Here is a 48483-nt window from a genome sequence, read left to right as displayed (position 1 = left end):
GTCAGTTCGGGGGCAATCTCACCGGCCCTTTTTGCGGGTGTGAGATTCCGGCGTGGTCATGCACCACTCCCCTGGTCACCGTGACGAATATGCTCCTGGTCGGCGTGCTGGCAAGAAGCGTCCCCGTCTAGCGGATCCAGCAGAGCGCGCCGCCGCGACTCCAGCACCCGCCGCACGTCCTCCAGCAACCGCTTGAACGCAGCAATGTCGACGCCGTCGCTCGCCATCATCATGCGCACGATCGGCTCCGCAACGAGCTCGTCGAGCGAAGGCTCGCCCTCGACCATGATCATTGTCCCTGTTCACGGCAGACCGTCTGGGCCAGGCGCGTGACCAGAGGATGACCGTCAGCCACCGCTACGCTCGTTTCCGTTCGGAACCGAGTTTCGACCGTAGGAGCGCCATGAGCACCGGCCCAAGGGAAAACGCCCCTCCCCTTGCCTTCTCGGTTAAGCTTCGCAGGTAGCCGCCCGGGCTCTTGATCGCCTCCCCTCGCTGCAGGATCGCGGCGACCATCACCGCGGCGTCTTCCTCCCCCAGAACACTTCGAGCATCGTCCCACGCGCTGGGACTGATCCCGAGTGCCGAGCGGACTAACCCCGCTGTCGCCATGAAGTCCCGCCACGAGCTGATGCCATGGCGCGCATAATCGACGATGTCCGGGCAGGCCTCGAGAACCATCCCCAACGGGAACGATCGTTGCGGCGTCCTCGGCGTTTCCGGTTGTGGCTCAACGGCCGCCCCCTGGCTTCCTGGGAAGCCTGGTTCAGATTCTAGGGGGTTTGGATTTGAATTTTGTATGTGGCATCCACTTTGGGACTCATTGGCGTCCGGATTCTGTGTTTCCACGTGGTTTTCTAGCACCTTACGGATTTCGTCGACAAGGCAGCCGAGCTTCTCGGCCAAGGGCTCCAGCTCAAGACGCGTGGCAGTGCGCGGAATGCGGCTTACGAGCCCCAGGTAGGCGGCGTGATAGCCCCGCCAATCCGCCGGCACGTCCTCCTCGAGCCCGACCGCGATCATCTTGGCGACATCGCGGCGGTAGAGCGTGATCCGCTCCCGAGCGAGGGCGAGCGCTCGTCGTTCGGCCTGCACCTCCTCGGCCAGGCGCTCGAACTCGGCCGCCCGCGCCACAAGCGGCGTGAGATCGAAACCGAAGGCCGTCTCGATGGCGCCCCCCTGCCCTTTCCGGGCGTAGCGCTTGCCGTTCGGGCTGTCGCGGCGGATCACTAGGCCGCAGTCCACGAGCGCCGCCAGATGTCGCCGCAGCGTCGTTGGTGGCATGCCGTGAGCCCGTAGGGCGAGCTGGGCGTTCGACGGGAAGACGATGAGGTCGTCATCGCTCGTCAGGGCGGTCTCGGGGTGGAAGGTGAGCAAGGCGTTCAGCACCGCAAGGCTCCGATCGGAGACGCCGATCGCAGCTTTCCCTTCGCAGATGGCGCGGAAGATCTGCCACTTGTGGACTGTCGTGTTCGGTGGGCGCGCCTTGGCCGCCACCTGGCTTGCCACCATGGCAAGCGACAGCGGCCGCCGCCCAAAGGGCGTCGTTGCAATGTGATCCATGATCTCTCCTTCGGGCAAAGGAGAGCCGTTCGCCGACCTGACGCCGAAACTCTTGACGGGTGATTCGGAGGCGAGTAGGGTTTGGCTGTTCAGACCTATCGAGCCGGTTTCTATTGGTGTCGTGTTGGGGCTCGTCCCTATCGCCGATGCCGGTCGGAAACCGGCTCATTTACTTTGCCATTCATAGCTCCTCAGCTTCGGGGTACAGCTCACCGTTCGCGCCCAAAGCGTGAGCGCGCCGCCTCGCTGCTGGTTTCAGGACTGGCCAAGCCTGGCCGAGTTGACAGCTGTCAACCGGGGAAGGCTGTGGACGTTAAGCTTCTTGTGGTTCTGTAGCGGCGCCTCCTTTGTTGAATGCTAGTGATTGCCCCGGGACCCGTCCTCAAACTCCCTTATGAGCTGAGGTAGGCGGGCCTCGAGGAAGGCACTGAAGGCGGGCTCTTCTGCAGACACGCGCAGCCCCTTGGGAGAGTGCTGGAGGCGCGCAACCGTACGGCCCGTTCCGAGCTTGAGAAGCGTCACGTTCCCTGATCGGATCCGCTTCGGTTGGAGTGCGGCGAACAAGAACTCGAACCGGCGATCGGTATCCGCCGCCTTGAACTCTTCGGATGCCAGTGTTGCTCTGACCTTGCGCACACCGGCCGGTTCGCCGATTAGCTCCGCAAGTTGCATCCATCGCGGACGGCCGATCTTCGGCGCGGGACCGACGGCCAAGATGACCTCGGCTGAAATCGTTGTGGCCACGGTAATCAATCGTGAGAGCTCCCCCTTCTCCACGCCCAGGGCCGCCATGATTGTCGGGCGATCGAACTTCCGCTCGACGAGGTGCGCAGCGAACAAGGCGCGCTCGATGAAGCTGAGGTCGCGTCTCTCGTTGTTTTCCTTTCCTTGCGCAATTACGAGTTCGGCATCGGAAAGATTGCGGACAATCGCCTTGACCGTCCGTCCGAGTTCCGATGCGGCCCGCAGTCGCCGATGGCCGTAGGCGACCTGATAGCGGCCGGGCGCGTCGGGATGCGGACGCGCCAGTATCGGAACCTGCTGCCCGTGAGCTGCTATGCCCTCCTTCAGCGCTTCAAAGTCGGGGTCCCCGGCACCGCTGATGCGGTCGGCGATGAAGGAACCATCGAGCAGATTTGGGTCGAGTTCGACGACGCGGTCGCCGCTCTCAAGCTGGGCACGCAATGCACGCGCCTCCCCGGCATCTTCGGAGAGGCGCTGCAGCCCGAGGTTCATCGCCCGCACGGGACCGGAGACCACCCGATTGGGCGTCTGCTCTGAGGCGACCTCCTGGCGGGGCTTGCCGCCAGCGACCATCTCCCGAAGAGCGTCACGTCCCTTCATGCGGTTACCCTCCCCCAGGCTTTCTTGATTAGACTTTCAATTTCGCGGTTTACGGCATCCATTGACTCGACCGCCCGATCGTAGGTCTGCCGGTTCATCGTCTCGCGGCCCGCTTCGTAGATCGTCTGTTTGGAGAGGCCGGCGTCTGACACCGCGGTGCTCTTGACCATCATGTTGGTGAGCACCCGCTCATCGAAGAGCGAGCGTAGAAACGCGACGATTTGGGTCTGTGGGCCGTCATTTGGCTCGTAACGGGTTACGAGATAACGGAGCCAGTCGTACTGCAAGTTTCCGCCTGCTTTTCGGACGACCGCGAGCATATCGGCCGTCATGGCGAGGAACTGGTTCATTGAGGCGACATCGAGCATCTGCGGATGAACGGTGATCAGCACGGAGGTCGCCGCGCAGAGTGCACTCATAGTCAAGAAGCCGAGTTGAGGCGGGCAATCGATCACCGCGACGTCGTAGCTCGCGTTAACTGTGGCGAGGGCGGATTCGACCCGTGCGAAGAACATGCCCTCGCTGTCGTGCCGCCGGTCAGCTAGCATCTTCGGCGTGTCGTGCTCGAACTCCTGGAGCTCGAGATTACCTGGCACGAGATCCAAGCCGGCGAAGTAAGTTGGCCGGACAATGTCCGCGAGCGGGCGCTGGTTGCCATCGTATCGGATCGCGCCATAGAGCGTCTCGCCCTCGCCAACGTCAAACTCGGGTTGATATCCGAAGAGAGCTGACAGCGAGGCTTGCGGGTCGAGGTCGACTGCGAGAACGCGATATCCGTGCAGGGCGAAAAACTGGGCAAGGTGGGCTGCGGTGGTCGTCTTGCCTGATCCGCCTTTGAAGTTCGTGACGGCAATGATTTGCAGATGCTCGGTGCCAGTCCGTGCGGGCACATAGGATGCCTTCGCCTTCGCAAGGAGCAGACGAAGCTCATGAATCTGTTCTAGGCTATAAAGGCGGCGCCCGGCCGAAGTCTTCTCCGGCTCCGGGCCGTCCCCACCAAGCGACAGGTGCCGGAGGTAGCTGTCTGTGACGCCGATCAGTTTAGCAGCCTCGCCACTTGTAAATCGCCGGAGCCGCTTGCGGGCCTCCGGTGGAAAAAGCTTTGCGCGGAGTGCCTGGAGTTGGGTACTGAGGGCACGAGCATCATTTGCGATGAGCTGGTCCATCGCGGCCGGGGCTTCGGCCGCCAAGCGCCGAGCGGTCTCGACGGACGATCTCCCCATTCACGGTCTCCTCAGCGATTCGCGTCCTTCGGCGTAAATGGTATCCGTGAGTCTTGGGATGAGAGTCAAGGAAGGCTGTGAAACGGTGCACCTTGCGCAGTGGCGAGCCGTTCTCCCATGTCGCGAGACCCCGGTGGTCATCGGCCCAAGTTGACAGCTGTCAACTTGGGATCTCATTGGTGCGTCTCGTCTTTTGACCTGGGAGCCATTCGGAGTCGCTCTCAACGGCCCGGGAGACCTGCCGAGCATTTGTGAGCGAGGGACTGGGGGGCTGAAACCCGGCAATGGTCGGTGGGAACGGGATTCGGGGAAGGCAAATCGATTCGTCCATCGAGGTGGTCGGAGTACGCGAGTGTCTTTAGCCAAACAAAGCCGCGCGCCGTCATAGTAAGCGACGATCGGACTCGCGAAGGAGTCTCGGATAGCTGGAGCGTGACTGGTGCCGCTTACCCCCGGGCTGGTATTTTGACGGTCCCCGCCGCGGAGCCGCCGTCAGCGAGCGGCTGTGATCCGCGAACGTCGCGATGGGAGACCGGCTCCGAGCGCATGAGAGGGGAGGGGAGGGGGGCTTGGCGCCCCCCGTCCGGTTCAGCGGGACCAGATCAGGTTGCTGGCGCCGTCCTCGCCCTCGACCAGGGAGGCGTAGATCGGGGCTGGGAAGCTCGGATCGTCCAGCTTGACCGAGGTGTAGGGTCGGCCCTCCTTCGAGGTCTTCTTCCAGGCGGCGCCGAGCTCGACGTTGGTGGTGCCGGCGATGATGCGGAAGTCGGGGCTCTTGTCGTTGTCCTTCTCGACCGGGACGAAGCGCACCTTGGCGTTGAGGGTGAGGGTCTTGACCGAGCCGGTGAGGCCGTTGCCGTTCTGGGTGAAGGTGCCGATGATCGCCATGACTGTCTCTCCGTGAGGTTCATCTCGGCCGCGCCCGTCGCGGCCTTGATGGGATCGAAGAGGCCGGGGGCGAGCGACCCGCACCCGAAGGGCCGCAGCAGAGCGGAGGACGGCCAAGGCGGCTATTTTGCTCCGCGGGGAATGCCCGATCCGGGGCCCTCGCGCGACCTGTCGCGTGGGGTGGTCTGGCAGGGGAAAATAGTCGACGACGCCGTTGCGGAGGTGGTCGAGGCGAAGCCGGACCTCGGCCAGATCCCACCAATCAAGGCCCGCGACAGGGGCGTGCCGACCCCTGAACCGCTCCCAGGAGAGACGCAGTGACCCCGGCGGCAACCCCGGAGAAAAAACGCAGCGGACCCCGCTCGGGTAGGCCCGAACCCGCCTCGCACTGGCTCCATGACCCCGGCGAGAGGCCCACCGGTCCCCACGGCCAAATTGCTGCCACCACTCGGCACGAGGGCCGCCCAGAACCGAGAAGAGCCGCCCGCCAGCTCAAGCCCTGTCCGCTCCAGTCCCGGCCGAAGCTTACGCCCCAGTGGCAGAGCCGAAACAGCGCAGCGGCCATGGGCCCGAGTGGCACGGAGGTGCTGGGACCTCAGGCCGAGCGGTCGTCAGCACATTCCCAGGCGGCACAGGTGAGGTGGAAGGGTTGGAGGAGCGATTCGCCCCTCGCGCTACCCCGCCAGCGATCGTCACCCCAGAGGGCGGAGACCGCTTGCGGGCTCTGGGAGCGGCTGTAGCCGCGAGTAGAGCGCGGTCCTGCAGGGAGGCGCCCATGTCGTCCTTGCTCTGTGTGACAAGATCGCCTATTCTACACACAATCCGGAGAAAGCCATGTCCGCCCAGCTGCCCCACACCCGCCTACTCGAAGAGGCCAAGAGCTCCGGCCTGCTCGCGGGAGACAAGACAGCCCATGTCAGCATCCGGACGACGGGCGCTCTCATCGCGGCCGCCAAGGAACGCACCGGCATCGAGTCCACGACAGAACTCGTCGAGCTTGCGCTGGCAACGCTTGCCCTTCCGGACCCGGTGAGCCGCTACATGATCGAGACCTACGGCACGCTCGGACCGGACCACCAGCTTGACGTTTGATCTCGAGGCGCTGCTCCGCCAGACCAAGCCCGAGAAACGGATCGGCGCGCTCCGGCATCGCACCTCAAGGGAGCTGCTGCACGCGGAGCAACTGAGGCCAGGCCCATTGGTGCTGTTGCCCGATACGACGGTTTACGTCGATATGGCCGCCGGTCGGATGCCCTCGGCCGCATTCGAACTGGTCCGTGAGGCGACTCAGCTGCACAGCGTCGTGTGCCTGAGCGAGCTTGCGCAAGGGCTCAGCCTGCATGATCCGAAGGCGACCCGCTATCGTGCGATGCGAGGCCACTATGTGGAACTCGTGCGGCGCATTCCGGCGAACCGAGTGTTGACGCCGGACGACGAGGTCTGGATCCGAGCGGGGATACTCACAGGATCGCTGACCCGCACGCAAGGTTATCAGTCGCATCAGCGCAAGGAGTTGCTGGCCGATGCGCTCATCTATCTCTCCGCCGCGAAGGCGGGCGTGCCCGTCCTCACCCGCAACGCGGGTGAGTTCGACCTCTTGAACCAGCTGCACCCGGCTGGTCGGGTTATCGTGTACGGACACGCCTGAGAGGTCGTTCGACCGGGATTGGCGGACAGCGAGCCGTCATCCCCCTGGCGCGACCAAGGCGCAGACTGGAAGGTCGAGGCGATAGCAGACGCCCGCGCAGAACGCAGCAGTTGCTGCGGCGTCCCGACCGGCCGTGCTGCGCGAGGTCAAGCCCACGCGAGCGTGGTTCGGAGCGAGTGAGGTCACGCCCGGTCCGACGAGACCGGAAGCAACCCACGTTTCCGAGCCCGGTCGAGCAAGCTCTTCACTGAACCCGGAGCCCACCGGCGCCCGCCAGAGGGCGTACGTTCGTACATGGCCTCGAGCTGTGCCCCGATGCCGGCGAGCGTCATGTCCGGATTGGCGCGCGTCATTCCGGCGACGAGGGTCATGAGCCGATCGTCCGCCGATCGGGGAGTGGCTTTGCCGAGCAGCTCCGGCTCGGCAAGCCCGTCGGCGATGAAGCGATCGACGGCGCGTCGAAGCCGCTCCACGGTCCACCTCTCGCCGTCCGCGGCTCGAGCATTGAGCACCCTCACGACGTCCTCCCAGCGCTGGTGTGGCCGCATCTGGCGGACGATAGGAAGCCAGGTGCTCGCGGTGGCGTTCAGCTTGTCGAAGTAAGCCTGCTCCCGGGCCCTCGCAATCTTCCGCTTCGCGTCCGGGTTGCCGGCGCGCAGCTGGGGGTTTCCGGGCTTCTTGCCCTTGGCGCGTGCCACCTCGATCCCGACCATGGTGCGCTCGCGGATGAGCTGGCGCTCGAACTCCGCGACGGCGCCGAGGATCTGCAGGGTGAGCATGCCATGCGGGCTTGTGGTGTCGATCGTATCCGCCAGCGACCGGAAGCCCGCGCCGCGCCCGGTCAGGTCCTCAATCACCGCAAGGAGATGAGAGAGGGATCGCGCCAGGCGATCGAGCCGCGCCACGACGAGCACGTCTCCGCGTCCGACCGCCGCCAGAGCCTTCGTCAGCTCCGGACGGGCCCGACTGGCGCCGGACAGACGCTCCTCGAAGATTCGCGTGCAGCCCGCCTGCCGCAGTGAGGCCAGCTGGCCGGTCAGGTCCTGCTTGTCCGTCGAGACGCGCGCGTAGCCGATCAGCATGAGGACCGCCCTGTGCCGCGACCGTTCAGGGCCGATTCGCCGGGCTATCCGCCGTTCGTAGGCCCAATCGGCCCTGTTTTCAAACCCTTTGAGGCATGAGAAAACGACCGGTTGAAGACACCGAATTCAACGTAGGCCTGGATGGCCGAGCCCCGGTTTCTACTGGGAATGCCAGGACGCGGGGATCAAGACGCGACCAAGAGAGCTCGCCGGAATAGCGAAAAGGCAGGGACCCGGAAGCGCCGACAAAGAGGCTCGACAAAGGCCCAGGAGTGACGGAAGCTAGGTGCTGGTTGATTTCCGTTTGCCCCCGAGGCTCTTTTGCGAACAATAACTTACGCCGTTGACCTCTCGGTCGGATGGGAAGTCCTGGGGAGGCCTTTTACGGTCGCCGAAGATGCCCTCGCGCGGCTTGACGAGCGGCTGCGCACCAGTCCTGTCGCAAGCGGCTGGAAAAGCCGCACCCACTTTCACGACGCCTGCGCGTCGCTCTGGCTCGCCGGCGAACTCGTCCACCTCGAGGACCTCGTCCTGCATGACGCCGGCATGGACATCCGGACACCAACCCACGAGCTGACGCGGGCTCGCGCGGTCTTGCGAGCCCGACGGCTCGTGGCGGCAAACGAGCCGGCGTGGGCTCTCAGCCGAGCAGGGCTCATGCAACTCCGCGGTCGCAAGGGCCCGCACGGCACGGAAGGAGGGGAGGGGGACGCGGATCACGATGAGGTTCAGGATGGAGAGGAGGTCGACGACGCACCAGAAGATGCCGAAATCCAGCCAGATGATTTGACCGAGGAGTTTGCGGCGATCGACGCCGTTCTCGACCGGTCCTCGCGCCTCCTCCAGGATGGCTTGCTCGAACCCAAGCGGGAGCGGGATCCGCTCGTTTACGATCTCGATTGGGACGAGGATGCTCGGCTTCGGGAGTGGTGCTCCGCGCTCGACGCCACTCGGCAGCTCCCACCTTTGATGGCTGCGGCTTTGGCATCTGAGGCCTGGCAGATGCTCGACCCGCTGCAGCATCTCCCATGGCTCGGCCAGATCCTGATCGCTGCAGCCCTGCGGGAGCGAGGGAAGACGGTCGCGCATCTGATGTGCCTGAACGTCGGATTGCGCCAGGTTCCCCGCGAGCGCCGACGCAGTGCGAGCCGCACCACGCGTCTGCTCGCTTTTGCGGAGGCGGTCACGGCAGCGGCGGAAGCCGGCATGAAGGAGCACGACCGCTTGCTGCTGGGACGAGCCCAACTGGAGAGAAGGCTCCGCGGAAGACGATCGACATCCCACCTCCCGAGCTTGATCGAGCTGGTGTTGGCCCGACCGGTTGCCACGGCCTCCCTGATCGCCAAGGAGCTCGGGATTACGGCGCGCGGCGCCCAGAATCTTGTCGCGGAGCTTGGGTTGCGGGAAGCGACCGGACGAGGACGCTATCGCGCCTGGAGCATCTGAGTTGGACCGGCCGTCGATCACGGGTGTGAATCGTTGGACCCGGATGGATTCAAGATTTGAATTGGACCGGTGTTGCCGCGCAAGCGATGCTTGCGCATGTCCGATCCCACGCTGCAAGTCTTGGTGCTCGAGCGCCGCGATCCGGCGCTGAACATGGCGCGCTTCTACGTGTTGTCCATCGAGCCGACCTTGTTCGGCGATGCGGCGCTTGTGCGCGCATGGGGCCGCGTTGGCTGCCGCGGCCGGGTGCGGCTCGACCTTTATGAGGATCGGGTGAAAGCGACCGAGGCGCTTGAGGATTGGCTACGTCGGAAATCACGGCGCGGCTACGCCGTGCGGCCGCCGATGCCCGAGTTCGAAACGCGGTCTTCGGCGCTTTGCAAGGCTCGGCAAGGCCGGCGGTGCGCTCCTTCTGGTGCTGAAGACGCCGGAGGTGGCCCTGAGAAGGGGGCCGTGGCGCGCGGGTAGAGGGCGGCCGACATCATCCGGCTGGCCTGGGAGCGGTCCTAATCCCTAGCGGTCCAAACATCTCCAGTCAGCACTTGCTCTAATTCCGTCGATGGAATATATTGTGCTGTCAGCTGGAGCGTCGAATACACGGGCGAGTTCGGGAGCTGGTACGAGGCCATCAGCGAGGGTGTCCAGGACGACGTCGACCGCCTCGTGGGGCTCTTGGAAGCCAGAGGGCCGAACCTGCCGTTCCCGTACTCCTCGGGGATTGAGGGCTCGAGGCACGATCACATGCGTGAGCTGCGGGTACAGAGCGGCGGGGCTCCGATCCGGATCTTCTACGCCTTCGATCCGCGGCGGACGGCGATCCTGCTCATCGGCGGCGACAAGACTGGCGGTGACCGCTTCTACGACGAGATGATCCCGACCGCCGACCGGCTCTACGACGCGTATCAGGCGAGAGGGGTTGATCCCATGAGCGGGCATCGTTCCTTTGACACCCTTCGGGCGAAGATATCGCCGGAGCGCCGGGCGCGGAATAGGGACGCGACAGAGCGGATGCTGCGGGAGATGACTCTGCATGAGCTCCGGCAGGCTCGGGAGCAGTCGCAGCAAGACCTGGCGCGGGAATTGAAAGTCGGCCAGCCGGCGGTTGCCAAGATGGAGCGCCGGGCGGACATGTACGTTAGCAACCTCCGCCGCTATGTCGAGGCCTTGGGCGGCACGCTCGAGATCACGGCGCGCTTCCCGGACGGGGCGAGCGTGACGATCACGAACTTCGGCGAACTCGCTGGCTCGCCCGAGTAGAAACGCTCGTCCTCGCCGCCCTTTGCGGCCGTGTTCCTCGGCAAGCGGTTATCCGCTCGAACTGGTTCAGCGGCGCGCTATCGCGCTTTGGACTGTGCTGGTGGCCTCCAAGGGCTGAGGGGGAGGCGTGGGCGCCCCTCTGGCCCCCGGCCCTTTCACCCCGGCCGTTTGGTGGGCGTCATCGTCCGCCTTGGCGGTGGCAACCGCTGTCGGTTCGGTGCCGCTGTTCGGGAGCCCGAACGACCGCCGGTCACGACTGGTGGTCGCGGGAGGTCCGCAAGATTCATTTGTAGCGCGCTCCTAGGCCGGCTCTGGGTGGGATCGCCGGCGTCGAGCGCCGGCGGCTGGCATCCTGACGGTCCCCGCCGCGGAGCCGCTGTCAGCGAGCGGCTGTAATCCGCTGGCGTCGCGCTGGGAGACCGGCTCCGGGAGCGCGAGAGGGGGAGGGGGCGTTGCCGCCCCCCGTCCGGTTTCAGCGGGACCAGATCAGGCTGCTGGCGCCGTCCTCGCCCTCGACCAGGGAGGCGTAGATCGGAGCCGGGAAGCTCGGGTCGTCGAGCTTGACCGAGGTGTAGGGCCGGCCCTCCTTCGAGGTCTTCTTCCAGGCGGCGCCGAGCTCGACGTTGGTGGTGCCGGCGATGATGCGGAAGTCGGGGCTCTTGTCGTTGTCCTTCTCGACCGGGACGAAGCGGACCTTGGCGTTGAGGGTGAGGGTCTTGACCGAGCCGGCGAGGCCGTTGTTGGTCTGGGTGAAGGTGCCGATGATCGCCATGACTGTCTCTCCGTGAGGTTCATCTCGGCCGCGCCCATCGCGGCCTTGATGGGATCGAAGAGGCCGGGGGCGAGCGACCCGCACCTGACAAGGCCGCAGCAGAGCGGAGGACGGCCAAAGGCGGCTATTTTGTTGCGCGAGGAATGCTCGGCACGAGCAGGGGAAAATAGTCGACGACGCCGTTGCGGAGGCGATCGAGGCGAAGCCGGACCTCGGCCAGATCCCACCAATCAAGGCCCGCGACATGGGTGTGCCGACCCCATGAACCCCTCCCCAGGAGAGACATGGCGCTCCCTCGGCCCGCGCCAGAACCGGCGCACCGCCTGAGCGGCAGCCCAAACGCCGGCCACCAGGCCGATCTCGGCTGTCCGAGTAGGACATTCGCGACCCGAGAGCTGAGCCTCCTCGACCTCCCTTCGCCGTGCCGCGCCGTCGCCCGAAACACCGAGAAGAGCCGCCCGCCAGCTCAAGCGCCGAACGCCCCCTCCCGGCCGGAACCCGCACCCACAGAGAACCAGAGGATTAATGGACGGCGGAAGACGTGCCGCTTGACGGCCAGGGCCACTGCTGACCGACCCAGACGAGTGCAGAGCAACCCAAAGATCTCAGGTTGAGGAGCGGGCGCTGGGCCACGTCGTCTCGTGAAGCGTGCTGTGCAGCTGGCGATCTCTACGCAGCCTCAAGGCGCTCCAGCAGGGTCTCTCGCGGGAGCACATTCTTGTTGACGAGCAGCGTTTCGACGACGTTGCGGTGCACGTGGAAGTGCCTGGCAGCCGCGTCGATCTGTTCGTCCGTCGGAGCCTCTATGTCGACGTATCGTCGCACTTCGGAGAAGGGGCAGAGCAGGTTCTGCGCAAACCCACGCTGGAATTTCTGCCGCTCGGTCTTCGCTCGACTAATGACACCAAGCGACTCCCCAGAGATCCAAATGGCGTCGGCAATAATCCGCGCCAGTTCGAATCTGCGATCCACCGCAGTTCTGGTCTGGAGGGCCAGCTTAGCGTGCTGGTCGCGCTCGCGGAGCAGCGCGGCGTAGGGAAGGCGGCTCGCTGTGGCCGAGGCCGCCGTCAGCTTCTCCCACGAGACCTCGAGCATCTCAGCCATGGCATCAGTATCGAACCGATCTGCCGAGACACCTAGCCGGTTGCGGACCTGCCAAGCGGCATCTTCGCCCCATTTCCAAGCTGGAGCTGGCGTCTCAAAGATTTCGCGACTGACGGATTCGGCGACCGAGAGGGCCACGGTCAGCTCGGACACGTGGGAAGCTGCGACGGCCTTCTTCAGGTATTTAGCAGACGCCTCACCGGGAGCTGATAGAGCCGCTTCCTCGATCCCGTTCTCGCCGAGGGAGGACCCGAGAGCCGTCATGCCCTCGATCAGACCGTCAGGTGCGCAATCCGGATCAAAGCCAAGGCGGGCTTCAAGCCTGCGCCATGCAGCAATGTCAGCATCCGCGCGCTCCGCCGCGAGCTCGCTCACCAGGCTGGCGAGGACCGTCCCGTCCTGTGCTTGAGCGCAGGACTCGAGAACCTGTTCGAAGAACCTGTCCAACGCCTCCTCGAAGTGATTCCCAGGCAGGACGTGAACCGTCTCCAACTCAAGATAGCGGATGGGACCGGTTGTCGGCCGGGCGCCGAATGCCGGTGCGAGGACAACCCGTGGACCAGTCCCGTAGATCATGATTGGCGGCCAAGCGGCGCCGCTGCCCACCGAGGTTAGCTCATGACGTAGGCGCCAGTCTGCGGACGGCCTCTTGCCTAGAAACGGCTCCCACCGCAGCCGCCACCAATTGTCGGCAAGCCAAAGCGCAAGACTCACGGCGGAGGTGCGGAAATGATCTCGCATGGCTTGCGTCGCAACCTCGACCAGTCGCGTCAGCACTTGCTCGCCTGACACAATGCGGAGTTCTGCGACATCGCGGGCACCCACGTCCGGCGTGGATTTCCAAACAGCGTAGATGCCGAAGCTCTTATCGATCACGCGTAGCGTTCCATGGCTTGCTCAAGACTGAAAAGGAGATGTGTATTCCCGGGAGTATAGACGTACTCGGTATAACGAGCGATGACCTTCTTAGCGAAGGCGTCTGAGGGAAGCAGCGGATACCCGTGGTAGATGGCCTGGGTCGGGGTCGTGATCCGTCCCTCGTAGATCCAGCCGTCATCATCAACGGTCCAGATGATCGTCGGGTCGCCCTGTTTGTCATTGTGACCGATGAGGCCAGCGGTGATGCCACGCTCTACCAGAGCCGGAACGCGGGCCATATCCTCGGGCGTGAACCCAGCGTGGCCATCGCAGAACGTGTCATCCGCATCTGAAGCCGCCGGTTCCAGGTCAAACGCCCTCGGCTGCTCCTTATGCTTGCCGGACCCCGCATAGGACGCTCGGGCTGCCAAAGCGCAAAGGCCTGCAGTCGTGGGCACCGGCTCACGCAGTTGTCGTTTATCGTTGTCACTGGAGCGCTCTGTGACGAGACGCCGCTTCGGTCGTTTCGCCATAAGGAAGCTTGTCGCTCGAGTATGGTTCGCATTGCAGCTCGTGTCCGCTCCTACGCGACAGCGAGCCGCATCCGGCATGGGGACGGCGAGACCTCTCCTGGCATGATAGCAGATCGATGGCCAGCGGCTCGCCAGAAGCAGTCGTGACCATTGTGATGCTAGTCCCACCGGGAATGCTGGCTCGTCGGGCTGTCGCGGAAGGGCGGCGCTCTCACGCCGCGCCTCCCTTGCGGAAGTCGAAGAGCGGGATGCCGAGCTTCTTGGCCTTATCGGCGAGGTTGTCGGAGATGCCGGAGCCGGGGAACACGACGGCCCCGATCGGCAGAACTTCGAGGAGCTGGTCGTTGCGCTTGAACGGCGCCGCCTTCTGATGCTTGGCCCAGTCGGGCTTGAAGGCGATCTGCGTCACCTTGCGGGTGTCGGCCCAGCAGGCGGCGATGCGCTCGGCGCCTTTGGGCGAACCGCCGTGCAGGAGAACCATGCCGGGGTGCTTGGCGTGGACCTTGTCGAGCGCGGCCCAGATAGCGCGGTGGTCGTTGAAGTCGAGCCCGCCGGTGAACGCGACCTTGGCTCCAGTGGGGAGCATGACCTCCGTCTCGGCTCGCCTGCGGGCGGCGATGAAGTCGCGGCTGTCGATCATGGCCGCGGTGAGCGTCTTGTGGTTCACCATCGACCCTGAGCGAGGACGCCAGGCTGAGCGGGTGTGCCGCTCGTAGAGGTCGGCGGCGGTGTCGCGCATCAGCTCGAAGGCGTTGCGGCGTTCAATCAGCGTCAAGCCCTCGGCCGTGAGCCGCTCCAGCTCGACCGATCGGACCTCGGAGCCGTCCTGTTCGCGCTGAGAACGCTTCTGCGCCTGCTCGTTGTCGTCGAGCTCGCGATCGATCCGCTCGGCGGCGCGGTGGAACAGGTTGACCTGGCCCCAGAGCAGATTTGCGAGGTCGGGTTCGAGGCGCGTGTCCTCCAGTGTCGAGACCATGGCGTCGAAGATGTCGGCGAGCGCTCCAGTGACGCGGTGCGCTTCGGGCAGTGGCCGCGGATCGGGCTCGTCCTCGAAGGGGCGGAAGCCATGGAGCTGGAGTTCGTGGAGGATGGTGGCGGTCGGGGATTCGGTCGTGAGCTCGTGGTCGGGATTGGTCGTCATGGTGGTTCGCCTCCGGGTCGGGGCCGCGCCTCTCGCGGCCTTCCTGGGCGACGAAGAGCGGGGGCGGACCGGGCCTGCACCGCCGGGCTCTGCCGGCGGCCGAAGCGCACGCGGAGGACGGCGAAGGCCGGCTCTTTTGCTTCGCGATGCAAAGGCCCGCTCGCGGGCCGGCGGAAAAGAGTCGGCCGCAGCCGTTGCCGGACCGGGACGGCTCCGGTCCGATCGCCCTCTCGGAAGGCCGAAGGCGCGGCTCTCACGCCCGGCAGCGTTTCCGCCGATCGATCCTGCGGGCGCGAGCCGTCACCCTCATCCCGGCCTCATCCCTCCAGCACCAGAAACTGCGCCACGTCCTCCGGGGCGAGTTGCACCCGCAACCCGGCCACCAGAGCACTGCGTCCGAGCTTGCGGAGATCCTCGTTGAAGTCGCCGAGTGCCGAGTCGAGCGTCAGCGCCTCGATCCCGGCCTCGCCGGCGCGGGTGGCCAGCGTCTCCACCGCGCGGTGTCCTGCGGGATCGTCGTCTCGCGCGAGGTAGAGCCGGCGCAGCGTCGACGGCAGCTCCAGGGCGGCGAGATGGTTGGCCGAGAGCGCGGCCGTCATCGGCAGTGTGGGCACGACCTGCCGCAGCGACAGCATCGTCTCGATGCCTTCGCCTGCCGCCATGACGTCTGCCGCCACCCCGAACCGGACGCCGTTGCCCAGGAGATGGCCCATGGCGCGGCGCGGCGTCGAGACCGGCGCCTTGCCGAAACCGTCCGGCGCAAGCCATGTCCGGTGCGCCCCGGTGATGGCGCCGGCAAGATCGGTGACGGCGGCGATCATCGCTGGCCAGGTCTCGGTCGGCGAACTGTCGTCCGGGCGATAGTAGCAGCGCGGATGGAAGCGCAGCGCGCCCGCATCATGAAGAGCCTTGATGCCGCGATTGCGCAGGTAGGTCTCAACGAGCGTCCGGCGGATCGGCTGCGACATGGCGAAGAGCCGCTGAGCCGCTTCCGGCGATCCGACGGGAACGGGTGTGCGAGCGGGCTTTGGACTACGGTGCGGTTCGGCGCGTGGCAGGCTCAGAAAGCGGCGTGCCTCATCGGTGGCATCCCGAAAGTCGATGAACCCGCAGCTCTCCCGGATGACGTCGAGGAGATCGCCGTGTTCGGCCGAGGCGGCATCGGTCCAATGCCCGGCGGCGCCGGGACCGGATTCCGGCCCGCCGAGCCGGACGAACATCGACCGGCCGGGCGTGTTGCGAACGTCGCCCACCGTCCAGTAGCGGCCCTGGCGACGCCCGTTGGAGAGGTAATGACGGCACACCGCCTCGGCCTCACGCGCGAGGCGGCGCGCCAGTTCGGAAGCCTGGCCCGACATGGCATGGCTCCCTCAGGCCGCGGCACGGTCGGCGACCCGCGCCAACGGGTGACGCTCGAGCAGCGATCCGAGGAGTGCAGGCCCGCGCTCGCCGGTCGGCACAAACAGGCGGAGCTTCCAGGCGATGATCTCGGAGACGAGCCCCATCGCCTTCAGCCGTTCGACCATGCCGTCCGAAAAGCCCGTGACCTCGACCCGAACGCCGCCCATGACGGTGGCGCGGCGGACGGTCAGACCCTCGGCGAGGTGCAGCACTGCGCCCTTGTCCAACACCGCGATCCAGGCGTCCCCCGCAGGAAGTGCCGGAGCGTCGGCCCCGAGCGCCTGCGCGACCCAGGCGGGCGAGACCTGGCGTCCGATGATGCGCTCGCCGTCATCGGTCTGGAGCCGATAGACCCGGCAGCCCTCGTCGGGCAGCCGCCGCCAGATCGGCAGCAGCAAGCCGGTCACGACGTACAGCGCGCTTTCGGTGAAGGCCGGCACCTCGGCGAGCTCGCTCGCCCATGCGGACGCGAACGCATCCTCGTTGGCCTCCTCCCACGAGGTCGCCTCCAGCATCGCGGACGCCATCGAGATGCGCTCCATCGGCCGCAGCAACCGGATGCGCCGCTCAACCTCCCCGTCGTCGAGGACGAGGCTCGGCGCCGGAATCTGCACGGCAGCCCGGTGCGACTTGGCGTTGACGAGCAACCGGCAGCCTCGTTCGCGGGCTCGGTCCAAAGCCTCAGCCAGCGCGAGGGGCTCGTTCCGGTCGCGTCGGGCGACCGTGAACACCTGTGTCTCCGCGCCGGTGCCCGGGTGCGTGTAGATCGTCCTCCGCTCGGCGACGGTTAGGCTCTCGGCCGTGATCGTCTCGACCCCGCGGTCGTAGGCGCCGGACGCGATCGCCCCTTCGATCTTCGCCCGCAGCAGGCCATCGAACACGTCGAACAGGGTGTTCTGCAGGCCGATGGTGAGCGCGAGGAGGCGGTTGAGGAACTGCGTGATCGGCGGCAGCTCCTCCTTGAGGGAGCCGTCGCGGTCGGTGAGCGACAGCCCCGTCGCATCCTCGAAGCGCTGGAGCGAGCAGCCCTCGACCTTGCCGGCATAGAGCAGCATGTAGAGCTGCCGGAGCGCCGCCCGCGCATAGACGCTCTCCAGATTGTCGTCGGCCCGGAACAGGCCCTGGCCGCCGGTCTGGCGTTGGCCGCGGGTGATCGCGCCGAGCGTATCGAGACGGCGCGCGATGGTGGAAAGGAAACGCTTCTCGGCTTTCACATCGGTAGCGATGGGTCGGAAGAGCGGCGGCTGGGCCTGGTTGGTGCGGTTGGTGCGCCCGAGGCCCTGGATCGCGGCGTCGGCCTTCCACCCTGCTTCGAGCAGGTAGTGGACGCGAAGCCGCCGGTTCTTCGCGCCAAGGTCAGCGTGGTAGCTGCGGCCGGTGCCGCCAGCCTCCGAGAAAATCAGGATGCGCTTGTCGTCATCCTGGAAGGCGGCGGTCTCGGCCAGGTTGGCGGAGCCGGCACGGCTCTCGACGGCAAGGCGCATCTCGCCGTCCGACCCGAGCTTTCGCACGATGCGGCGCGAGCGACCGGTCACCTCGGCCACATGCTCGGTCCCGAACCGCTGAACAACCTGGTCGAGCGCGCCCTGGACCGGCGGCAGAGCCGCCAGGTGCTCAAGTAACCGGTCCCGCCGTTCCACGGCATCGCGGCACTGCACCGGCTGGCCATCACGGTAGACCGGCCGGGACGAGAGGTTGCCCTCGCCGTCGGTGAACTCCTCGAACAGCTGGGTCGGAAACGAATGCGCGAGATAGTCGAGGACGTAATATCCCAAGTCCCCGTTATGCTGAGTGGGGATGGTCAAGGTCTTGGTAGGACGAGCCATTTGCCGCCTCCGCTTGGCATGATCCCGGTCCTCCCGCTCTCTCGACCGGAAGGACCTCATGACCACCCCTCAGCCCTCGACCTCTCGCCTGGGGGCCCTCCCTGAGCCGGCGCTTACGGCACCCGATCGACGCTGGGCGCCCTCGGGTTGCGTGCGGCCGCGAGCACCGCCATCAGCTGGTCGGAGGGTAGCCGGAAGCGGCCGGCCTTGAGTGCAGGCGGACCGTGCGCGGCCAGCACTGCGAGCTTCTCCGCCGGGTCCGCGCGCAGGTAATGCTCGGTGCTCTGGATGCTGGCGTGACCGAGCCACAGCGCCACCTTGCGGATATCGCCGGTGGCGGCGAGCGTGTGCATGGCGCAGCTGTGGCGCAGCACGTGCGGCGTGACCCGCTTCGAGGCGAGCGATGGCGCCTTGCGCGTCGCCGCCTCGACATGCCCCGCCAGCCGGTGCGCGAAGCCGTCCCGCGTCATGGGCCCGCCATCCCGGTTGAGGAACAGCTCGGGTCCCTGACCGGTCGGCCGGACCGCGAGCCAGGCGCGCAGCGCGGCCTGCGTCTCGCGCCACAGAGGCAGCACACGCTCGCGTCGCCCCTTGCCGAGAACGCGCACCGTCCCGAGTGAGCGGTCGGGGAAGTCCTCGAGGCGCAGCGACAAGAGCTCGGATGCGCGCAAGCCCCCGGCATAGGCGAGATGCAACATGGCGCGGTCGCGCAGGCCTCCGACGGAGCGCGGATCGGGTGCGTCGAGCAGCGCCTTCATCTCGTCTCGGGTGAGATAGTCGATGAGCCTCGTGTCGGTTCGCTTGATCGGCAGCGCGCGGATGCTCACCGCCTGCTCAAGGCAGGCCGGAACCCGGTACTCGATGTAGCGGAAGAAGGTCCGGATGGCCGAGAAACGGGCGTTGCGTGAGCGCGGGACGTTGTTGCGCTCGCTTTCCAGGTGATCGAGGAAGGCGCGCACGAGTATCACGTCGAGATCCTCGACCCGAAGGTCGCCCGGCCTGCGCTTCACCCGGGCGGATGCGAAGCGCAGGAGCAGGGCGAACGTGTCCGCGTAGGACGCGATCGTGTGCCGGCTCGCGCCGCGCTCCCGTGGCAGGTGATCCTTGAGGAAGGCGGTCAGGTAGGGTGCGAGAGGGGTCATGCCGCGCCTCCCGCGAAGGCCTGCTCGGCCGCCGCAGCGATGCCGTTCAGCAGGACCGGCGTCGCCTGGAGGTACCAGTAGGTGGCCGCCACGTCGGCGTGGCCCATGTAGGTGCTGAGCGCCAGCATGTGCCGCGTCACCGCTGTGCGGTCGGGCGGACAGGCCGTGAGAGATCTGACCGCGAAGGAGTGTCGGAGATCGTGCAGGCGCGGCCCTCGAGCACCCTGCACGCCGCGGATGCCGAGCGCGCGGGCGAGGCGCACGAAGACGCAGTACACGCGGACCTTGGTCGGGGCGCGGCCATGCCTGACGACGAACAGGTCGTCGCCGCCCGCGCCGAGGCGCTGGCGAGCGACGAGATAGCGGTCGAGCGCCGCTCGTGTGCTCGGGTGCAGGGGAAGGAGGCGGCTCTTGGCGAACTTGCCCCTGCGCACGACCAGGCCGTCGTCGGTCAGATCGGTGCGCTTCAGGGCCAGCGCTTCGGAGATGCGCAGGCCTGTGGCGGCCAGAAGCCCGAACAGGTGATGGTAGGTCAGTGGGCTGATGGTCCCCTTGGGCGGGACATCGAGGGCGGCGGTCATGATCGCCGCGATCTCGCTCGGCGACAGCAGGTAGGGCGCAGGGCGGGGCCGCCTGCCCCGGCCGAACGCCCCTGAGGGCGGGACCTCGTGGCGGCCGTCCTCGGCCCGCAGGAAGGCTGCGAAGCGCCGAGCCGTGTCGTAGCGGAGGCGGGCCTGCCGCGGCGAGGTCGCCTCGCTCGACCACGCGCGCACGCGCTGCGTGACGACGAAGCCATCGCCGGCCGCCGAGGCGAACCGGGCATAACAGAGGAGAAGCCGCGCCTGCTCATCGAAGCGAAGGCCGAGGCTGCGCTGCAGGGCGACATAGCGTTCGACGTCGGCGATCAGCATGACGCGTCTCCCGGCCAGGGCTGGGCGACCTCCACCAGCATGGCGGTATCGACCTTGGCGTAGATCGCGGTGCTCTCGGGCGAGCGGTGCCTCAGGACCGTGCCGATCGCATCCAGGTTCGAGCCGGCGCGCAGCAGTCCGCTCGCCAGCGAGTGCCGGAACATGTGCGGATTCCGATCGAAGCCGGCCACCGGTTCCGAGATGATGTCGGCCACCGTTCCGATATGAAGCCGGCCAGCATTCCAACATGAAGCCGGCCACCGTGTAGCCGATATCGGCGGCGTTCCCCGCGGGTCAGCAACCGCGGCATCCCCTCCTCACTGACGAGGAGAACGGGATGCCGGCCGGGAGAGAGCTGACCATGCGACAGATCCGACAGATGCTGCGGCTGGCCCGCGATGGAGTGAGCGCGCGCGAGATCGGGCGAACGCTCCGGATCGCGCGATCGACGGTGCAGGACAACCTTGGACGCGCTGCCGCGGCGGGCCTCACGTGGCCGCTTGGGCCCGAGATCACCGACGCGGTGCTCGAGGAGCGTCTCTTTGCCCGGGCGGGCGTGAAGCAGGGTGCCCGCCGACGGGTCGAACCGGACTGGCCGTCGCTGGCCCGGGAGATGAGGCGGCCGGGCGTCAACCTGATGGTGCTCTGGGAAGAGTACCGGGACGCGCATCCGGGCGGCTACGGCTACTCGCGCTTCTGCGACCTCTTCCGCGAGTTCGAGCGCCGCCTCACGCCCGTGATGCGGCAGCATCATGCGGCGGGCGACAAGGTCTTCGTCGACTACTCGGGCAAGAAGGTCCCGGTCGTCGATCCATCCACCGGCGTCGTGCGCGAGGCCGAGATCTTCGTGGCCGTGCTCGGCGCCTCCAGCCTCACCTATGCCGAGGCGACCTGGAGCCAGGCGCTTCCGGACTGGATCGGCGCGCATGTGCGCCTGTTCCGATTCCTCGGCGGCGTGCCGCGTCTCGTGGTGCCCGACAACCTGAAGAGCGGCATCCACAAGGCCTCCTTCTACGACCCCGAACTCAACCGCTCCTACGGCATGATGGCGCATCATTACGGCGTCGGGATCTTGCCGGCTCGGCCGAGGAAGCCGCGGGACAAGGCGAAGGTGGAGGCAGGCGTGCGCTTCGCCCAGACCTACATCTTGGGTCGCCTGCGCCGTCTCACCTTCTTCTCGCTCGCCGAATGCAACGCCGCCATTGCCACGATGGTGGAGCGCATCAACGCTCACCTCATGCGCCGTCTGGGCACCAGCCGACGGGCCCTGTTCGAGGCGGTCGAGCGCCCGGCGCTGCGGCCCTTGCCGGCGGGCGAGTACGAGTTTGCCGAATGGCGCCTCGCCCGCGTGAACCTCGATTATCACGTCGAGGCGTCCGGCTTCCTGTACTCGGTCCCGCACGGTCTCATCCGCGAGCAGGTCGACCTCCGGCTGACCACCCGCACCGTCGAGGTGTTCCACCGCGGTCAGCGGGTGGCCGCGCACGAGCGCCGATATGGCGGGAGCCGCCATGGCACCGATCCCGATCACATGCCCAGTGCCCACCGGCGCTACGCGGAGTGGACGCCCGAGCGCTTCCGGCGCTGGGCCCGCGCGTTCGGCCCCGAGACGGAGGGGCTCGTCATCGCGATGCTTCACCATCGGCCCCATCCCGAGCAGGGCTTCCGGACCTGCCTGGGCGTCCTTCGCCTCTTCCGTGGCCTCGATCCCGCGCGGGTCGAAGCCGTCTCGGCCAGAGCCGTCGCGGTCGGAGCGCTCACCTACAAGAGTATCGCGTCGATCCTCGCCAACAACCTCGACCGCGCGCCGCGCCCATCCGGGAGCGCGCCCGTGATCGACCACCCCAACCTGCGCGGCCCGCGCTACTTCCACTGACGGAGACCACGATGCTGACCCACCCAACCCTCGATCTCCTGCACGCGCTCGGCCTGCATGGCATGGCCCAGGGCTACAAGGCTCTCGAGGCCAATCCCGAGGCCCGCTCTCTCGACCACGCCGAGTGGCTGGGGCTCCTCCTCGATCACGAGAGCACCTTGCGACAGCAGAAGCGCTTCGAGACCCGCGCCCGGGCGGCACACCTTCGCCATCCCGCCAGCGTCGAGGACGTCGATTACCGCGCCCATCGCGGCCTCGACCGCGCCCTGTTCCTCAAGCTCGCTGCCTGCGACTGGATCCGAACCCGACGTAATCTCGTCATCACCGGGCCATGCGGCGTCGGCAAAAGCTGGCTCGCCTGCGCACTCGGGCACAAAGCCTGCCGGGAAGACCTCTCGGTGCTCTACTTCCGGGTGCCACGGCTGTTCGCGGCGCTCGGCCTTGCCCGCGGCGACGGGCGCTACGGCAAGCTCTTGCGCCAGCTCGCACGCGTCAACCTGCTCGTGCTCGACGACTGGGGGCCCGAGCCGCTCCTCCCGGAGCAATCGCGTGACCTTCTGGAGATCGTCGAGGACCGCTACGACGCGGGCTCTCTCCTCATCACAAGCCAGGTTCCGGTCGATCGCTGGTACGACATCATCGGCATCCCCACCCTGGCGGACGCCGTGCTGGACCGGGTGGTCCACAACGCTTACCGCATCGAACTCTCCGGCGAGAGCCTGCGAAAGCGGAAGGCCGCAGACAAGGCCGCTTGACCCCGCGCCCCACCGTCGTGATCTTCATCCTCGACCCGCGGGAAAGCCACCGCACCTGGCCGCCTTCATGTTGGAATGCTGGCCGGCTTCATATCGGAGCGGTGGCCGGCTTCACATCGGAATCCCCGGCCGGATCGATCGGAATACGCAAACATGTGCGCGCCGGTCGGCACGCCCGCGATCCCGCCCCGCTTCAGCACGCGGGCGACGATGCCCGCGATCTCGGCTGCCGAGCGGAAGGGAGTGAAGGGTGCCTGGGCGCGGAGGAACACGTGCTGCTCGGCGACGACGGGGCGGCTTCCGGTGATGTAGGCGAGCAGCGCCTCACCCACGTCCTGGGGGAGCGGCATGGCGACCGAGCGCCGCTGCTTCCCGTGCAGCCGGAGGCGGCCATCACGCCAATCGACGTCCTCGAGACGCAGTCGCCAGACGTCGGCGGCGCGCAGCCCGAGGCGCGCGAGCAGCAGGATGATCGCGCGGTCGCGGACGCCGACCGGCGTCGTGCCGTCGCACGACGCGATGATTGCCTCGATTGTCGACGGCGCGGCGTAGCGAGGCAGTGTCGCCAACCGGCGCCGGACGGCGGGCGGAACCGCCTCGGCGAGCGCTGCGGAGCACGCGCTGGCGCTTGCCGCAAAGCGCAGGAACGAGCGCAGCACCGTCACCGTCATGCGGATCGAGGACCGTGAGCGGCTTGGCTCCTGCTCGATCACGACCGATCGAACGGCCGCCGCTGTGTAGCGCGCCGGATCAGGGCCGAGCCTCGGCAGCCAGCGGGTCGCCTCCTGGATGTATCGCCGGATCGTCGCATCGGTCGCACCCCGCTCCTGCGCGAGCCAGGTCCGGTAAGCGCCGAGGGGGCCGTCCGTTGGCCGGCCTTCCACCGCCAGGCAGGGCGCTATCGCGCCTTGCCTGCGCAGGTAGGCGCAGAACCGACGTGCACCCCGGCGCCGGTGCGCCGGTCCGGTCCCCGGCACGCGGACGCCGCGCTTTGCCCTGATCGGGCAGCGACACTTGTGAAGCGCGAAGCGCTCGATCGCGCCCTCGTCAAGGGCGGTCCAGCGGATACGCGAGACGCGCAGCCAGCTCACGAAGTGCGCTGCCTGCGCGGAATAGCCGAGCCTGACGCTACGGCCGTGGCCAAGCGCGGCGAGATGCTCGGCAAACCCGTCGAGATATGCCCCAACATCGACCCGATCGCTTGGGGCGACGATTGCGCCCTGATTCTCCAGGAAGCAGACGAAGCGCCGGACCTGGCCGAGATAGGCCGGCTCCCGCACCTGACGTGCGCTGTAGCGAGGGCAGGCGCAGCGGTGCCGGCGAAACCGTTCCACGACATCGTCGTCGATGACGTCGATCGGGATGTGGTGCGTGCTCGTCCAGCGCAGGAAGTGCCGCGCCGCGCTGCCCGCGTGCGCGAGAGAGGTGGTGGAGCGCGGCGGCCCGCAATCCGACAGAAACCTGCTGATCAGGGCGGCGTGCGTCTCGCCCAGGCGAGAGGTCGAGGGCTGAGGGGTGGTCATGAGGTCCTTCCGGTCGAGAGAGCGGGAGGACCGGGATCATGCCAAGCGGAGGCGGCAAATGGCTCGTCCTACCAAGACCTTGACCATCCCCACTCAGCATAACGGGGACTTGGGATATAATGTCTTATGCCGATCTCGGCATAACACGTATTCGCGCGGAGTGATGTCGACGGCGACGTCGCCCCACTCCTCGGTCGGGATCTCCGCGAGGCGGCGCTCCATCAGCGCCTCGCCGGTCGACACGATCTGGACGACGCAGGCGTGGCCCTCGCTGAGGTCCCGCTCGACGCTGCGGATCAGCGTCGGCGTCTTCATCGCCGTGATCAGGTGGTTGAAGAAGCGCTGTTTCGCGCTTTCGAATGCCGAGCGCGCGGCCGACTTGGCTTGCCGGTTCAACGTGCCTTCCGCCCCGGTGATGTTCGCCGCTTCCATCGCGGCCGAGAGGTTGTTGTGGATGACCTCGAACGCGCCGGCATAGGCATCGTAGATGCGGGTCTGCTCGGGGGTGAGCTCGTGGTCTACCAGCTCGTATTCCACGCCCTCATAGGAGAGCGAGCGGGCGGTGTAGAGCCCGAGGCTCTTCAGGTCGCGGGCGAGCACCTCCATCGCGGCGACGCCACCGGCCTCGATCGCCTGGACGAACTCGGCGCGGGTGGCGAACGGGAAGTCCTCGCCGCCCCAGAGCCCCAACCGCTGCGCATAGGCGAGGTTATGGACCGTGGTCGCCCCGGTCGCCGAGACGTAGAGCACGCGGGCGTCGGGCAGCGCGTGCTGCAGGCGCAGTCCCGCGCGGCCCTGCTGCGAGGGCGCGGTATCGCCGCGTTCGCTCTTGGAGCCTGCGGCATTCTGCATGGCGTGGCTCTCGTCGAAGACGATCACTCCGTCGAAGTCGGGCCCTAACCAGTCCAGGATCTGCTGGAGCCGCGAGCAGCGCTCCTCTCGGGCGTCGGAGCGAAGCGTGGCGTAGGTCGTGAACAGGATCGCCTCGTCAAGGCGGATGGGCGCGCCCTGGCGGAAGCGCGACAGCGGCTGGATGAGGAGGCGCTCCTGGCCGAGCGCCGACCAGTCGCGCTGCGCGTCCTCGATCAGCGTGTCGGACTTCGAGACCCAGACAGCGCGCCGGCGACCCTTTAGCCAGTTGTCGAGGATGATGCCCGCGACTTGGCGGCCCTTGCCCGCGCCGGTGCCGTCTCCCAGCATGAACCCGCGTCGAAAGCGGACTGCGCCTTCCGCAGCGTCGGCCGCAGCCGAGACCTGGTCGAAGGTCGCGTCGACCGTCCAGGAGCCGGCGAGGTGCCCCGCATGGGCTTCCCCGGCGTAGACCACCGTCTCGAGCTGCGCGTCGGACAGAGGCCCCATCGCAACGAGCCTCGACGGCAGGTGCGGCCGATAGCTCGGCTTCGGCAGGGCGACCGAGGCCATCGCCGCGGACTGAACGAGCGGAGTCGGATGTGCGGCCCCGTCCGGGATGCGGACTGACTGAAGCGCGTACGGCTCGTAGAGCGCCTCGCTGAGGGGACGCCCCTGGGCAGGCGCCCAGTCGCAGGTCTCGTAGCCGAGCTCGACCGCATCGGCGGCAACGGGCGCGAGCGGACGCGCCACGCGCGCCGATGACCGTGGGACCGGAGAAGCGGCCTTGCGGAGGGTCGGGACGACACTTGTCCGGCTCGCCGTGATCGCCGTGCGAGGCGGCACGTACTCGGCCACCCACCGGAGCAGCGTGGCCGCGTCCGAAGCAACCCCGGGCGATTCCGGAAAGCAGGAAGGATCGGCTGCCGGCACGCGGTCGATCACCGTGAGCCGGGTGTCTGTCGTCGTGCCGTGGCGGGCATAGGCCCGGCCGTCGATGGCGGCGCTGAACACGACGCGCCCACGCTCCTGCAAGCGCACGAAGGCACCGCGCCAGGACGGGCTCTCGGGCGACAGGCTGGCGCCCGTGATCGCGACGAGGCGACCATCCTCTGGCAGACGGGCGAGCGCCGAGCTGACGTGCCGGAGGGCGGCGTCGGCAACGCGGCCCTCAACATGCGCGCCGGCAGAGAAGGGCGGGTTCATCATCACGACGGATGGCCGTATGGCCGGGTCGAGATGATCGTGGATATGCGCCGCGTCATGGCGGGTGACGATCGTGGCCGGGAAGAGTCGGGTGAGGAGTTCCGCGCGGGCGTCGCCCAGCTCGTTCAAGACGAGCGAGGCGCGCGCCAGCTCTGCGAAGACGGCGAGCAGCCCCGTGCCGGCGGAGGGCTCCAGGACGAGGTCCGCAGGCGTGATCGCAGCGGCGCAGGCCGCAACGAAGGCCAGCGGCAGCGGGGTGGAGAATTGCTGCAGCGCCTGGCTCTCCTCCGAACGCCTCGTCTGGGAGGGCACGAGCGCCACGACCTTTGCCAACATCGCGAGCTGGGCGGCAGCAGGACGCGCGTTGATCGCCGGTCCGAACCGACGAAGGAACAGGAGCTGCGCCGCCTCGCAGGCCTCATAGGCGTCTTTCCAGGCCCAAGCGCCGGCGGCGTCGGAGGAACCGAAGGCATCGATCATGGCGGCGCGAAGGCCGGCAGCGTCGATCCCGAGACCTCGCTCGAGGATGGACAGCAGGTGTTCGGCGGCGCGGAGCAGCGCGGCGGCGCGGTCGGACGGAGCGGTTGGGAACGGGAGATCGGACGCGGAAGCGGTTGCAGGCGCGTCGGCGAAAGCGGAGGACAGGTGCATGGCGGCTGATCCAGGAGAGCGGAACGGACCGGCCGGCGGGTGCTCTCTCTCGACCCTTCTCCGGCTCACCCCGTCTCGGCCCTCCTTTCCCTCTCAAGCCGCTCCACGAGAAAAGGCCCGGCGCAGCGCGCCGGGCCTCGTGATGCTGGCAGGACAGATCCGCTCAGGTGGCCGGTTCGTCGAGCCGGTAGTCGAGCCGCCTCACGTTCGGAATGCGGTACAACGCGCCCTCTTTCGGATCGCGGAAGAGCATCGTCCCGCGGCTGCGCGTGTTCGCGACCACCTCGAATCGATCAAGGCTGCGGCCATCTTGGAAGGCGAGCGGCCGGTCGAACACGATCGTCTGACCGGGCCGGGGCGCCGGCTTGGCGGCCCGGGCTCGCCTGACGGCTGCATTCCGACGGCAGCGTGCTCGCCATGCGAGCGCATGCTGCCGGTCAGTCGGAGTGAGAAGGTCGAGGATCTGCTCCGGGCATTCGGCCTCGCAGGGTCCCATGCCCTCGTCCATGTCCTTGTACCCGAACACGGTGCCGTCGCGGTCGCGCGGGTTGTAGCGAATGAGGCAGACGATTGCGGCGACCTCTCGCGGCACCTCGGGTCGGAGGAACTCGACCGCGGCGTAGTAGACCCGCTTGGAAACGAGCGCTGAACGCAGCACGCGGCACCGCAGCTCGGGTCGTTCAGAGGTGAACTGGTCGTCCAAGTATTGGCGCGGGCCGGAATGGCTTCCGATCGAGCGCATGTAGAGCCAGCCCATGGCAGGCCTCCTGTGTGAGGAAAAAGAAAAGAGCCCGGCACGGCGGCCGGGCTCGGAACTGGCCGGGAGCGCCTGCGCTCCCAGCGCCAGGACATGCGTCACTCGGCGGCGACGAGGTGCGGCCCGTCGGTCTCCCCCTCATTCCCGACCTCCGTCAGGAATGCCGGCAGATCGTTCCGGTCGAGATCCGCGTGGGCTCCGATCGGCTCGTCGTTGGCGGACCTGAGGGGGAGGGGAGGGGACTCGAGCCCCGGCGTCCGCAGCGGCTCGGGCACCCAGCCGGTGTCGGCGAGGAGCCGTTCGGCCTCCTTCGCCATGTCGCCTTTCTTGAGGTGGTCGATGAGCTGCGCCGCCTGCTCCCCCTTGGCCTCGCGCACCGCCTCCAGAATGCGAGCTTTCGTGACGCGGCCGAGATAGTTCTCCGCGGTCGGCGTCCATCCCGCCTCGGCCATGTCAAGCCCGACGGCCCGGGCGAGCCGGTCGGCTTGGGCCATGCGCCGCTCCAGCCCATGCTGCGACAGGCCTGCGCCGCCGTAGCGGTCGACCTTCTCGACGAGCGCGTTGACCCCGAAGCTGACGCAGTGCGCGAGGAGCGCCAGACGGCTCGCTTGGTCGAGCGCGTCGATCCAATCCCACAGCGCCTGGTCCTCGCCTACGGGCATGTCCGCCGCCCAGGCCTTCTGCCGCTCGTCCACGGCGCGCGCGGACGGGCTGTCCTTCAGGTCAGCCGCTTGGGCCGAGAAGAACACATGCCGGACCGAGGCCTCCAGGCACCCGCCCGAGCTGGGGGAGCGCGCGATGGTATCGGTCACGAGCTTATGGAGGAGGGCGGTGAGCGCGACGTGGGAATCATTCGCCACCGCGTCGCGCAGCGCAAGCGTGCGGTGAGCCGTGAGCTCCATCATCAGCCGCTCGGGCAAAGGTTTCAGGCCCTCGTCTTCCTCGGCCGGCTCGGGCTCGCTCGCGCCGCCGATGGTGATGACCGCGCGCTGCACCGCTGGCGGCGTGCCAGCATCGTTGCCCCCCAACGCGGCGTTCTCGTCGCCCCCCTTGCCGCCCGCCGGGATCTCCGGCTCGATCGGCGCTTCGTCCTCGGGCCGAACGAACCCGCGCTCAACCTTGAGCTCGCCCGAGGCGCCGACGCTGACAAAGGCGCCCGCGCGGGCGACCTCGACCGGATCGAACTGTGGCGCCCGGTTGTGGAACACGTCGAGCGCGGCCTCGATCTCGCCGAGGCGCGCGTCGACCTCCTCGGGAAGGTCATCGGGCGAGTCGGCGTATTGCTCCTCGAGGGTGCCGTATTCCGTCTGGAGGGCGTCGTAGGTCGCCTGCTCCTCGGCCGTGAGGACGGGGCCGAGCGCGCGCAACCTCCGCAGGCCCGTACTGTGGCCGTAAGGAAAGTCCGCCGCGACGTTGATCCACTTCCAGCCCTCAGTGGCGATCCCTTGCGCCTCCGCCTGCAGCTTCTCCGTGAGGAGGCGGTCGAGGAGCGCCGCATCCTGGAGCCAGCCGCCGTCGTCGGCCTGGAACAGGTCGCGCAAGACCACGCCGCCGGCGGCTTCGTAGGTTTCGGGCCCGACGAACTTCGCGCGCCGGTCCGAGGCGCGGACCGCGCCTTCGGTGAGGAGCCTGCGGATATAGTAGGGCTCCTTGTTGTAGGAGCGCTCGAGGACCTCCCAGGCCTGCTCCTGGCGGGCATGGTCGTTGGTCACGGTGAACGCCATGAGCTGTTCAAGCGTCATCCCATCCTCGGCGTAGACGTCGAGGAGCTTGGGGCTGACAGCCGCGAGCTTGAGCCGCTGTCGCACGATCTGCGGGCCGACGAAGAAGCGGGCCGCGATCTCTTCCTCGCCAAGGCCCTGCTCGCGAAGCGACTGGAAGGCCCGGAACTGGTCGAGGGGGTGGAGCGCCACCCGCTGTACGTTCTCAGCGAGGCTGTCCTCCTCGGCGGAGACGCCCTCATCGGCGCGAGCAAGGACGCAAGGAACGGGCGCGGTCTTCGCCAGACGCTTCGCCTTCACCAGGCGCTCGAGGGCGCGATAGCGCCGCCCGCCCGCGGGGACCTCGTAAAGGCCGGTCTCCTGGCCTTCGGCGTCGCGCATGGGCCGGACATTGAGGCTTTGCAGCAGGCCGCGACGGGCGATGTCCTCAGCGAGTTCCTCGATCGAGACGCCCGCCTTCAGGCGCCGGACGTTCGACTGCGACAGGACGAGCTTGTTGAACGGGATGTCCCGCGAGGTGCTGAGCACGATCTTCTGGACGGCTTGTGCCATGGTCGGTTCTCCGTGCCGGGCCGGCCGAAAACCTCTCTCTCGACTTCTCGACCCGACACAAAGACCCACTCCCTCCTCTCCCTCTCCGAGCCGGGCCGCCCTTACATCCCGGACGGGTCCAGGTTGATCACCTCGGCCCCAGCGGCGCGGTACGCCTCTGCGACGACGCCTAAGGGAGCGTAGGAGAGAGCGTGTCGGCCTGGAGGAACCGCACCGGATCGCCTCCTCAGCGCCCTGCCACACGACGTGGCCGTTCTCCCAGATCGTCACAAAGCCGCCACCGACGGGTTTGGGCTCGGGCGGCCTCCGGTCGAAGTTGCGACAGCCGAACTCGGCCGTGGTTGCCGAGAAGGTGGGCGGGCCGCCCGGGCTCAGCACGACGCGGTCGCACGCGCCCGCGGCCGGCGCACCCGCCGGCGCGAGAGGCCGAGGCGAAACCACTCGTAGGCGCGAAGTTCGGCGTCCCACGGCGCCCGTTAATGGCGGCATTCGCGGCAGCGCCCGCGAGCGTTACGGTCCGGCTCTTCGAGCCGAGGACCGCCATTGTGCCCAAACGAAGGAGGAGGATCGGAGCTGGTCATCGCTGGCGCCCCGCGCGGTGGACGAGGACGGGACGCTGGTCGGCCTCGCGAGCAAGCCGCTCGATCACGACGAGGTCGGCATCCGAGCAAGGGCCGCGCACCTCTATGTCGACCCAGTGCCTACTCCGGCCGACATAGCTGTCCCGTAGGCGCATGTTGGACGGCGTATAGAAGCTCTCGTTGGGCTCGATCAGCCGGACGCGCGACGTCAGGAAAATCAGGCCCGCGCCAAGATTTCCGCAGAACAGGAACTCGTCGGCCGCTGTCGTCTTGGGTCCGCCACCAACCTGCTTGCGGCCGATTTGGCGAAAGGCTTCATCGAAGCTGCCCGGGTCGGGCGTGATACGGGGCTTGAGCGCCTGGGGCGTCCAGGGCGGGCATTCCAGATCGAAGCGACCCCGATCGTAGTTTGTCAGGAGCCCGTGAAGGTAGGCGGGGTCCGCCGGATAGGGGCACGTGCGCCAAAGCTCGTGGAGCCGCGCACGGACATTGTCGCCATGGGCGAACAGGCGGGTGCGGGCTTGTCTCCACTCTGCCGCTCGTCGGTTGCGGCTTTCCTGCTGCTGCTCCGGCCACCATACGGCGCGGCGCGCCATCTCGCTGTCGGCGTCGTGCTGGGTTTCGGCGATCAGCTCGGCGAAGAGGGGGAGTGACTCGCGCCGAAGACGTTGCGAGCGGTGGAAGGCGGCGCGCTTGCGGGAGGTGTCTCTATAAGGCTCGACACGAGGCCAGCGACGGAAGCGCATCACACCGCCTCCTGGTCGTCGTCCGCCGGCGTGGTCGCGGGCTGGTGAACGCCGGACCGAAACGCGAGCAGGTAATCGGCCGCTTTCGAGGCGGCGGACGCCGCGCGCACGATCGCCTTGCTGTCCTCACGCAGCACGTCGAGCCAGGAGCCGATGTAATCGGCATGGCGCACGGTCGGCGTGATGCCGAGCGTCGCGCAGCAGAAGGCCGCGCACATCTCCGCCACCAGCTCCTCCTGCGCGTACTTCTTCGACCCGAAGCCGCCGGACAGATCGCGCCCGAGGCGGGTGGCGTGGCCCGACCAGTGACCGAGCTCGTGCAGCGCGGTCCGGTGCCAGTTGATCGGCTCGAAATAAGCCTCCGGCCGGGGCACCTGGATGTAGTCGAGGGTGGGCGCGTAGAAGGCCTTGTCGCCGCCGAGCCGGAGATCCGCCCGGCTGGCGCGAAGCAGTGACTCCACCTCGGGCAGGATCAGGCCCTCGGGGACCGGCACCGGCGCGGTCACGATGTCCTCGGGAAGGCCTTCGCATTGGTCGGTCGAGAAAACGGTGAAGCGCTTCAGAAACGGGATCGCCTGGGCTTCGTCGCCGGTCTCCCGCGCTCGCTTTCGCTCGTCATCGGGGACGAAGCGGTCGGCGTACACGACCGTCGTGCCGCGCTCTCCCTTGCGTACGTTCCCGCCCAGCGAGAGCGCCTGTCGGAAGGTGAGCCAGCTCTGGCCGGAGAAGCCGCGGGCGACGACGGCGCCCCAGAGGATCAGGACGTTAATGCCTGAATATTGCCGGCCGGTCGCGGCGTTCTTGGGCATGGCGAGCGGCGCCGCCACGGCGGACGAGCCCCAGGGCTGTACCCAGGGGAGCCGGCCCGCCTCGAGCTCCGCTATGATCTTGGAGGTGATCTCTTCGTAGAGGTTGATCCGATTCGGCCCGGCTGCTGACCGGGAGGGGAAGGCGCGAGGCATCGCGAGTCTCCGCGACGGGTCGGCCAGGAGCCTCTCTCTCGACCTCCGGACCCGTCAGTGCGCCAAGCACAGCCCTCTCACTCTCAACCGAAAGGAGGACACCGAGATGGGGGACTAGGCATGGCCGCCCCGCTTGAGCTCACGGTGCCCGTCCAGTTCTCGCTGCGGTGAGGGGTTGCCTCTTGAGCGGTGTGCAGGCGACAGCGAAGGTGGCCATCGCGCCAGGTAGGCGACGGTACTGTTCCGCGATCTCTGACGGCTTCAGCGCGCGCGCGCGCCAGGCCGACGGCTTGCGGCGCGGCGGACGGCCGTATGCGGCAGCGGCGGACGGCGGCGAGTCGTGATAGCGCGGCTTCTCCAGGTGCCGGGCAAGGCCAGGACCGACGTTGAACTTCGCGAATTTGAGATGCACGAAAATTCTTGATCTTTCACGTGTCCGGTGGAATGATCTCGCATCCGAACTGCGAGATAATTCCATGAGCCTCCATCTGGTCGGAGAGACGATCGACCCCAAGCGTGCGCACCTCCGGGCGCAAGCTGGCGAGCTGATCCAGCTCGTCCGGGGGGTCTATGTCGATCAACACGGGGATATCGAGGCGACGGTCCTCGGCCACGCTGTCCGGATCGCCCGCTATCTCTATCCGACGGCCTACCTGTCCTCCGCCTCGTCCGTCCTGCTCGGGCCGACGCCCGACGGTCGCCTCTTCATCAGCGGTCGGCGCAACCAGCGCACGCGGCTGCGGACGCTGGAGATCGTGCAGAACGAAGCGCCCCCGCATCCCTCGACCGCGCCCGCCATTGTCGGGGACGACCTCGGCGAACTGCGCGTCGACGTCTCATCGGTTCGTCAACGCTTCCTCGAAGCCTTCCGCCTGCGCAGCGAGCATGCCAGCGCGATCACGGAACCGCTGCGGGCCGAAATGGCCGCGCGCCTCGTCGAGGAATATGGGTCGCCGCAAGCGGCGGCGGACGCGGTCTGGGCCCTCGCCCGCGAGAATGGGTGGTATCGCGAAGGGGAAGGGGCCGAGCGCTATCTGACGGCTCGGCGCGGGGTGGACAAGGCGCCCGTCAACAGGGCGGCGCTGGACCTGCTCGTAGCCTGGCATGGCGAGCCGCTCGGCCGCCTCGTCCACGACGGCTTCGAGTGGCGCTGGAAACCGGGCAGGAAAAGCGGGCCGCCGCTGATCCGCCAGACTGCCCCGGGCAAGCTCCCGGCTTTCATCGAGTCGCTCCTGCCCGAAGGCTGGCTCGCCCAGGTGCTGCATATGCGCGACGAGCGCGAGGCGCTCCGCCGAGGCCGGCGCTACATGTCCAACATCGCCGTTGTCGAGAGCCGCGCGGAGCTCGACACGCTCCCAACGGATATCCTGCAGGCGGAACTCAGCGGATTCCTGGAAGACGGCCGCTTCACCGGACGCTACGCCGGCCCGGGGCGGGGCGAGATCGAGGAGACTTTTGAACAGAATTTGGCCCGCCTCTTCGAACGCGCCGAGACGCCGCGGCTCTCCGGCGTCCAGATCAAGGCCCCGATGTGCCTGACACCGGAAGGGATGCTCGTGCCGGCGGTCGATCAGCCGTTCACGCACATCCTCAAGCCCGCCGGCACGGCGGGTTTCGAGACGCTGCCCGCGGTCGAATGGCTCTGCCTCCAACTCGGCCATGCTGCTGGTTTTGAGGTTCCGAGCGCGGCGCTGATCGACATGCCCGACGGTATGCCGCCGGCGCTCGTCGTGGAGCGCTTCGATATCCGGCGCGGTCCACAGGACACGCGCATGCTGGCCCTCGAGGACTTCTGCTCGATCCTCGATCTCCCGACCTCCGCCAAATACGACGGCACGATCGAGCGAATGGCGCGGGGCTTGAGGCCGCTTTCGACCGACCCGGCCGCCGATACCGAAATCCTGTTCCGGCGCGCGCTCTTCGCCTGGCTGATTGCTGACGGGGACATGCATCTGAAGAACCTTGCACTTCTCAAGGTCGCAGCGCCCGGGTCCCGCCGTTTTGAAGCGGTGCGGTTTGCGCCCCTTTACGACGCGGTCACGACCCGCGTCTTCCCGGGCCTCGCTGGAGATCGGATGGCGCTGAAGCTCAATGGTAAGGACGATCGACTGACGGCGCAGGATTTCCTAGCGCTCGCGCGCACCATCGACCTCCCCACCGCCCGCGCCCAGACGGCAATCGGAGAGGTCACATCGCGTCTCGAGGATGTGGCGCCGACCCTGGTCCTTCCCGCGTTTGCCGGAGGCACCGATGCCGCTCGGTTAGCGGAACAGAAAGTCAACGCGATCGTGCTTGAGCGCGCGCGCTCATTCGCGTCAGCGCCGCGGCGATGACGGCTTGCGCCTTTGAGAGGTGCGACACACAGCGAAGCCGGCCAGCGCCCGAGGCTGGTGATGTGACTGTTGCGCGATCCCTGACGGCTTCAGGGCAACTTCCTCGTAGGGTACGAAGGCGCCCGGATCGCCCCAAGGCCCAAAGGGGGGCGCACTCGGGTGCGCCCCCAAGTAGGGTCTTACTTTGGAAGCAGAATACTCTCGGGAAGCACTCTACCATTTGGCTTATACACGGCGCAGAGCCGACGCGATGTGAGGGAATCCACAGCCCCGCAGGTTTACCAGGAGCGAACGACCCTGGCTGGGCAAGAGCGCTTGAGCGCAGTTCTACGGGTCGGTCGGGTTCATTCACGTGTGTGCGTCCGTTTCGCCGCGGCACGTCCAGGCCGCTGGCCGTTGGAGACACCCACCATATGAGAGCGGGTTCGAGTTCCTGGCCGCAAGGCTCTGAGCCATGACCATCTCGAGGAGAACCCATGTCAGGCGAGAACCGGTCTTCGTTCCACGCTCGTCCAATCGTGGCGGGCTTCTTCGAGAAGCGGACTTTCAGCGTCCAGTACGTGGTCGCGGACCCGGAGACGAAGCGCTGCGCGATTGTCGACCCGGTCTTGGACTTCGACCCGAAATCAGGCGCGACCGCAACGCAGTCGGCCGATGCGTTGCTGGAGCACATTGGGCGAGAAGGGTACACACTCGCGTGGATCCTCGACACCCACCCTCATGCCGACCATTTCTCGGCCGCCGGATACCTGAAGGACAAGACCGGGGCGCCGACCGCCATCGGCGAAAAGGTGGTGGAGGTGCAGAAGCTCTGGAAGCGCCTCTACAACCTGTCCGCCTTTTCGCCCGACGGCTCGCAATGGGACAGGCTCTTCGCCGACGGCGAGCGCTTCGAGATCGGCAACATGGATGTCGAGGTCCTGTTCACGCCGGGGCACACCCTGGCCTCCATTGCCTATGTGATTGGCGACACGGCCTTCATCCACGACACGATCTTCATGCCGGACGGCGGCACCGCAAGGGCCGACTTCCCGGGCGGCAGCGCCCGCGCCCTCTGGAACAGCATACAGCGCATCATGGCGCTGCCCGACAGCACACGCTTGTTCACCGGACATGACTACTGCCCGGGCGGGCGACCGCCGCGCTGGGAAAGCACGGTCGCGCAGCAAAGAGCGGAGAACATCCACCTCACGAAAGCGAAAACCGAGGAGGAGTTCGTGGCCTTGCGGGAGAAGCGCGACCGCGAGCTGCCGATGCCCAAGCTCATCCTGCACTCTCTTCAGGTCAACATCCGCGGCGGGCGCCTGCCCGAACCGGAGAGCAACGGGAAGTGCTATCTCAAGATCCCGCTCGATGCGCTCGAGGGCGCACCTTGGGGCGACTGAAGGAGGACGGCCGTGACGAAGAGCGCGAAAGATCTGGTCGCCGAGGCGAGCAAGGCAATCGAAACCCTCTCGGGTGAGGACGCCGTGAAGCTCGTCGGCGACCCGAGCGTGGTGTTCGTGGACGTGCGCGAGGGCGAGGAGCTGCAAAAGAGCGGCAAGCTCCTGGGTGCCGTGCATGTGCCGCGGGGGTTGCTCGAGTTCCAAGCCGACCCGACGAGTCCGACCCACAAGCCGGAATTCGGCGGCGAAAAGAAGCTCGTGCTCTACTGCGGCTCGGGCAGCCGCTCCGCGCTCGCGGCGAAGACCCTGAAGGAGATGGGGATCGACAACGTGGCGCATGTCGCCGGTGGATTTCCGGCCTTGCAGAAGGCGGGTGGGCCCTCATCGGAGGCCGAACGATGATGAACGACATGATGGGCGGAGGCATGATGTGGGGCATGGGCTTCTTCGGCCTGCTCCTGATCGTCGTCCTTGTGCTCGCTGCGATCGCTCTCGCCAAATATGTCTTTGCTCGCAGGTGAGGGTCGACCAAGGCTTCTCTACAAACTATCAACCGGGGTTGTCGTTAGCCCTCGGCTAGCGGAGCTTCAATTGGCATGGCAGGGCCTCATACGAATGGCCGAGCTTGTTCCCGATGACGTCGCCTGAAGCCATGCGCGACTGGGAACGTGCGCGGCAGCTTCTGGCCGAAGAGCTTGGCCGGCGCAGCCGATCGATTTCGGCCGCGAAGGCGACGATAACGCCTGACGTGAGTCGGATTGCTATCTGGGAAGGGGGAGGCGGATGTGCTGTTCCGCTTGCGTGAGCGCCTGGCCCCGGAAGACCGTGAGGAAATTTCCACCATCCTCGCCGGCGACATGGACCGCCTGATTGGTGCAGAGATTGCAGCAATCGGGCCGTCGCACAGTCGTCTCGGACATGGATGACGGAGTTGATCGGCAGTGATGCTCAGAAGATCCGCAGGTCTCGTCGGCCAAGCCCACGCTGAGTGGATAGGGGTAACACGGAGCGATATGGATGGATCAGGCAGCAGCAGTCGCCACTCCCGATATGATCGAGCTCACGGCGCAGATCGTTTCGGCATACGTGATGAAAAACGCGGTGCCTGTAACGCAGATCCCCGACCTGATTGCTCAAGTTCACGGAGCGCTGCGGAAAAGCGCAGAGCCTCCTGCCGAGTTCGCGCCCGAGCGGCTGCAACCGGCCCTAGCGGTCAAAAAGTCGATCACGCCCGACTTCCTCGTCTGTCTGGAAGACGGCAAGCGTTTCAAGTCGATGCGTCGGCATCTCAGCAAGAGCCATGGGATGACGCCGGATCATTACCGGGCGAAGTGGGGCTTGGCTCCGGATTATCCGATGGTTGCGCCTAACTACGCAGCCGCCCGTTCCAAGCTCGCCCGCAGCATCGGTCTTGGTCAGAAGACGAAAGAGGACCTGAACGCCAAAGCGGTCGCCGCCGAGAAGGCCCGCACCCCCCGGAAACGCGCATCGAAAAGCAGTGATCGCGCGCAGGGGTCTGCCGTCCGCTAACGCGAGCTTGTTGTGCGAGGTGCCGCTCGGCCAGGATCAGGGCGGCGAACGGGGGGCCAGTCTGTCGATGTGGCACGACAATGCGCTCGTCGCAGCTCTCGCTGTGGTCGGAGGCCTACCTCGCGGGCGTGAGCGAGCTTCCGGCCAGGGCGGCCTGGTTCTGGTCTCGAGGCGATCACGAGCGGGCAGGGAGAGCCGATGCGTCAGCCTGAACACATCGTGCGTCCCTCGCCTCCGTCGTGATTGGCCAATGATCCTCAAATGAACTGGCCGGAGCACCTCTCCAGGGCGTGCGCGGGGCGCCTCCGCCGCGGCATTCTCACGTCCCGTCGCCCTGCAAGGCTCGTGGCCTGAACAGCGCGACGCGGCTTCTGTCGCAATCGTCTGACGCCGGAGTGGCCGCGTTGCGGGCCCCAGTGCCCGCAGCGCCGTTCCTGGACCGAATGCGAGATGATGGAGGGCAAGTACAACGTCTTGTATGATTTCGTTGCCATCGCCTCGGCCCTCGATCGACGGCGCCGTAGGCTGCCATTGCGGCGCACCGAGCGTTTGCCGATGCTTTCGATCAAGACGAGAAGCCCCGAGCGGTATGTTCGGTGAGCAGGAGGCCGAAGAGAACCACGTCGGACTGTACGGGCAGTATTGTCGCGCCGAGGAGCGGCGCAAGAAACAGGCCCGCGTAGACGCCGAGGTGGCTCACGAGCGCCGACAGCTTCGGTCGGGCGGATCGCCGCGCGGGTGCGGCGATCCAGTTTTTCGCAGCTCAGGCCGCCATCTTGCGGCATTCTTCGGCGCAGCGCCGGCATGCATCCACGCAGGCCTGCATCTCGCCGAGCTGCTCGCAGTTGCGCGCGCACTCGTCACAGATCTCGGCGCATTCCCGGCAGAGATGCTTGTGGTGCTCGGAATTCATCAGCATGAAGTGGGCGCTCGTCCGGCAGATTTCCGCGCAGGCCAACATCAGGCGGAAGTGCTTCGGCTCCACGTGCTTTCCGCCGGTCTCCAGACAATGCGTCATCGCATCGCCAAGGCAGGCCTGATAGCAGCGAAGACAGGCGTCGATGCAGCGCTGCATATCTTGCGACATCTGATGCATGTTGAATCTCCAGTTCAAGTGTTCAAGGTGGGAGACTGCGCCGCAGCCGCGGTTGCGTGTTTGGAACCCGCAGAGCTGAAGCACAAGCTTCGGCGCGCCTCGGCGTTGGTCAGCTGATCGCGTACCCTTTTGGCGGGCGGAAGATATCGACGGGGTTCAACTCGCTGGCCCTGCGATCCTGCGGCCAGATTGTCGGACCTGCGGCGCGAAGGGGGGATGGCACCTCAGGCGCCGAGGCCACGAGCCAGGCGGAAGCGCACAAGGGGCAGCACGAACGCGTCGCGTGCTTGCTGGCGACGGTGTGATGATGCGCCAACGGCCGGTTTTCCGGGCTGGCGCTGGCGACCGTCGCGGCCGCGACAGGCGTCATCGCATGAGCCTGACCGGCGAACAGCGCCACGCTGATCGCCGCGGCGGCGACATAGACGATGAACGCGCGAAAGCGACCATAGATGACGAGCATGGGGAGCTGCCTCGCGCGTCGTCAACTCATGCGGCGACTCCTCGGTTCCTCGCGTCGCCAGAGGACTGAGCTTGGGAGCTTCGGCCTTTATGGTGCGAGCGCTCGGTCCCGATCTCAAGATCCGTTGAACGGACCCGTACCTGACGCCTCGTGACGATTGTGGTCCTGGGCGGTCGGGCCGCCGAGGGCGTCCTCGACGTAGAGGCGGAGAATTGCGATCCGCGCCGCCGCCGCGATCGGGGTTGCCAGCGCGATCCCGGCTGCGCCAAAGAGCGCACCGAGCAGCATCTGCGCCCCGAGGGTCAGCGCCGGTTGCAGGTCAACGGCGCGCCGCTGAATAAGCGGTGTAAGGATATAGCCCTCCAGGATCTGAATCAGGAGAAAGACCCCGACTGCCCAGCCCACTATGGACGCGCCCTGGGAGGCGGCCGCCAGAACGATCGGGACGCCAGCCACAATCGGCCCGAGATAGGGAATGAAATTGACCAGGCCCGCCTGAAGCCCGAGCAGGAAGGGCGCCGGCATGCCGAGAAGCGTCAGCGCTGCCCAGGTGGAGAGCGTGATCACCACCATGGTGGCGAGCTGGCCAATCAGCCACCAGCGCAGCACTTCGGCGACTTCGTCCACAACCGCGCCGACCCGCAGACGCTTGTCGCGCGGCAGAAGGCTCAAGAAACCCTGTCTGTAGCTCAGCGGGTTCAAGGCCACGAAAAAACCGATGAAGGCGATGAACACGGCATTCCCGAGCACGCCCAGGATGCCGGTCAGAGCCGTGCGAGCCTGCCCGAACAGGTCGCGCGGGTTGGGCACAAGAAGCTGAGCGAGGTTTTGGGGTTCATTGCCTCTGCCTTGGGTCGGGCGCTCCGGCGCGAGCCCGGCTGCCTCCAGCTCTCCGCGCAAGGCGCGCAGCTGTCGGGCGATGGTCGAGACCAGCTCATCGGCCTGCTGGGACAGGGCATAACCGCCCCACCAGATCGCGCCCGCCATGAGGAGAGCGATGACAAGCGACACGAGGGCGATGCACCAGCTGCGGCTTACGGGGAGAACCCGTTGCAGGCCTGTCGCACAGGCGTCGAGCAAGACCGCCATGAGGAGGCCGGCAAAGATCAGGAGCAGGGCACCAGCGGCCTGCCAGGCCAGGAACAGGCCGGCGGCGGCGCCGAGCGCGATCCCAGTTAGCTCGAAGGCTCGCCGCGCGAGACCATCGGATCGTGCCGGAGCCCCGGCTTGGGGTGGTCTCAGTTCCATCGGTCCTCCTCGCCCGCTTGGCCTCGAACCGTGCGGAACGACGCGAGTTGTCAGAGCGTCTTAGCAGGAAGTGGAGCGGCACGATGTTCGATGCCTCCGAGATCAAGGGGCACATGGAGGTGCTCGGATCGGACGGCCAGCTCGTCGGCACGGTTGACCATCTGGACGAAACGGACCGGATCAAGCTCGTGCGAAAAGACCGAGCCGCCCACGATCCCGATCCTCACTATTCCCGATCGAGTGGGTCGCCCGGGTGGATCGGCACGTCCACCTGACGAAGCCAATGAGAGATGTAGTCGGGCTTTGGGACACGGGGTTTAACATCAACGACCTCCCTTGAGCCGACGCAAGCTCACCGTCCGGTTGGCTTTTCGGGGTCCGCTTGCGCTTCCATCCAGCGGTCGGCCGGTATCTGACCCACGGCTTGCCTGGACCGAGCTCCCGGACGGCCTCCTATCGCAGGGCCGTGAAGAGCATCGCCGCGGCCGCCGCTGCCATGGCGAGGGTTGCGGCCCAGCCGATGAGGCGCAGGGCTCCTGAAACCACCACCTCGCCCATGATCTTCGCTCTCGCGGTCATCAGCATCATGACGGCCATCACGGGGACCGCGACGATCCCGTTGATCACAGCGCTCCAATAAAGAGCCTTGATGGGATTGATGGAAGAGAAGTTGAGGCCCGCCCCGAGGATGGTCGCGAGCGCGATCGTGGCGTAGAATGCCTTGGCTTCCATGGGTCGACGGCCAAGGCCCACCGGCCACTTTCTCGCTTCGCCAAGGGCATAGGCCGCTGATCCCGCGAGCACCGGGACCGCGAGAAGCCCCGTGCCAATCACTCCGAGGGCGAAGACCGCGAAGGCGAGGCCCCCCGCCACCGGTCGTAGCGCCTCGGCCGCTTGGCTCGACGATTCGACCGTCGTGACGCCATTCGCGTGCAGGGTGGCGGCTGTGGTGATGATGATCGCGAGGGCAACGAGGTTGGAGAAGCCCATGCCGACATAGGTGTCGAGGCGAATGCGCTCGATCGCTCCGGTGGCCTGCTCGGGCGCCTTCACTAACGGTTCGCGGCGCGGGTTGGCGTGCTGATCCTCGACCTCCTGGCTTGCCTGCCAGAAGAACAGATACGGGCTGATGGTCGTACCGAAGATCGCGACGACCGTCGACCAGAACTGCACATCCCACGTGAGGGATGGGATGAACAAGCCCCTCGCGACTTGGCCCCACGGCACCTCGACGACCATCACCGTTCCAAAGTAGGCGAACAGCGACAGCGTCAGCCACTTCAGGACGGAGACGTAGCGGGTGTATTGGAGGAAGATTTGCAGCACCACGCAGAGCGTGCCGAAGAACACGACATAGAGGAGGTGCGGGCCGCCGATGATGAGCGCGAGGGCATCGGCCATGGCGCCGAGATCCGCGCCGATGTTGATGATGTTGGCTGTAAACAGGAGGACCACGACCGCCTGAAGGAGCCAATTCGGGTAGTGCCGGCGGATGTTGCCGGCAATCCCGTGACCGGTCGTGCGACCGATGCGGGCGCTGATCTCCTGGATGGCCGACATCAGCGGGTAGGTGAACAGCATGGTCCAGGTGATCGAGAACCCGAGCTGCGCGCCTGCCTGGGAGTAGGTTGCGATGCCGCTCGGGTCGTCATCGGAGGCCCCCGTGATCAGGCCGGGACCGAGAACTTGGAGAAGGCGAGGCTTGGTCGGACCGACCACCGGGCTGTGCTGATCGGCCTGCGACACCTCCATGCGATGATCTCCTCGGCACCTTTGTTCATTCATCAACGTGCGGGCAAGCTTGAGGGTTCGGCAGGCAAGATTGGAGGCCCAATGGGTTCAGTCCCGGCGCGCGTTCCAGCGCAGGAACCAGAGAACGCCCGCGACCGACAGGGCCTGGCCGACGAAGTTCACCGCGACGCTTTCCGGGAAGACGTGCTTGAGGGCGAGCACCGCATCGGTGGCCGCCAGGGGAATGGCAATCACGATGCCGAGTGCGAAGGTGATTCGCTGCCGTCGCCTCATGGCTAGCTGATCGGGCGCTCCGCTGAGATTGTACTCAGCGATCTCCGGCTAGCACAAAGCCGTGGAGCATGATCGTGATTTCTCCGCTAATGCCGGCGCCTGCGCTGTGGTATCCTTGATTGCTCGCATTGGAAGGCGACGGATGACGGTCTCGACCTGCGTCAAGTGCGGCGGGCACAGCTTCGAAGTCGCGCTTTTCACGCCTTTGGGTCGGAGCTACAAGCTCAGCATGGTTCAATGCTCGAGCTGCGGAGTTCCTGTCGGGGTGCTCGACCCAAGCGTTCAGGCCCGGCTCGAAGCTCTAAAAACCCAGATCGCCGCCATAGACGAGCGCATGACCCGCATCGCGAGGGCGCTCGCCGGGTGAGAGTGTCGACCCGACACGAAACGGTATGCCTCCTCGGCGAGAAGCGTCCTGCCGACCTGTCGCGGGGGCATGAAGAGCCGTTGCGCCAAGATCGGGCAAGCGCGGTTCTTCAAAGGCGTGCGGCTCAGTTTTGCTTTGACGCATGCCCTTTGGACCGCTCGGCTCTCCGGTGATCGCGCCTGCACTGGCCATGATCGGCCAGAACCTCGATGACCCGGCACTCACCGATCCGGCCGTGCCGGCATTCTTGAACCATTCGCTCGAGCTCGCCGCGCAGTGCGTTCAGTTGCCCGACGCGCCGTTTGACCGCGATCAGGTGCCGGCTGGCGATTGTATCCGCTTCGGCGCAGGGCCGGTCGGGATCGGTGCTCAGCGCCAGGAGTTCGCGGATGTCCTCGATTTCGAAGCCGAGCTCGCGGGCGTGCCTAATGAAGTTGAGACGCATGACCTCGGCCGCGCCGTAGCGGCGCTGCTGCCCTTCCGTTCGGGCTGGCTCGGGGAGGAGCCCGATCTGCTCGTAATAGCGGATCGTCGGGACCTTGACTTGCGTGCGGCGAGACAGCTCGCCGATCGGAATATCCATCGGAAAGACCTCTTGAGCCTCCAGCGCCTGTAGCATGCAGCTCTCGAAAGTGGGCCTGCTTAGCATTGGGTGCAAGCCCATTCTGGGAAGGAGTCGGTTTGGTGCAGAGAGCCGCTCCAGGCGCAGAGGCGCGCCCGAAGCCGGCGTCCTGCGCGAGTTGCACCAGGGCGCGGTAGCAGCCGGCAACGGATCCCTGACGAAACCGACTTGCACGTGAGCGGGACGAATAATCATCGCGGTCGGAGATGCGCCGCGCAGCAGACGAGGGCAGCTTGACCGCGGCGGAACGATGCCGCCAGCGGCTACTTTGGTGCTTGTTTGGCCTACCTACCTTGCTGCCGCCCCGGCGCGATGCTATGAACTTGGCGACTGGCCGGCTGGAGGCGTTCGCCTTTGCGCCTGTTGCATAACCTCGTCGCCGTCCTGCTCGCCCTCGCAGTCGGAATTTTCCCTGTCGCGGCGGCGGCCTCGTCGCGCGCGATGCTCGGCGGGGCACAAGGCGGTCACCACCTTACCACCGTTCATGAGGCGGCGGCATCTGCCGCCGAGGATGCCGTGGCGCTGGACGCCACCCGCCCGGATCAGGAACGTTTGGCAGATATGGCGACACATCGCCACCACCAATCTTCCGGCAAGGGTAAGTCCGACAGCAACGCTTCCTGCTGCCAGCTCGCCTGCCATACGTCGTTCCAGGCGAGCGCCGTCGTGCCGTTTGTCGTCTCGCGCACCCCGGTGCTCAAGCGCTTTGCAGTGGTCCGAGACGCGCAGGTCGCAGGCGGGCCGAGCAGCCGTATCGAACGACCGCCGCGCAGCCTCGTCTGAGCCGAGACAGCGAACGAGCCCATCGCTCGCGTTCTGCTCGTCATCGGTACCCGGCTGGGATCGGGTTCTACATCCGGACCAGTCTAGTGCGCGCGGTCGCTCCCCTTGGAGTCTTCGGTTCCGCGCGGCGTGACTCGCTGAGCCGCTCACGCGAGACGTATCGGAGCCTCCATCATGATAAAGCCGATTACTGCCTTCGCACCGCTGGCCACCCTCGCCCTGGGCGGCTGCGTATCGATCACCCCGCCCGCTTGGCTCGTCGCGCCGGCGGATCCGACCGTGCCTGTGCGCGACCCGGTCTATTCGACCGTGACCGCGGGGGTGAAGGACTTTCGTGTCGTCGAGCCTAAGGACTGGCGCGAGCAGAACCGCGGAGTAGGGCCCGCAGACGGCGCGGGCGACCACGGGAATGACAGCACGAGCCGGGCTCGGCGAGCGCGATGATCAGACGAACACCTCGCGTCAAGTGGAAACGGTAGTGCAACTGATCGCCATCGCCACGGGTGCCGGGTCGAGCGACGAGAATACAAGGAGCCGGCGGCATGGGTGAAGAGGATCGAGAGAGGGTGCGAGGGACGCAGTGGCGCGACGCTGGCCGGTCGTTGCGTCCGAGCGTTCCGGCCCGTGCGCTCTTGCTCGCGGGTTGCGCATTCTTCTCGCCTGAAGCCGGGCTCACCACCGGCAGGGCGTATGCCTCGCTCGAGCTCGGTCAGGAGGTCGTCAAGATCAAGAAGGAAGCGAAAACTTTCGAGGTCAGAGACGAGGGCGTCTCGGTTGGTCTCGATAGGCTAAAGCTGCGCGGCGCGGCGGCCGATTTCCCGATTCGCATGGATAATTTCGGCGTACCCGCAATCCGGGTGGCCCAGGGGCCGCAGGACGCCTACATGCAAGGGGCGAGTCGGCTGGCGCAAAGGGCCGTGAACGCGCGATCCGAAGCGCGCGAGGCTTATCATCGCTATCGCGGCAACTACGATCTGGCTCGCCATTACCAGAACCGGGTGCTCCCGCTGCACCAGACGATTCAGGAGCAGGCCGAGCTGCAGCACAGCGGCATGCCGGTCCAAGCGACGACGCGCATCATGGACGCGCGCGCCCGGATCTTGAGCAACATCCAGGCGATTGAGGCGAGGCGCGACTTCTGGATCGCCGGCACCGACCTCAAGGCTGCCATCGTAGGCAGATTCGGCGGCGCAAGCCGTGGCCGGAGCCACGCCGGACTGAAACGAGGAGACAAACCATGACGGACACAAAGGTATCACGCAGAAGCTTGCTCGGCGGCGCAGGGTTAGCGCTGGCCGGCAGCTCCATGATCAGCGGACGGGCTCAGGCCGCGAGCCTGCCTGAGGCGCCGACGATGAGCGAGGCGACGATGCAGCCGCCGCTCTATCCCAAGAGCGGCCCGGACTATCAGCCCGTTGTCACCCTCAACGGCTGGAGCCTGCCCTGGCGCATGAACGGCGATTGGAAGGAGTTCCACCTCGTCGCCGAGGCAGTCGTGCGCGAACTCGCGCCCGGCATGAAGGCGCATCTGTGGGGCTACAACGGCCAGTCGCCGGGGCCGACCATCGAGGGTGTCGAAGGCGACAAGGTCCGCATCTTCGTCACCAACCGGCTACCCGAGCACACGGTGGTGCATTGGCATGGCCAGCTCCTGCCGAACGGCATGGACGGGGTCGGCGGGCTCACGCAGCCTCGCATCCCGCCAGGCAAGACCTTCGTGTACGAGTTCATCCTGCGCAAGTCCGGCACCTTCATGTACCACCCCCACTCGGACGAGATGGTGCAGATGGCGATGGGCATGATGGGCTTCTTCGTCGTCCACCCGCGCGACCCCGCCGAGCGCCGCGTCGACCGGGACTTCGTGTTCCTGCTCAACGCCTTCGACATCGAGGCCGGATCCTACGTGCCCAAGATCATGACGATGCTTGACTTCAACCTGTGGTGCTTCAACAGCCGGGTGTTCCCGGGCATCGATCCCATCGTGGCGCGGCAGGGTGACAAGGTGCGGATTCGGTTCGGCAATCTCACGATGACCAACCATCCGATCCACATGCATGGCTACGACTTCAAGGTCACCGGCACGGACGGGGGCTGGGTCGACGAGAAGGCGGCCTGGCCCGAGGTGTCGGTCGGTGTCGAGGTCGGGCAGATGCGCGCCTTCGAGTTCGTCGCCGACGTGCCGGGCGACTGGGCGATCCATTGCCACAAGTCGCACCACACGATGAATGCCATGGGCCACAATGTGCGCACCTACATCGGCGTGAACATGAAGCATACGGCGGCGGGCATCCGCAGGATCGCGCCGGGCTACATGCCGATGGGCGGCTCCGGCATGGGCGAAATGGGCGAGATGGAAATGCCGCTACCCGAGAACACGCTGCCGATGATGACGGGCTATGGCCAGTTCGGGCCGATCGAGATGGGCGGGATGTTCACCGTCGTGAAGGTCCGGCCGGGGCTGGCTGCGGGCGATTACAAGGATCCGGGCTGGTACAAGCACCCGGAGGGTACGGTTGCCTATGAATGGACCGGCCCGAAGCTCGCGGAAGCGCCACGGGCCAAGTCGCCCGACAGCGGCGTCAAGGCAACGGAGTTCCGCGCCGTTGATCCTCGTAAGCGCGCTGTTCGCAATGTTCGCAACGGCGGTGGTCACGGCAATCACTGAGCATTCAGCTCACAATCGTTCGTTCCAGATGATGGGCAAAAGGAACACTTGTTATGGGTTAGAATCCATACGGCCCTCGCGGGCGCCGCCGCCCTCCTGTTCTCGACCGGCCTGGGTTTGGCCGGTCCGGGAGAGGCGGGGCAACGAGGTAGCCTCGCTCCCGATCGCCGCGCTTACCGTGGTCCATAGGCGGCGGCATCTGGATGGCCCCGGGCAGGATCGATCTTCGTCCTGCCCGGGGCCAAAGTTCGATCGACATGAAACGCTCGACCCATCACGTGGACGCGCCATGATCCGACCGAAGGCTCTCGCAAGTTTCCGGCTTGAGCCGGCTCGAGCCAGCAGTGGATGGCGACCGATTTCTGGCCTGGTCCCCTCGTTGCCTCTCGCTCTGCTCATGAGCATCGGTGGGGCGACTGTCTCGGCTTCCCAGGCCGGCGCGATCGAACTCGCGGGGTTTCCCGAGCTTGCGCCGCCACCGCCGATCGAGGGCCTCTCGATCGTACCCCGTCAGATCAGGTGACACCATGCTCGATCAGGAGCAGCAAGCAGTCCGCGCCGGTGCGATGCGGCCGTTCATGCCTTTCCTCTTCGCGACGGGAATCGAGAACAGTTACCCAACGATTCTTGGGCGCGATGGGCGCGTTCAGCGCGTCGACGAGATGGCGAAGACGGGCCATTACGACCGGTGGCGTGAGGACTTCGGCCTCGTCCGCGAGCTCGGCCTGGAATATCTGCGCTGGGGACCGCCCTACTACCGCGTCCACCTCGGGCCGGACCGCTACGACTGGGCCTTTGCGGACGAGGCTCTTGCCGAGCTGCAGCGGCTGGCCATTACCCCGATCGTGGATCTCTGCCATTTCGGGGTCCCGGACTGGATCGGCGACTTCCAGAACCCGGATTGGCCGGAACTGTTCGCGGCTTACGCGGGCGCCTTCGCGAGCCGCTATCCCAGGGTCCGGTTCTATACGCCCGTGAACGAGATCTTCGTCGGCGCGACCTTCTCGGCCCAGATCGGCTGGTGGAACGAGCGCCTCGCTTCCGATCGCGCCTTCGTCACCGCCCTGAAACATCTCGTGCGCGCGAATCTCCTGGCAGAACAGGCCATTCTCAGTGCGCGCGGGCCGGCCGGCACCTTCTTCATTCAGAGCGAGTCGACGGAGTATTTCCATCCCGAGAGCCCAGCGGCTGACGAGCGGGCCGGGTTCCACAACCAGAAGCGCTTCCTCTCCCTCGACCTCTGTTATGGCGTCGACGTGCGCGCCTGCATGTACCGGTACCTCGTCGAGAACGGGCTCACGCCCGACGAGTACGATTGGTTCCTGCAGACCGGGCGGCGGATGAAGCCCTACTGCATCATGGGCAACGACTATTATTGGACCAATGAGCACTCCGTGCCGGCCGGCGACGGACCGATCACTGCGTCGGGGGAGATTTTCGGCTACTACATCATCACCAAGCAGTATTTCGACCGCTACCACCTCCCGGTCATGCACACGGAAACCAACCTCGCCGATGCCGAGCGCGCGCCCGGGTGGCTGAAAAAGGAATGGGCCAATATGGTGCGGCTGAAGCAGGACGGGGTGCCGATCATCGGCTTCACCTGGTACAGCCTCACCGACCAGGTTGAGATTGCCCCCGAACTGAC

General features: G+C 66.6%; 45 protein-coding genes and 2 pseudogenes. 20 read left to right on the top strand and 27 right to left on the bottom strand.

Translation table 11 applies throughout. The features are described from left to right. Positions 1-56: 56 nt before the first annotated feature. From MFF61_RS24985 to MFF61_RS24965, 5 genes are all read right to left on the bottom strand, one after another. On the bottom strand, positions 57-287 hold the full coding sequence (locus MFF61_RS24985; RefSeq protein ID WP_238240339.1) for a hypothetical protein: 231 nt from the start codon (positions 285-287) through the stop codon (positions 57-59). A gap of 70 nt (positions 288-357) precedes the next feature. Continuing rightward, the gene (gene repC, locus MFF61_RS24980) at positions 358-1566 is read right to left on the bottom strand and encodes a plasmid replication protein RepC (protein ID WP_373324796.1); all 1209 of its coding nucleotides are present in this window, start codon (positions 1564-1566) and stop codon (positions 358-360) included. 354 nt (positions 1567-1920) lie between these two features. Then, positions 1921-2907, bottom strand: coding sequence for a plasmid partitioning protein RepB (gene repB, locus MFF61_RS24975; RefSeq protein WP_238240336.1), 987 nt, complete (start codon positions 2905-2907; stop codon positions 1921-1923). After that, a complete protein-coding gene (repA, locus tag MFF61_RS24970) occupies positions 2904-4130 on the bottom strand; it encodes a plasmid partitioning protein RepA (protein ID WP_238240335.1) in 1227 nt (408 codons plus the stop codon). Before repA ends, repB begins: the two co-directional genes overlap by 4 nt. Before the next feature lie 588 nt (positions 4131-4718). Then, entirely contained in the window at positions 4719-5018 is a 300-nt protein-coding gene (locus MFF61_RS24965; RefSeq protein ID WP_238240334.1) for a DUF736 domain-containing protein, read from the bottom strand. An 834-nt stretch (positions 5019-5852) separates the two neighbouring features. Here MFF61_RS24965 and MFF61_RS24960 point away from each other — a divergent pair. Together MFF61_RS24960 and MFF61_RS24955 are read left to right on the top strand one after the other, a co-directional pair. Then, a complete protein-coding gene (locus MFF61_RS24960; protein ID WP_238240333.1) occupies positions 5853-6110 on the top strand; it encodes a hypothetical protein in 258 nt (85 codons plus the stop codon). Then, a complete protein-coding gene (locus tag MFF61_RS24955) occupies positions 6100-6666 on the top strand; it encodes a type II toxin-antitoxin system VapC family toxin (protein ID WP_238240332.1) in 567 nt (188 codons plus the stop codon). The genes MFF61_RS24960 and MFF61_RS24955 overlap by 11 nt, the downstream gene beginning before the upstream one ends. A gap of 182 nt (positions 6667-6848) precedes the next feature. Here MFF61_RS24955 and MFF61_RS24950 read toward each other — a convergent pair whose 3' ends face one another. Then, positions 6849-7748, bottom strand: a complete 900-nt coding sequence (locus MFF61_RS24950) for a recombinase family protein (protein WP_238240330.1) — start codon at positions 7746-7748, stop codon at positions 6849-6851. Positions 7749-8069: 321 nt separating this feature from the next. Here MFF61_RS24950 and MFF61_RS24945 point away from each other — a divergent pair, with 321 nt between their 5' ends. From MFF61_RS24945 to MFF61_RS24935, 3 genes are all read left to right on the top strand, one after another. After that, positions 8070-9194, top strand: a complete 1125-nt coding sequence (locus MFF61_RS24945) for an RHE_PE00001 family protein (RefSeq protein ID WP_306423416.1) — start codon at positions 8070-8072, stop codon at positions 9192-9194. Positions 9195-9290: 96 nt separating this feature from the next. Beyond that, positions 9291-9662: a WGR domain-containing protein gene (locus MFF61_RS33990; RefSeq protein WP_306423415.1), complete on the top strand. Its 372-nt coding sequence runs from the start codon at positions 9291-9293 to the stop codon at positions 9660-9662. Between the two features lie 96 nt (positions 9663-9758). Further along, positions 9759-10451 (top strand): type II toxin-antitoxin system RelE/ParE family toxin, encoded by a 693-nt coding sequence (locus MFF61_RS24935; RefSeq protein WP_306423417.1) that lies wholly within the window; start codon positions 9759-9761, stop codon positions 10449-10451. 472 nt (positions 10452-10923) lie between these two features. Here the strand turns inward: MFF61_RS24935 and MFF61_RS24930 are convergent, their stop codons facing one another. The 9 genes and pseudogenes from MFF61_RS24930 to MFF61_RS24890 all read right to left on the bottom strand — a co-directional run bounded on the left by MFF61_RS24930 (position 10924) and on the right by MFF61_RS24890 (position 20354). Next, positions 10924-11223 carry a DUF736 domain-containing protein gene (locus MFF61_RS24930; protein ID WP_238240327.1) on the bottom strand — a complete coding sequence of 100 codons (300 nt, stop codon included), beginning with the start codon at positions 11221-11223 and terminating at the stop codon, positions 10924-10926. Between the two features lie 669 nt (positions 11224-11892). Beyond that, on the bottom strand, positions 11893-13203 hold the full coding sequence (locus MFF61_RS24925; protein ID WP_238240326.1) for a hypothetical protein: 1311 nt from the start codon (positions 13201-13203) through the stop codon (positions 11893-11895). Continuing rightward, positions 13200-13718: a hypothetical protein gene (locus tag MFF61_RS24920; protein WP_238240325.1), complete on the bottom strand. Its 519-nt coding sequence runs from the start codon at positions 13716-13718 to the stop codon at positions 13200-13202. Before MFF61_RS24920 ends, MFF61_RS24925 begins: the two co-directional genes overlap by 4 nt. 211 nt (positions 13719-13929) lie before the next feature. Further along, positions 13930-14859 carry a DUF2493 domain-containing protein gene (locus MFF61_RS24915; protein ID WP_238240324.1) on the bottom strand — a complete coding sequence of 310 codons (930 nt, stop codon included), beginning with the start codon at positions 14857-14859 and terminating at the stop codon, positions 13930-13932. A gap of 317 nt (positions 14860-15176) precedes the next feature. Continuing rightward, on the bottom strand, positions 15177-16217 hold the full coding sequence (locus MFF61_RS24910; RefSeq protein WP_238240323.1) for a DUF7146 domain-containing protein: 1041 nt from the start codon (positions 16215-16217) through the stop codon (positions 15177-15179). A gap of 12 nt (positions 16218-16229) precedes the next feature. Further along, positions 16230-18059: pseudogene (locus MFF61_RS24905) on the bottom strand (strawberry notch C-terminal domain-containing protein); the annotation flags it as partial. Positions 18060-18199: 140 nt separating this feature from the next. Next, entirely contained in the window at positions 18200-19228 is a 1029-nt protein-coding gene (locus tag MFF61_RS24900) for a tyrosine-type recombinase/integrase (protein WP_238240320.1), read from the bottom strand. Next, positions 19225-20139: a tyrosine-type recombinase/integrase gene (locus tag MFF61_RS24895; RefSeq protein WP_238240317.1), complete on the bottom strand. Its 915-nt coding sequence runs from the start codon at positions 20137-20139 to the stop codon at positions 19225-19227. Before MFF61_RS24895 ends, MFF61_RS24900 begins: the two co-directional genes overlap by 4 nt. Next, entirely contained in the window at positions 20133-20354 is a 222-nt protein-coding gene (locus tag MFF61_RS24890) for a tyrosine-type recombinase/integrase (RefSeq protein ID WP_306423414.1), read from the bottom strand. Before MFF61_RS24890 ends, MFF61_RS24895 begins: the two co-directional genes overlap by 7 nt. 146 nt (positions 20355-20500) lie before the next feature. Here MFF61_RS24890 and istA point away from each other — a divergent pair, with 146 nt between their 5' ends. Both istA and istB read left to right on the top strand, forming a co-directional pair. After that, positions 20501-22015 carry an IS21 family transposase gene (gene istA / locus MFF61_RS24885; RefSeq protein WP_238240315.1) on the top strand — a complete coding sequence of 505 codons (1515 nt, stop codon included), beginning with the start codon at positions 20501-20503 and terminating at the stop codon, positions 22013-22015. An 11-nt stretch (positions 22016-22026) separates the two neighbouring features. Beyond that, a complete protein-coding gene (istB, locus tag MFF61_RS24880; protein WP_238240313.1) occupies positions 22027-22770 on the top strand; it encodes an IS21-like element helper ATPase IstB in 744 nt (247 codons plus the stop codon). Between the two features lie 65 nt (positions 22771-22835). Here the strand turns inward: istB and MFF61_RS24875 are convergent, their stop codons facing one another. From MFF61_RS24875 to MFF61_RS24850, 6 genes and pseudogenes are all read right to left on the bottom strand, one after another. Beyond that, a complete protein-coding gene (locus MFF61_RS24875; protein WP_238240311.1) occupies positions 22836-24293 on the bottom strand; it encodes a tyrosine-type recombinase/integrase in 1458 nt (485 codons plus the stop codon). Positions 24294-24434: 141 nt separating this feature from the next. Then, a pseudogene (locus tag MFF61_RS24870) lies at positions 24435-26999 on the bottom strand (strawberry notch-like NTP hydrolase domain-containing protein); the annotation flags it as partial. A 163-nt stretch (positions 27000-27162) separates the two neighbouring features. Then, positions 27163-27756 (bottom strand): DUF6927 domain-containing protein, encoded by a 594-nt coding sequence (locus MFF61_RS24865; protein ID WP_238240310.1) that lies wholly within the window; start codon positions 27754-27756, stop codon positions 27163-27165. A 98-nt stretch (positions 27757-27854) separates the two neighbouring features. Further along, positions 27855-30029 (bottom strand): ParB/RepB/Spo0J family partition protein, encoded by a 2175-nt coding sequence (locus MFF61_RS24860; RefSeq protein ID WP_238240343.1) that lies wholly within the window; start codon positions 30027-30029, stop codon positions 27855-27857. A gap of 577 nt (positions 30030-30606) precedes the next feature. Next, positions 30607-31356: a hypothetical protein gene (locus MFF61_RS24855; RefSeq protein WP_238240309.1), complete on the bottom strand. Its 750-nt coding sequence runs from the start codon at positions 31354-31356 to the stop codon at positions 30607-30609. Then, complete coding sequence (locus MFF61_RS24850; protein WP_238240308.1) at positions 31356-32318, bottom strand: ArdC family protein; 963 nt, start codon at positions 32316-32318, stop codon at positions 31356-31358. Before MFF61_RS24850 ends, MFF61_RS24855 begins: the two co-directional genes overlap by 1 nt. Positions 32319-32794: 476 nt before the next feature. On the opposite strand from MFF61_RS24850, the gene MFF61_RS24845 reads away from it, so the two are divergent. The 6 genes from MFF61_RS24845 to MFF61_RS24825 all read left to right on the top strand — a co-directional run bounded on the left by MFF61_RS24845 (position 32795) and on the right by MFF61_RS24825 (position 37566). Further along, complete coding sequence (locus MFF61_RS24845) at positions 32795-34651, top strand: type II toxin-antitoxin system HipA family toxin (protein WP_238240307.1); 1857 nt, start codon at positions 32795-32797, stop codon at positions 34649-34651. A gap of 476 nt (positions 34652-35127) precedes the next feature. After that, the gene (locus tag MFF61_RS24840; RefSeq protein WP_238240306.1) at positions 35128-36036 is read left to right on the top strand and encodes an MBL fold metallo-hydrolase; all 909 of its coding nucleotides are present in this window, start codon (positions 35128-35130) and stop codon (positions 36034-36036) included. Positions 36037-36048: 12 nt separating this feature from the next. After that, positions 36049-36438 carry a rhodanese-like domain-containing protein gene (locus MFF61_RS24835; protein WP_238240304.1) on the top strand — a complete coding sequence of 130 codons (390 nt, stop codon included), beginning with the start codon at positions 36049-36051 and terminating at the stop codon, positions 36436-36438. Then, positions 36435-36557, top strand: coding sequence for a hypothetical protein (locus MFF61_RS33925; RefSeq protein WP_283206034.1), 123 nt, complete (start codon positions 36435-36437; stop codon positions 36555-36557). The genes MFF61_RS24835 and MFF61_RS33925 overlap by 4 nt, the downstream gene beginning before the upstream one ends. Before the next feature lie 264 nt (positions 36558-36821). Continuing rightward, entirely contained in the window at positions 36822-36962 is a 141-nt protein-coding gene (locus tag MFF61_RS24830; RefSeq protein WP_238240302.1) for a hypothetical protein, read from the top strand. Positions 36963-37053: 91 nt separating this feature from the next. Further along, positions 37054-37566: a Ros/MucR family transcriptional regulator gene (locus MFF61_RS24825; RefSeq protein ID WP_238240300.1), complete on the top strand. Its 513-nt coding sequence runs from the start codon at positions 37054-37056 to the stop codon at positions 37564-37566. Positions 37567-38329: 763 nt separating this feature from the next. Here MFF61_RS24825 and MFF61_RS24820 read toward each other — a convergent pair. The 3 genes from MFF61_RS24820 to MFF61_RS24810 form a co-directional block, all read right to left on the bottom strand. Next, positions 38330-38662: a four-helix bundle copper-binding protein gene (locus MFF61_RS24820; protein ID WP_238240299.1), complete on the bottom strand. Its 333-nt coding sequence runs from the start codon at positions 38660-38662 to the stop codon at positions 38330-38332. A gap of 109 nt (positions 38663-38771) precedes the next feature. Next, positions 38772-39125 (bottom strand): hypothetical protein, encoded by a 354-nt coding sequence (locus MFF61_RS24815; protein WP_238240298.1) that lies wholly within the window; start codon positions 39123-39125, stop codon positions 38772-38774. A 114-nt stretch (positions 39126-39239) separates the two neighbouring features. Next, positions 39240-40373, bottom strand: coding sequence for an AI-2E family transporter (locus MFF61_RS24810; RefSeq protein ID WP_238240297.1), 1134 nt, complete (start codon positions 40371-40373; stop codon positions 39240-39242). Positions 40374-40456: 83 nt separating this feature from the next. Here MFF61_RS24810 and MFF61_RS24805 point away from each other — a divergent pair, with 83 nt between their 5' ends. Continuing rightward, on the top strand, positions 40457-40648 hold the full coding sequence (locus MFF61_RS24805) for a DUF2171 domain-containing protein (protein ID WP_238240296.1): 192 nt from the start codon (positions 40457-40459) through the stop codon (positions 40646-40648). Between the two features lie 178 nt (positions 40649-40826). On the opposite strand, the gene MFF61_RS24800 is transcribed toward MFF61_RS24805, so the two are convergent. Together MFF61_RS24800 and MFF61_RS24795 are read right to left on the bottom strand one after the other, a co-directional pair. Next, positions 40827-42125, bottom strand: coding sequence for an NRAMP family divalent metal transporter (locus tag MFF61_RS24800; RefSeq protein WP_238240293.1), 1299 nt, complete (start codon positions 42123-42125; stop codon positions 40827-40829). Positions 42126-42212: 87 nt separating this feature from the next. Continuing rightward, positions 42213-42398 (bottom strand): hypothetical protein, encoded by a 186-nt coding sequence (locus MFF61_RS24795; RefSeq protein ID WP_238240290.1) that lies wholly within the window; start codon positions 42396-42398, stop codon positions 42213-42215. A gap of 142 nt (positions 42399-42540) precedes the next feature. On the opposite strand from MFF61_RS24795, the gene MFF61_RS24790 reads away from it, so the two are divergent. Next, positions 42541-42765, top strand: a complete 225-nt coding sequence (locus MFF61_RS24790) for a hypothetical protein (protein WP_238240287.1) — start codon at positions 42541-42543, stop codon at positions 42763-42765. Positions 42766-42889: 124 nt separating this feature from the next. On the opposite strand, the gene MFF61_RS24785 is transcribed toward MFF61_RS24790, so the two are convergent. Then, positions 42890-43348, bottom strand: a complete 459-nt coding sequence (locus MFF61_RS24785) for a MerR family transcriptional regulator (RefSeq protein WP_238240341.1) — start codon at positions 43346-43348, stop codon at positions 42890-42892. A 393-nt stretch (positions 43349-43741) separates the two neighbouring features. On the opposite strand from MFF61_RS24785, the gene MFF61_RS24780 reads away from it, so the two are divergent. The 5 genes from MFF61_RS24780 to MFF61_RS24760 form a co-directional block, all read left to right on the top strand. After that, complete coding sequence (locus MFF61_RS24780) at positions 43742-44170, top strand: hypothetical protein (RefSeq protein ID WP_238240285.1); 429 nt, start codon at positions 43742-43744, stop codon at positions 44168-44170. A 174-nt stretch (positions 44171-44344) separates the two neighbouring features. Beyond that, complete coding sequence (locus MFF61_RS24775) at positions 44345-44614, top strand: hypothetical protein (RefSeq protein ID WP_238240283.1); 270 nt, start codon at positions 44345-44347, stop codon at positions 44612-44614. Between the two features lie 98 nt (positions 44615-44712). Next, positions 44713-45411: a hypothetical protein gene (locus MFF61_RS24770; RefSeq protein ID WP_238240281.1), complete on the top strand. Its 699-nt coding sequence runs from the start codon at positions 44713-44715 to the stop codon at positions 45409-45411. Beyond that, entirely contained in the window at positions 45408-46835 is a 1428-nt protein-coding gene (locus MFF61_RS24765) for a multicopper oxidase family protein (protein ID WP_238240278.1), read from the top strand. The genes MFF61_RS24770 and MFF61_RS24765 overlap by 4 nt, the downstream gene beginning before the upstream one ends. Before the next feature lie 527 nt (positions 46836-47362). Beyond that, positions 47363-48483: family 1 glycosylhydrolase (locus MFF61_RS24760; RefSeq protein WP_238240275.1), on the top strand; the 1121-nt coding region annotated here is incomplete at its 3' end.

The sequence above is a fragment of the Methylobacterium isbiliense genome (assembly GCF_022179325.1).
Taxonomy (GTDB): domain Bacteria; phylum Pseudomonadota; class Alphaproteobacteria; order Rhizobiales; family Beijerinckiaceae; genus Methylobacterium; species Methylobacterium isbiliense.
Note: the sequence above shows the minus strand (reverse complement) of the source record. Positions and strands in the feature narration are given on the sequence as shown.

What these genes read in the sequence shown, in the direction of transcription:
- MFF61_RS24840 (WP_238240306.1), top strand. Translation starts at nt 35,128, where the DNA reads ATGTCAGGCGAGAACCGGTCTTCGTTCCACGCTCGTCCAATCGTGGCG.
- MFF61_RS24910 (WP_238240323.1), bottom strand. Translation starts at nt 16,217, where the DNA reads ATGTCGGGCCAGGCTTCCGAACTGGCGCGCCGCCTCGCGCGTGAGGCC.
- MFF61_RS24820 (WP_238240299.1), bottom strand. Translation starts at nt 38,662, where the DNA reads ATGCATCAGATGTCGCAAGATATGCAGCGCTGCATCGACGCCTGTCTT.
- MFF61_RS24850 (WP_238240308.1), bottom strand. Translation starts at nt 32,318, where the DNA reads ATGCCTCGCGCCTTCCCCTCCCGGTCAGCAGCCGGGCCGAATCGGATC.
- repA (WP_238240335.1), bottom strand. Translation starts at nt 4,130, where the DNA reads ATGGGGAGATCGTCCGTCGAGACCGCTCGGCGCTTGGCGGCCGAAGCC.
- MFF61_RS24895 (WP_238240317.1), bottom strand. Translation starts at nt 20,139, where the DNA reads ATGCTGATCGCCGACGTCGAACGCTATGTCGCCCTGCAGCGCAGCCTC.
- MFF61_RS33990 (WP_306423415.1), top strand. Translation starts at nt 9,291, where the DNA reads ATGTCCGATCCCACGCTGCAAGTCTTGGTGCTCGAGCGCCGCGATCCG.
- MFF61_RS24805 (WP_238240296.1), top strand. Translation starts at nt 40,457, where the DNA reads ATGTTCGATGCCTCCGAGATCAAGGGGCACATGGAGGTGCTCGGATCG.
- MFF61_RS24770 (WP_238240281.1), top strand. Translation starts at nt 44,713, where the DNA reads ATGGGTGAAGAGGATCGAGAGAGGGTGCGAGGGACGCAGTGGCGCGAC.
- MFF61_RS24825 (WP_238240300.1), top strand. Translation starts at nt 37,054, where the DNA reads ATGGATCAGGCAGCAGCAGTCGCCACTCCCGATATGATCGAGCTCACG.
- MFF61_RS33925 (WP_283206034.1), top strand. Translation starts at nt 36,435, where the DNA reads ATGATGAACGACATGATGGGCGGAGGCATGATGTGGGGCATGGGCTTC.
- MFF61_RS24795 (WP_238240290.1), bottom strand. Translation starts at nt 42,398, where the DNA reads ATGAGGCGACGGCAGCGAATCACCTTCGCACTCGGCATCGTGATTGCC.
- MFF61_RS24785 (WP_238240341.1), bottom strand. Translation starts at nt 43,348, where the DNA reads ATGGATATTCCGATCGGCGAGCTGTCTCGCCGCACGCAAGTCAAGGTC.
- MFF61_RS24900 (WP_238240320.1), bottom strand. Translation starts at nt 19,228, where the DNA reads ATGACCCCTCTCGCACCCTACCTGACCGCCTTCCTCAAGGATCACCTG.
- MFF61_RS24800 (WP_238240293.1), bottom strand. Translation starts at nt 42,125, where the DNA reads ATGGAGGTGTCGCAGGCCGATCAGCACAGCCCGGTGGTCGGTCCGACC.
- MFF61_RS24855 (WP_238240309.1), bottom strand. Translation starts at nt 31,356, where the DNA reads ATGCGCTTCCGTCGCTGGCCTCGTGTCGAGCCTTATAGAGACACCTCC.
- MFF61_RS24965 (WP_238240334.1), bottom strand. Translation starts at nt 5,018, where the DNA reads ATGGCGATCATCGGCACCTTCACCCAGAACGGCAACGGCCTCACCGGC.
- MFF61_RS24810 (WP_238240297.1), bottom strand. Translation starts at nt 40,373, where the DNA reads ATGGAACTGAGACCACCCCAAGCCGGGGCTCCGGCACGATCCGATGGT.
- MFF61_RS24875 (WP_238240311.1), bottom strand. Translation starts at nt 24,293, where the DNA reads ATGACCACCCCTCAGCCCTCGACCTCTCGCCTGGGCGAGACGCACGCC.
- MFF61_RS24915 (WP_238240324.1), bottom strand. Translation starts at nt 14,859, where the DNA reads ATGACGACCAATCCCGACCACGAGCTCACGACCGAATCCCCGACCGCC.
- MFF61_RS24960 (WP_238240333.1), top strand. Translation starts at nt 5,853, where the DNA reads ATGTCCGCCCAGCTGCCCCACACCCGCCTACTCGAAGAGGCCAAGAGC.
- MFF61_RS24950 (WP_238240330.1), bottom strand. Translation starts at nt 7,748, where the DNA reads ATGCTGATCGGCTACGCGCGCGTCTCGACGGACAAGCAGGACCTGACC.
- MFF61_RS24930 (WP_238240327.1), bottom strand. Translation starts at nt 11,223, where the DNA reads ATGGCGATCATCGGCACCTTCACCCAGACCAACAACGGCCTCGCCGGC.
- MFF61_RS24765 (WP_238240278.1), top strand. Translation starts at nt 45,408, where the DNA reads ATGACGGACACAAAGGTATCACGCAGAAGCTTGCTCGGCGGCGCAGGG.
- MFF61_RS24985 (WP_238240339.1), bottom strand. Translation starts at nt 287, where the DNA reads ATGGTCGAGGGCGAGCCTTCGCTCGACGAGCTCGTTGCGGAGCCGATC.
- istA (WP_238240315.1), top strand. Translation starts at nt 20,501, where the DNA reads ATGCGACAGATCCGACAGATGCTGCGGCTGGCCCGCGATGGAGTGAGC.
- repB (WP_238240336.1), bottom strand. Translation starts at nt 2,907, where the DNA reads ATGAAGGGACGTGACGCTCTTCGGGAGATGGTCGCTGGCGGCAAGCCC.
- MFF61_RS24775 (WP_238240283.1), top strand. Translation starts at nt 44,345, where the DNA reads ATGATAAAGCCGATTACTGCCTTCGCACCGCTGGCCACCCTCGCCCTG.
- MFF61_RS24815 (WP_238240298.1), bottom strand. Translation starts at nt 39,125, where the DNA reads ATGCTCGTCATCTATGGTCGCTTTCGCGCGTTCATCGTCTATGTCGCC.
- istB (WP_238240313.1), top strand. Translation starts at nt 22,027, where the DNA reads ATGCTGACCCACCCAACCCTCGATCTCCTGCACGCGCTCGGCCTGCAT.
- MFF61_RS24790 (WP_238240287.1), top strand. Translation starts at nt 42,541, where the DNA reads ATGACGGTCTCGACCTGCGTCAAGTGCGGCGGGCACAGCTTCGAAGTC.
- MFF61_RS24920 (WP_238240325.1), bottom strand. Translation starts at nt 13,718, where the DNA reads ATGGCGAAACGACCGAAGCGGCGTCTCGTCACAGAGCGCTCCAGTGAC.
- MFF61_RS24860 (WP_238240343.1), bottom strand. Translation starts at nt 30,029, where the DNA reads ATGGCACAAGCCGTCCAGAAGATCGTGCTCAGCACCTCGCGGGACATC.
- MFF61_RS24865 (WP_238240310.1), bottom strand. Translation starts at nt 27,756, where the DNA reads ATGGGCTGGCTCTACATGCGCTCGATCGGAAGCCATTCCGGCCCGCGC.
- MFF61_RS24845 (WP_238240307.1), top strand. Translation starts at nt 32,795, where the DNA reads ATGAGCCTCCATCTGGTCGGAGAGACGATCGACCCCAAGCGTGCGCAC.